Source organism: Paraburkholderia sp. JHI869 (assembly GCF_038900775.1).
In the GTDB taxonomy this organism is placed as follows: domain Bacteria; phylum Pseudomonadota; class Gammaproteobacteria; order Burkholderiales; family Burkholderiaceae; genus Paraburkholderia.
Map to the genome: position 1 here is coordinate 1 of NZ_JAYMSC010000011.1, position 57,671 is coordinate 57,671.

Here is a 57,671-nt window from a genome sequence, read left to right on the forward strand (position 1 = left end):
GCTGGTCCCACCCCTTCCCATCCCGAACAGGACCGTGAAACAGCACCACGCCGATGATAGTGCGGATTGCCCGTGTGAAAGTAGGTAATCGTCAGGCTCCTTATGCTGTAACGTCCAGAACCCCGGTCTCTCCGAAAGAGAGCCGGGGTTCTGGCGTTTGGGCGCGCGGAAAATTGAATGCTCGACGCGAGGCAGGAAACAAAAAAGCCGTCCACGGGACGGCTTTTTACGTTGATACCCCGCCTCACTGCTGAGCCAGAAATTTCGTCGCCAGGCGCACCCAAAATGACGATCCCACCGGCAGCAGTTGATCGTTGAAGTCATAGCTCGCGTTGTGCAGCATGCAAGGACCAGCGCCGTGGCCCGCATCCCGATGGCCACCTTCGCCGTTGCCGAGAAACGCGTAGCAACCGGGCTTTTCCAGCAGCATGAACGAGAAGTCCTCCGCGCCCATGGTCGGCTCGACGTTCGCATCAACGTGATCGTCACCGACCACCTCCCGCATGACTTCTGCCGCGAACTGCGCCTCTGCGCTACTGTTCACCGTCGGCGGATAGTTGCGATGGAAGGTGATGTCGACCGAGCAGTCGTACGCCTCCGCCGTACTCTCGGCGATCTTGCGCAGCCGCGACTCGATCAAATCAAGCGTTTCCGTCGTGAACGTCCGCACCGTTCCCGCAATCCATGCCGTGTTAGGCACCACGTTGACCGCATCGCCGGCGTGAATCTGCGTGATTGAGAGCACGGCCGTATCGAGCGGTTTTTTGTTGCGCGTGATGATGCTCTGTAATCCGTTCGCGATCTGCACCGCAGTAAAGACCGGATCCCGGCCGTTGTGCGGCAACGCCGCGTGCGAACCTACACCCTTGATTTCAATGCGAAACTCATTGCTCGAAGCCATAATTGGCCCTTCGGTCACGCCGAAGTAGCCAGCCGGCATGCCAGGCCAGTTGTGTATGCCGAAAACGGCGTCGACAGGAAATTGCTTGAACAGACCATCTTCGATCATGGCTTTGGCGCCGGCGCCGCCTTCTTCAGCAGGCTGGAAAATGAAGACGATCGTGCCGTCGAACTGACCGTGTTGTGCGAGATATTGCGCCGCGCCAAGCAGCATCGCCGTGTGGCCGTCGTGGCCGCACGCGTGCATCTTGCCTTCGTTGCGTGAGCGATGATCGAACGTGTTGAGTTCCTGGATCGGCAACGCATCCATATCCGCTCGCAATCCGACCATACGCTTGCTAGTGCCACGCTTGAGCATGCCAACGACGCCGGTCTTGCCCATGCCGCGATGCACTTCAATGCCCCACTCCGTGAGCTTCGCTGCAACGAGGTCGGAGGTCTGGGTTTCTTCGTAGCGTAGTTCGGGATGTGCGTGGATCGTTCGTCGGAGGCCCTGAATTTCGCCTTGGGCGGCCTGGATTTCCGGAATCAGTTTCATGGCGGACGGTGCTCAAAAAGTGGGTGCCCGGCCTTTGTCTCCAAACCAGGCCGGGTCTAGACGGACCATTCTACGCCGAACCTTTTTTTTCGCGGCAACCCACCGGGTGCGTGCGGGGCGGGCGCCCCGGACATAATAAAATCGCACATACCACAGAACGTCTTACCCACGGATTTCCGATGAACGCCCCAGCCGAATTTGCCCGTGCAGTTTGCCCGCACGATTGTCCCGATACTTGCGCGATGCGCGTGACCGTCGAAAACGGCCGGGCGATCAAGGTGAGCGGCGACCCCGACCACCCGCCCACGCAGGGCGTGCTGTGCACGAAGGTGACCCGCTATGCCGAGCGCGTTCATCATCCGAAGCGTTTGACTCAGCCGATGAAGCGCGTCGGCCGCAAGGGGGAAGGGCATTTCGAGCCGATCAGCTGGGATGAGGCCAACCGGATCGCAGCCGAACGCCTCGGTGAGATTGCGCAGCGCGCGCCCGAAGCGATCTTGCCATACAGCTACGCCGGCACGATGGGACTCGTTCAGGGCGATAGCATCGCCCAGCGTTTCTTCCACAAGCTCGGTGCGTCGCGTCTCGATCGCGCGATCTGCGCGGCGGCGGGCGCCGCCGGCCTGCGTTATACGTTCGGCTCGAGCCTCGGCATGCTCACGGAGTATTTCGCGGAAAGCGAAGTGATTCTGATCTGGGGCGCCAACCCGATCGCGTCGAACCTGCACTTCTGGACCCGCGCACAGGAAGCGAAGCGCAACGGCGCGAGGCTGATCGCGATCGATCCCTATCGTTCGCTGACAGCCGAGAAGTGCCACCAGCACATTGCGCTCAAGCCCGGCACAGACGGCGCACTCGCGCTCGGCATGATGCATGTGCTGATCACAGAAGACCGGCTCGACCACGATTACATCGCGGCCCACACGCACGGCTTCGACGCGCTGAAGGCGCGCGCGCTCACCTACACGCCCGCGCGCGTCGCTGAGATCTGCGGCATCGAGGAACAGGTCGTCGTCGATCTCGCGCGCCTCTATGCCTCGACGCGCAAGGCGGCAATCCGCATGAACTATGGCTTGCAACGCGTGCGCGGCGGCGGCAACGCCGTACGCGCCATCGCCTGCCTGCCCGCGTTGACCGGCGCCTGGCGCGACCGCGCGGGCGGCGTGCTGCTGTCGTCGTCGGGCTGGGCCCCTGTCGATACGAACGCGCTCCAGCGGCCGGATCTGATTCCGGGCTGGCCGCAGCATCAGCCGCGCATCGTCAACATGAATCAGATCGGCGACGCACTCACGCACGCAGGCGATGCCGCATTCGGGCCGAAGGTCGAGGCAATCGTCGTCTACAACTCGAATCCGGTTGCGGTTGCGCCCGAGTCGGCGAAGGTCGCCGCCGGCTTCGCGCGCGAGGACCTCTTTACCATCGTGCTCGAGCAGTTCCAGACCGACACCGCCGATTACGCCGACCTGCTGCTGCCTGCTACGACCCAGCTCGAACATCTCGATGTGCACAAGTCCTACGGGCACACGTACGTCATGGCGAACCTGCCTGCCATTGCGCCCGTTGGCGAGGCGCGGCCGAATACCGAAATCTTCCGCGCAATCGCGCGCGCGATGAACCTCACCGAGCCGGCGCTGTTCGAAAGCGATGAGGACGTGGCGGCCCACGCATTCGACTGGAGCGATCCCGCACTGGGCGGCGCCGATTGGGCGGCGCTCAAGCGCGACGGCTGGCTGAAGCTGAACATTCCCGAAGCACCGTTCGCGAACGGCGGTTTTCGCACGCCCACGGGCAAGTGCGAGTTCCATAGCGAGGCGCTTGCGCAGGCTGGGCTCGACCCGCTGCCCGATTATCTGCCGCCGCACGAGTCGGCGGATGGCGCGCCCGAACTCGCTGCGCGCTATCCGCTCGCGATGATCTCGCCGCCGGCGCGCAACTTCCTCAACAGCACCTTCGTGAACGTGGAGAGCCTGCGCGCGACCGAAGGCGAGCCGCACGTGGACCTCCATCCGGCCGACGCCGCCCGCCGCGAGATCGCCGACGGCGACGAGGTTCGCGTGTTCAACGACCGCGGCTCGATGCGCGCGCGGGCGCGTGTGACCGATAGGGCGCGCACCGGCCTCGTGGTGGGCCTGTCGATCTGGTGGAAGAAGCTTGCACCGGACGGTCGCAATGCCAACGAGGTGACGAGCCAGGCGCTCACCGACCTTGGCGGCTCGGCGACTTTCTACGATTGCCTGGTCGAGGTCGAGCGCGCCTGAGAGCGCCTCACGACACCGCTAGCCCCGTCACACGCGTTCGAGGGGCCTTTCTAACTCGCTGATTTGCTGACATAAAAGCTGGGGCGTCATGCTACGATCCCATTTTTTAGCACGACCATTCGAAAAATCAAGGAGGAGACGCTGCATGGAAAAAGTCTGGCTGAAATCGTACCCGCCCGGCGTTCCCGCTGAAATCGACGCGAGCCGTTACGCGTCCATTACGGCGCTGCTCGAGGAGAGCTTCAGCGAATTCCGTGCAAAGCCCGCGTTTGCGTGCATGGGCAAGACGATCACCTACGGTGAGCTGGACCAACTCTCCCAGCGTCTGGCCGCATGGTTCCAGTCGCGCGGCATCGCGCGTGGCGCGCGCATCGCGCTCATGATGCCCAACGTGCTCCAGTATCCGGTTGCGCTTGCCGCAGTGCTGCGCGCGGGATACGTCGTCGTCAACGTGAACCCGCTCTACACGCCGCGCGAGCTCGAACACCAGTTGAAGGACAGCGGCGCCGAAGCGATCGTCGTCCTCGAGAATTTCGCCGGGACCGTGAGCGCGGTCATCGCCAATACGCGCGTGAAGCACGTGCTGGTCGCGGCGATGGGCGATCTCCTCGGCGCGAAGGGCTTCATCGTCAATTTCGTCGTGCGGCGCGTGAAGAAGATGGTGCCTGTCTGGAACCTGCCCGGCTACGTGAGCTTCAACGACGCGCTCGCCGAAGGTGCACGCAAAGGCTTCAAGCGCGTCGAGCAGACGCCCGAAGACGTCGCCTTCCTGCAGTACACGGGCGGCACGACCGGTGTGGCCAAGGGCGCGACGCTGCTGCATCGCAATCTGGTCGCCAACGTGCTGCAGTCGGCGGCATGGACCGAGCCCGCCCTCGAAAAATTGCCGTCCGGTGCGCAGCCGGTGACGGTCGCGGCGCTGCCGCTGTATCACGTGTTCGCGCTGACCGTTTGCGGGTTGCTGACGCTGCGCACCGGCGGTCTCGCGGTCCTGATTCCGAATCCGCGCGATATCGGCGGGATGGTCAAGGAGCTGCACGGCTATTCGATCACGTGTTTCCCCGCGGTCAACACGCTCTATAACGCGATGCTCAACCATCCGGATTTCGGCAATCTGGACTTCACGCATCTGCTCGTGGCAAACGGAGGCGGTATGGCGGTGCAGGAAGCCGTGGCCAAGCGCTGGTACGAGCGCACACATACGCCGATCGTCGAAGGCTATGGTCTCTCGGAAACCTCACCCAGTGTGACCTGCAATCCGGTCACGGCAACGGAATACACCGGCACGATTGGCTTGCCGCTGCCTTCCACCGAAATCTCGATTCGCGACGACGCCGGCAACGAACTGCCGATCGGCGAGGCCGGCGAGATCTGTATCCGCGGGCCGCAGGTGATGGCGGGCTACTGGCAGCGTCCGGAAGAAACCGCGAAGGTCATGACGTCGGACGGCTACTTCAAGTCGGGCGACGTCGGCCTCATGAATGCGCGTGGTTATATCAAGCTCGTCGACCGCAAGAAGGACATGATTCTGGTGTCGGGCTTCAACGTCTATCCGAACGAAGTCGAGGACGTCGTGGCGAAGTTGCCGGGCGTGTTCGAAGTGGCGGCGGTGGGCGTGCCGGACCAGAATTCGGGCGAGGCGGTGAAGCTTTACATCGTCAAGAAGGACCCGGCGCTCACCGACAAGGATGTGTTCGAGTACTGCAAGACACAGCTCACCGGCTACAAGCGGCCGAAGATCATCGAGTTCCGCAATGATCTGCCAAAGAGCAACGTCGGCAAGATCCTGCGCCGCGAGCTGCGCGACGGTCGCGCCTGAAGGCACGATTCAAGCGGGAAGTGAGTGAGAAACGGCCTGCCCATCGAGGGCAGGCCGCTTTTTTTATACGCGCATCGTCGCGAAACAAAGCGACGCTCCAAAGAAAAAAGGCGCCCGGAGGCGCCTTCGAGATTACAGCGACTGTTCTTATTAGAACTTGTGACGGATACCGATGCGAGCCGTGAACACGTTGTTCGTGCTCGACGGCGTCAGGTTGTTGATCGAGGCAACAGCGGTTTTGCCCGTCGAGTCGGTGCCCGTAGCGTGCTGGTACACGCCGATCAGGTAGACGTCCGTGCGCTTCGACAGGAAGTAGTCCGTGCCCAGCGCGTACTGGAAGTACTTCGCGCCGCCGTCGCTCGAGCCGTTCGCACGCGTGACGCTGCTGCCGTCCGTGTAGTCGAACGCGAAGCCTGCCAGCAGGGCCGGCGTGAACTGGTACTTGACGTTCGCTTCGACGTTGTTGAAGTTGGCATTCGTGCCGCGCTCGAAGATCGACGCCGAGGTCGAGCCGAGGTTGCGGAAGCTGACGTTCGAGTACGTCAAGCCGAACGTCGCTGCGCCGAACGTGTACGCGCCGCCTGCACCGATGACCTGGTACGTGTTGGCCGAAGCGAAGCCGCCGTACACCGTGTTGAATGTCGTGCCCGTAACGCCGGCTGCACCCGTCAGCGGCGAAACCGTGCCGCTGTTGTTGAACAGGCCGCCGGTAGCGTTCGGCGTGCGTGCGTTCAGGTAACCAACGCCGAGGACGAGGGGACCGTTGTTGTAGCCAGCGCCCAACGACCAGATCTGGTTCGCCGAGAAGTTGCCTGCCTGGCCACCGAAGCTGTACGTGCCGCCGAACGTCAGGCCGGCGTAGTTCACGCTCGTGAACTTGACCGTATTGTTCGTACGGTAGGCGTTGTTGAAGTTGTCGAGGTCACCCGGGTGAGCTGCGATGTAGCCGCCCCACTGGTCGCCTGCTTCGAGCGGACCGACGTAGTCGACGACGGAGTCATACTGGCGACCCAGCGTGACCGTGCCGAACTGCGAGCTGGAGAGGCCGACATACGCTTGACGACCGAACATCAGGCCGCCCTGACCGAGCTTGCCGTTGTTCACGTCAAAACCGTTTTCCAACACGAAGACTGCCTTCAGGCCGCCGCCGAGGTCTTCAGCGCCGCGCAGACCGAAGCGGCTGCCTTGCAGAACGCCGCTCGACAGGTTGTACAGGTGCTTGCCACCCGAATTCGTGTTGATGTTGAAACCTTCGTCGATGATGCCGTACAGCGTGACGCTGCTCTGAGCGTGAGCAACGCCCGCGAACGCGCCCAGCGCAGCCAGCGCGAGAAGCGACTTCTTCATTGAATGATCTCCAGTGTTTGCGAATCTTTTGCGTCTTTTAACGGGACCGGTTTTTTATAGTGCGTGGTCCTGTCCTTCAAACTTCGCGAGAAGTTGGCATGTAATGTAACAAAAGGGTTAATAGTCACAAAGGAAAAGCCAGGGCCTCGCTAAGTACCTGTTTCGTTTACACAACATGGTCTAGAATGTGCGGCTATCTATCGGCGCTGCCCCGGATTGACGGATCTCCGTGAGTTTGTGTAGAGGTGAAAGGGCAGTCCGGGCGAGCGAGAAATCCGGCTCGCCAACGCAACGAAAGGGAGGCTGGATGACACTAGATGACTTGATTACCGAATTCGACCGGGGCCTGCGTTCGCTCACTGGCGTGTCGCGCATGACGCGCCCGATGCCGCAGCCGTCCCCCGTTACCATCGAAGTGACGCCCGAAGGCGATGCCGTGCCAGCCGGCAGCGAACTCACGCCCGCAGAGCGCACGCATGCCGCCGGCCTCATGCGTGTCAATCACGTGGGGGAAGTGTGTGCACAGGCGCTATATCAGGCGCAGAAGATCTCGGCGCGCTCGCCCTCGCTCAGGGCCGCCTTCGAGCAGGCCGCACGCGAAGAAGAGGATCACCTCGCGTGGACATCGCGCCGTCTGCAAGCGCTCGACTCGCGTCCAAGCCTTCTCAATCCGCTTTGGTACGCTGGCGCGCTCGCGATCGGCTTCGCCGCCGGGCGCCTCGGCGACAAGGTGAGCCTCGGCTTCATGGCCGAAACCGAGCGCCAGGTCGAGCATCATCTCGACAGCCACCTCGACAGCCTGCCGCCCGCCGATCTCGAATCGCGCGCGGTCGTCGAGCAAATGCGCGCCGACGAAATCTCGCACGCTAAATCGGCCGCTGATCTGGGCGGAGTCGAATTACCGCTGCCGGTGCGTTCGCTAATGCGTGTAGCATCGAAAGTCATGACGCGCACCGCCTATTACATCTGATTAGACGACGTGGGCCGGCAATCGCTGTCGGCCCAAACCCGTATTAATCTTTCAGAGCTTTCAGCCCCCGGTTTTAATCCCCGCAAGCCCCCCGCTCGATCCCGCCATAGGCCGTTTATCGCCGCGCTTTTCACGTATCACCTTCAGAACCTGCGTTAGCTCATTCATTCATAACGTTTTTTGGCTTTTCTCCTGACTTCAACAAGTGCCGCTAAGTCCTTGTTCTAGCGGATAAATTTCGTCAAAAAACGTTCGGTCTCCCTTGACCCTCGTTGGGCGTTCCTCTAAAGTGGGAGACAGTGTGAGAAAGTGTATTTTTGTGTGATTTCGGGCGCGTATTCAGGTAGATTTTCCGGGATTTAGGCGGGCGGCGAAAAGCGCCGCATTAGGGGGAGCAAATTGTTCCAGGGGGCGTCGGCGCTGACACTCGATGCGAAAGGACGGATGTCGATTCCGTCCCGCTATCGGGAAGCGCTGCAACAACAGGCAGAAGGACGGGTGACGATCACCAAGCACCCGGACGGCTGCCTGTTGCTATTTCCGCGCCCCGAATGGGAAGTGTTCCGCTCGAAGGTCGCCGCCTTGCCGATGGACGCGCACTGGTGGCGCCGTATTTTTCTCGGCAATGCGTCCGATGTCGATGTCGACAGTGCGGGCCGCGTGCTCGTTTCACCTGAATTGCGTCTGGCGGCAGGAATGGAAAAGGAAGTCATGCTGCTCGGCATGGGTAGTCATTTTGAGTTGTGGGATGCGCAGACCTACGCCGCCAAGGAACAGGCGGCAATGGCTCAGGGCATGCCCGACGCCCTGAAAAATTTCACGTTCTGATCGCGGTTCAAAAAGCTATGGCATCTGCGATGGGACAGGGACTGCAGCATCGCACGGTGCTGCTAGACGAAGCGGTGAACGCGCTGATCACGCGCGCGGACGGCGTCTATGTGGACGGCACGTTCGGTCGCGGCGGGCACAGTCGCGCGATCCTCGGGCGTCTCGGGGAGGCCGGGCGGCTGATCGCGTTCGACAAGGATCCGCTCGCGATCGCGACGGCGCAAACCGTCGGCGACGCGCGGTTTTCGATCGTGCATGAGAGTTTTGCTTCGCTGCGCGACGAGCTCGCGTCGCGCGGGGTGGGGCGTGTGTCGGGAATAATGCTGGACCTTGGCGTGTCGTCGCCGCAAATCGACGACCCGGAGCGCGGTTTCAGTTTCCGCGCAGATGGCCCGCTCGACATGCGGATGGACCCGACGCGCGGCGAGTCCGCCGCTGACTGGCTCGCTCGGGCCACGGTGCAGGAACTGACGGAGGTAATTCGGGATTATGGGGAAGAACGGTTTGCTTTTCAGATTGCAAAGGCGCTTGTTGCTCGCCGGGCAGAGTCCGACCGTCTCGGGCCTCTCGACAGCACGGGCGAGCTTGCCCAAATCGTGGCTAACGTCGTCAAAACCCGTGAGAAGGGTAAGGACCCGGCAACCCGCACCTTTCAAGCTATACGGATTCACGTCAATCAAGAGCTTGCGGAGCTGCAGGTCGTTCTAGAAGCAGCACTGTCGTTGCTGGAACAGGGGGGGCGGCTGGTGGTCATCAGCTTTCATTCGCTCGAAGACCGGATCGTCAAGCGGTTCATGCAGGCCAACGCGAGTGCGCCGGCGGTGGACCGCCGCCTGCCGATCCGCGCCGTCGACCTGCCGAGCCCGCCGCTCAAGCTGCTCGGCCGCGTGTTCGCGAGCGACGAGGAAGTCGCCGCGAACCCGCGCGCCCGCTCGGCCGTGATGCGCACCGCGGAGCGCATCACACCATGAATCGTCTGAACATCTTCCTGCTGATCGTCGTCATGGGGTGCGCGCTTTCCGTCGTGAACGCCACCAATCAGCAGCGCCAGATCTTCATCCAGTTGCAACGCGCGCAGTCGCAGGAGCATCAGCTTCAGCAGGATTACGCACAGCTTCAATATCAGCAGAGCGCGCTGTCGAGAACGTCGCGCATCGAACAGATCGCCACCGACTCGCTCAAGATGCAGCCCGTCACGACCGGACGCACGCAATATCTGACGCTCGCGCCGGGCAGCGCAACCGCCGTCGACGCTCCCGTGCCGACCTCGGCGCCCCCGCAGGGCGCCGCGCCTACGCCTGCACGCCGCGGAGGCACGCGATGAAAAAGGACAATCGCCGCAAGAGCGTTGCCTTCAGCGCCAACCCCATTCTCTCCGTGCGCCTGCCGATGTGGCGCTCGAAGCTCGTCGTGTTCCTGCTCTTCATGGCGTTCGTCGCGCTCGCCGCGCGCGCGTTCTGGATTCAGGGCCCCGGCAACGCGTTCTATCAGAAGCAGGGCGAAAGCCGCTACCAGCGCACGATCGAGCTGCCGGCCACGCGCGGCAAGATTCTCGACCGCAACGGCCTCGTGCTTGCCACGAGCTTGCCCGTGCGTGCGATCTGGGCGATTCCCGAAGCCGTGCCCGACGATCTCGGCGCCGACAAGCTCAACCAGCTCGGCACGCTGCTCGGCATGAATACGAAAGAGCTGCGCGCGAAGCTCTCCGAAGACAAGACTTTCGTCTACGTGAAGCGCCAGGTGCCGCTCGACATCGCGCAGAAGGTCACTGCGCTCGACATTCCCGGGATTTACCAGCGCAACGAGTACAAGCGCTTCTATCCGGAAGGCGACGTCACTGCGCACTTGATCGGCTTCACCAACGTCGAGGACGAAGGCCAGGAGGGCGTCGAGCTCTCCGACCAGAAGGTGCTCGCGGGCGTGCCCGGCATTCGGCACGTCATCAAGGACCGCATGGGCCACATCATCGAGGACGTGGACGAAACGGTCGTGCCCCACGATGGCCGGGACGTCGAACTGTCGATCGACAGCAAGATTCAGTACATCGCCTATTCGAACCTGAAAGCGGCCGTCGAGAAGTTCAAGGCCAAGGCCGGCGCGGCGATGGTGGTGGACGTGCGCACGGGCGAAGTGCTCGCGCTCGTGAACTATCCGACCTACAACCCGAACGACCGCTCGCACCTCACGGGCGAGCAGCTGCGCAACCGCATTCTGACCGACGTGTTCGAGCCGGGCTCGATCATGAAGCCGTTCACGGTGTCGCTCGCGCTGGATCTGCACCGTGTCTCGCCGAGTACACTGGTGGATACGGGCGCGGGCCACTTCACCCTCGACGGCGCGACGATTACCGACGACGCCGGTTTTGGCGTGCTGACGGTGGGCGGCGTGATCCAGAAGTCGAGCAACATCGGCGCGACCAAGATCGCGATGACGCTCCGCCCCGAAGAAATGTGGGACATGTACACCAGCATCGGTCTCGGTCAGGCGCCGAAGGTCGGGTTCCCCGGCGCGGCGGCGGGCCGTCTGCGTCCGTGGAAAAGCTGGCGCCGCATCGAGCAGGCGACGATGTCCTACGGCTACGGCCTCTCCGTTTCGCTGTTCCAGCTCGCGCGCGCGTACACGGCGATCGCACACGACGGCCAGATCCTGCCTGTCACGATCTTCCGCCACCCCGGCGATACGCAGCCGGTGCAGGGCACCCAGGTCTTCGCGCCGACCACGGCGCGTGAAGTGCGCACGATGCTGGAGAGCGTGGTGTCGAAGGACGGCACCTCGCCCGACGCCGCCGTGCCCGGCTACCGCGTGGGCGGCAAGTCCGGTACGGCGTACAAGCATGGACCGCACGGCTACGATCATTCGAAGTACCGTGCGTCGTTCGTCGGCATGGCGCCGATGCCGAATCCGCGCATCGTCGTGGCCGTCACGGTCGACGAACCGACTGCCGGCAGCCACTTTGGCGGCGCGGTGTCGGGGCCGGTGTTCTCCGGCATCGTCGGCGATACGCTGCGCTCGCTCAACGTCCCGCCGGATATGCCGGTGAAGCAGCTCGTCGTCGAGGACAATAGCGCCGCCGGTGCCTCGGCCCCGGCCGCCGCGAACGCGCCGGCTACGCCTGTGAAGCGCGTAGCGAACGCACCTGCAAGCAAGAGCACCGCCGCCGCGCGCCACATGACCGTCGCGGACAACGCGAAAAATCGACCTGGAGTCGTCCGATGAGCGCCACGCGCAACCAGCATCCCGCGCACCGGCAGATCGCGGACGCGCTCGCATGGCTGCGTGCGCACGTCGCGCCCGCAGCCGGCCTGCACGCCGACACGCGCTCGCTCAAGCCGGGCGACGTGTTTCTCGCTTACGCCGTCGAGGGTGCGGACAACCGCCCTCATATCGACAATGCGATCGAGCGTGGCGCCGCAGCCGTGCTGTTTCAGCCGGAAGGCTATACGGGCGAAAAGCTTGATGCCTCGATCGCGCTCGCTGTGCCGCAGCTCGACGTGCTCGCGGGAGAAATCGCGAGCGGCTGGTATGGCGACCCGAGCGATGCCATGCTCGTGGTCGGCGTGACGGGCACGAACGGCAAGACTTCGTGCAGCCAGTGGATCGCTTCGGCGTTCACGGCCATCGGCAAGAAGTGCGCGATCGTCGGCACGCTGGGCACCGGTTTTCCGGGCCAGCTCGCGCACACGGGTTTCACCACGCCCGACGCGCCGCAACTGCAGCGCAGCCTCGCGCAATTGCGCGGCGAAGGTGCACAGGCTATTGCGATGGAAGTATCCTCGCACGCGCTGCATCAGGGCCGGGTAAACGGTACCTCGTTCGACATCGCTGTCTTCACGAATCTCACGCAAGACCATCTCGATTATCACCACACGTTCGAGGCCTATGAAGCCGCGAAGGCGCGTCTGTTCGCATGGACGGGTCTGCGCGCGGCGATCATCAACGCCGACGACGCAGCGGGCCGCCGCCTGATCGCCGCGACGCGTGGCAAGGCCCGCACGATTGCGTATAGCGTGGCGACGCCCGCCGCCGACGCACCCGTTGCCGACGCCTGGCTGCGCGCGAACGACGTGCGCGCGACCGCCACGGGCACGGCGTTCCATCTGGAAACGTCGGACTGGGGTGAGGCGCAAGTCGAGGCGCATGTTCTCGGCCTGTTCAATGTGAGCAATTTGCTCGGCGTGCTCGGCGCGCTGCTTGCGGCGAACGTGCCGCTCGTCGCGGCGCTCAACGAGATCTCGAAGCTGCAGCCGGTGAATGGCCGCATGGAGCGACTTGGCGGCCGCGCCGATCACGACGAGCCGCTCGTCGTGATCGATTACGCGCATACTCCGGACGCGCTCGAAAAAACGCTCGAAGCGCTGCGCCCGATGGCAGCTGCACGCGGCGGCCAGCTCATCTGCATGTTCGGCTGCGGCGGCGATCGCGACGCGACCAAGCGCCCGCTCATGGGCGCGATCGCGGAGCGCCTCGCCGACCAGGTCGTCGTGACGAGCGACAACCCGCGCAGCGAATCGCCGGCCGCGATCATCGAGCAGATCGCGCAAGGCATGCGTGACGCCGCGAAGGCGCGCCGCATCGAGGACCGCGCGAGCGCGATCCTGCAGGCGGTGCGCGGCGCGGCGCGCGAAGACGTCGTCGTGCTGGCCGGCAAGGGCCACGAGGCGACCCAGGAAATCATGGGCAAGAAGCGCGCGTTCTCCGACCAGGACCACGCGCGGCTTGCACTCGCCGCCCGTGCCACGCACGGGCGCGGAGGTGGTGAATGACGATGCTTTCCCTGCGCGAAGCCGCTGCGCTGATTCCCGGCGCGAGCGTACTCGGCGACGAGAACGCGACATTCGGGCGCATTTCGACCGACAGCCGCGCGACGGGCCCGGGCGATCTCTTCGTCGCGCTCAAGGGCGACCGCTTCGACGCGCACGACTTTCTCGGCGAGGTCGCGAACCGTCACGTAAGCGCCGCGCTCGTTTCGCGCAGCCCCGGCGACTGGCGCATTCCCGCGCTGCGCGTGGACGACACGCGCAAGGCGCTCGGCTCGCTCGCGCTTGGCTGGCGCCGTCGCTTCTCGATGCCGCTCGTCGCCGTGACGGGCAGCAACGGCAAGACGACGGTCAAGGAAATGATCGCGTCGATCTTCGCGGCGGCCGTTGGTGAAAATTTTCGTCTCGCGACGACCGGAAACCTCAATAACGACATCGGCGTGCCGTTAACGTTGCTGCGCTTGAGCGACGCTCATCGGTTGGCTGTGGTCGAACTCGGCATGAATCATCCCGGCGAGACCGATCTGCTCGCGAGATTCGCCGAGCCGACGGTCGCGGTGGTGAACAACGCGCAGCGCGAGCATCAGGAATTCATGGCGACGGTGGAAGCCGTCGCGCTCGAGCATGCGAGCGTGATTCACGCGCTCAAGCCCACGGGTGTCGCGGTGTTTCCCGCAGACGATGCCTACGCGAGCATCTGGCGCGTGGCGGCTACGGGTTCGCGCATTCTCGACTTCGCGCTGCATACGGATACGAATGCGGTCGAAGCGGCAGTCACCGGCAAGCTCGTTGAGAAGCTGGGCGGCAACCGTCTCGCGATCGCGACGCCGGAAGGCCATCTCGAAGTGGAGCTGAAAGTGCTGGGCGCGCACAACGCGCACAACGCGCTCGCGGCTACGGCGGCGGCGATTGCGTCGGGCGTATCGCTCGACGCGATCGGGCGCGGTCTGGAGGCGTTCGAGCCGGTGAAGGGCCGCTTGCAGGTGAAGCGCGCGGCGCTTGGCGAGCTGGCGGGCGCAACGGTGATCGACGACACCTACAACGCGAATCCCGATTCCGTGCGCGCGGCGATCGACGTGCTGGCTTCGCGCGTGTCGCCGCGCGTGCTCGTGCTGGGCGACATGGGCGAAGTCGGCGACGACGGTCCCGCGTTTCACCGCGAGGTGGGCGCGTACGCGAAGGAACGCGGCATCGACGTGCTCTACACGCTCGGCGACGCCGCGCGTGATACCGCGGCGGCGTTCGGCGCTCAGGCGCTGCATGCCGCGGACGTCGGCGAACTCGTGCGCGCGCTGGCTGGCGCCGGTTACGGCGCTGGCGCAACGATTCTCGTGAAAGGCTCGCGCTTCATGCAAATGGAGCGCGTGGTGGCGGCACTTACGAATCCGCAAAACCCTGCGCCGGACGCCAAGTCCGGCGCGCACTGAAATACTAAGGAATACAAGGCATGCTACTGGCGCTGGCGCAATGGCTGCAGAATGACGCAAGCTTCTTGCGCGTGTTCAGTTATCTGACGTTCCGTGCGGTGATGGCGACCATCACCGCGATGGCGATCGGGCTTTTCCTCGGCCCGTGGGTGATCCGCAAGCTCACCGCAATGAAGGTCGGCCAGGCCGTGCGTACGGACGGCCCGCAAACTCACCTCGTGAAGTCCGGCACGCCGACCATGGGCGGCGTGCTCATTCTGCTGGGCATCGCGGTTTCCACGCTGCTGTGGGGCGACCTCACGAACCGCTTCATCTGGATCGTGATGCTCGTCACGTTCGGCTTTGGTGCGATCGGTTGGGTCGACGACTATCGCAAGGTCGTCTACAAGGACCCGCGCGGCATGTCTTCGCGCGAAAAGTACTTCTGGCAGTCGGTAATCGGTCTGTTCGCGGCGGTGTATCTCGCGTTCAGCGTTTCTGAAGCGAGCAACGTGCGCGTGTTCGATCTCTTCATGGCGTGGGTGCGCAGCGGTCTTTCGATGGGTCTGCCCGCGCGCGCCGACCTGCTGCTGCCGTTCCTCAAGTCGATCAGCTATCCGCTCGGCGTGTGGGGCTTCATCGCACTCACGTACTTCGTGATCGTCGGCGCGAGCAACGCCGTGAACCTCACCGATGGCCTCGACGGTCTCGTGATCATGCCCGTCGTGCTGGTCGGCGCGTCGCTCGGCGTGTTCGCCTACGTGATGGGCAGCTCGGTCTACTCGAAGTATCTGCTCTTTCCACACATCGCCGGCGCCGGCGAACTGCTCATCTTCTGTTCTGCGATGGGCGGGGCGGGGCTCGCGTTCCTCTGGTTCAACACGTATCCGGCTCAGGTGTTCATGGGCGACGTGGGCGCGCTTGCGCTCGGCGGCGCGCTGGGAACCATTGCGGTGATCGTGCGTCAGGAGATCGTGCTCTTCATCATGGGCGGCATCTTCGTTGCAGAGACGCTCTCCGTAATGCTGCAGGTCACCTGGTTCAAGTACACGAAAAAGCGTTACGGCGAAGGGCGCCGCATCTTCAAGATGGCGCCGCTGCATCACCATTTCGAATTGTCTGGCTGGAAGGAAACGCAGGTTGTCGTGCGTTTCTGGGTCATCACGCTGATGCTGTGTCTGATCGGTTTGTCCACGCTCAAGCTGCGTTGAGCCTTTAAGTAAGCAAGGGAAGCAAGCGATGTTTGGCGAGAAGTTTCGGGATCGGCAAAAGCCGATGGTGCTCGTGCTGGGACTCGGGGAATCGGGTCTCGCGATGGCGCGCTGGTGCGCGCGGCATGGTTGCCGCCTGCGCATTGCCGACACGCGCGAAGCGCCGCCGAACTTGCCCGAACTCGCGGCGCGCGGCATCGACGCCGATTTCGTGGGCGGCCCGTTCACGACGGCGCTGCTCGACGGCGTGGAACTCGTAGCGATCAGCCCGGGCCTCTCGCCGCTAGCCGAAGATCTCGTGCCGCTGATCGCCGCCGCGCGCGAACAAGGCATCGAAGTGTGGGGCGAACTCGAACTCTTCGCGCAGGCGCTGCGCCATCTCGGCGAGAGCGGTTACGCACCGAAGGTGCTCGCCATCACCGGCACGAACGGCAAGACCACCACGACGAGCCTGACGGGCATGCTCTGCGAGCGTGCTGGCAAGCGCGTGGCGGTGGCGGGCAATATCAGCCCGGCCATGCTCGACAAGCTCGCCGAAGCCATCGACAACACTGCGCTGCCCGACGTCTGGGTGCTCGAACTGTCGAGCTTCCAGTTGGAGACGGCGCATACGTTCGAGCCCGACGCCGCGGCTGTTCTCAACATCACGCAGGACCATCTCGACTGGCACGGCGGCCTCGACGCCTACGCGGCCGCGAAGGGTCGCATCTTCGGGCCGCGCACGACGCGCGTGCTCAACCGCGACGACGCACGCGTGATGTCGCTCGCCAGCGTGAAAGCGAGTGGCGATGCAAAGGTGGTGACCTTCGGCCTGAACGAGCCTGAAAACGACGGCGACCTGGGTCTGTTGCGCGAGAACGGCATGCAGTGGCTCGTGCAGGCGCACGATCTCGATCCGGCCGACGTGCCTCTCTCCCCGCGCCGCCGCAAGCAGCAGGAAGCCGCACCCGTGAATCTCGGCATGAAGCGCCTCATGCCTGCCGACGCGCTGCGCATTCGCGGTCTGCACAACGCAGCCAACGCGCTCGCGGCGTTCGCGCTCACGCGCGCGATCGACCTCGCGCCCGCGCCGCTTCTGCACGGACTGCGCGAGTATCGCGGCGAGCCGCATCGCGTGGAACTGATTGCGTCGATCGAAGGCATCGACTATGTGGACGACAGCAAGGGCACGAACGTCGGCGCGACGGTTGCGGCGCTCGACGGCCTCGCGCAGCGCGCAGTGCTGATCGCCGGCGGCGACGGCAAGGGCCAGGACTTCGATCCTCTCGCAGCGCCGGTTGCACGCTGGTGCCGCGCCGTGATGCTGATCGGCCGCGACGCGCCGAAGATCCGCGCGGCGCTCGAAGAAACCGGCATCGCGATGAGCGACCACGCGACGCTCGAAGAAGCGACGCGCGCGGCGACGGCGCTTGCGCAACCCGGCGACGTCGTCCTGCTCTCGCCCGCGTGCGCGAGCCTCGACATGTTCCGCAACTACGCCCATCGCGCAGCCGTGTTCCACGACACGGTGGAAGAAATCGCCGCAGAACGGGGGACGATGATATGAGCTGGTCCGAGCGATTCGGTGCGCGCCTCTCGCGCGATGACGGTCAGGCCGGCGGTTCGTCGGGCGGCGCTCGCTCGGGCGGTCTGGCGAGCGTCGTCAACGGCGTTCGTCCCGGACGCTCGCGCATGCTCGACTACGACCACTCGCTCCTGTGGGCCGTGATCGCGCTGCTCGGTCTTGGCGTGGTGATGGTCTACTCGGCCTCGATCGCCATGCCCGATTCGCCCAAGTACGCCTCGTACCGCGACTGGGCGTTCCTCGTGCGCCACATCGTTTCGCTCGTGATCGCCACGGTCACGGCGCTCATCGCGTTCCGCATTCCCGTTTCCACATGGGAGCGCTACGCACCGAAGCTCTTTCTCATTTCGCTCGCCATGCTCGTGGTCGTGCTGATTCCGCACATCGGCAAGGGCGTGAACGGCGCGCGGCGCTGGATTCCGCTCGGCATCACGAACATGCAGCCGTCGGAGATCATGAAGCTCGCCGTGACGATCTACGCGGCCAACTACACGGTGCGCAAGCAGGAATACATGCACAGCTTCGCGAAGGGCTTCTTGCCCATGGCATTCGCCGTGGGCGTGGTTGGCGCGCTGCTGCTGCTCGAGCCCGACATGGGCGCATTCATGGTGATCGCCGCGATCGCCATGGGCGTGCTGTTTCTCGGCGGCGTGAACGGCAAGCTGTTTGGCGGCCTCGTGGCCACCGCAGTGGGCACCTTCACGCTGCTCGTGTGGGCGTCGCCGTGGCGTCGCGAGCGGATCTTCGCATACCTCGATCCGTGGGACGACCGCTACGCGCAGGGCAAGGCGTACCAGCTCACGCACTCGCTCATCGCGTTCGGGCGCGGCGAGTGGTTCGGCGTGGGCCTTGGCGGCAGCGTCGAGAAGCTCAACTATCTGCCCGAAGCCCACACCGACTTCATTCTCGCCGTGATCGGCGAGGAACTCGGTTTCGTCGGCGTGCTCGTCGTGATCCTGCTGTTTTACTGGATCGTGCGTCGCGCATTTGAAATCGGCCGCCAGGCGCTCGCGCTCGACCGCACGTTCGCGGGTCTCGTCGCCAAGGGCCTTGGCGTGTGGTTCGGCGCGCAGGCCTTCATCAACATGGGCGTGAACCTGGGGCTCTTGCCGACCAAGGGTCTCACGCTGCCGCTCGTGAGCTATGGCGGCTCGGGCATCTTGCTGAACTGCGTCGCGGTGGCGCTGCTGCTGCGTGTGGATTACGAGAACCGGGTCTTGATGCGCGGAGGCAAGGTATGACCGCTGCAACGCGCACGCTCATGGTGATGGCCGGCGGCACCGGGGGACACGTGTTCCCGGGGCTCGCCGTCGCGCATCGCATGGAGCAGTGGGGCTGGCGCGTGGTCTGGCTCGGCAATCCCGCAGGCATGGAAGCGACGCTCGTGCCCAAGCACGGCATTTCGATGGAATACGTGCGCTTTGGCGGCGTGCGCGGCAAGGGCATCAAGACCAAGCTGATGCTGCCGCTGAACCTGCTGCGCGCCTGCACGCAGAGCCTCGCGGCGCTGCGCCGCGTGAAGCCCGACGTCGTGCTCGGCATGGGCGGCTACATCACGTTCCCGGCGGGCGTGATGAGCGCGCTTTCGGGCCGTCCACTCGTGCTGCATGAACAGAATTCGATCGCCGGTCTCGCGAACAAGGTGCTCGCGAAACTGGCGAAGCGCGTGCTCGTGGCGTTTCCGGGCGCGCTGCCGAACGCCGAGTGGACCGGCAACCCGATCCGCGAAGCGCTCGAACACGTCGATGCGCCGGCGGCGCGCTACGCGGCGCGTACCGGCCCGCTGCGCGTGCTCGTGGTGGGCGGCAGTCTCGGCGCCACGGCGCTCAACGAAGTGGTGCCGCGCGCGCTGTCGCTGCTCGCGCCTGAGGAGCGTCCGCATATCGTGCATCAGGCGGGCGCGAAGCACATCGACGCCTTGCGTCAAAACTATCTCGACGCCGGACTCGAACTGAATGACACGGTGCAGCTCGTGCCGTTCATCGACGACATGGCGAGCGCCTACCGGAACGCGGACCTCGTGATCTGCCGTTCGGGCGCAATGACGGTGGCCGAAATCGCGGCTGTGGGCGTGGCGGCATGCTTCGTGCCGTTCCCCTACGCCGTGGACGACCACCAGACCACCAACGCCGCGTTCCTTGCCGACAAGGACGCAGCGCTCGTGGTGCAGCAACGCGACCTGACGGCGGAAGGACTCGCCGACTGGTTGCGGCATCAGACCAGAACATCGCTGGCGGAAATGGCCGGGCGCGCTCGCGCGCTCGCGAAACCCGACGCCGCCGATCAGGTCGCGCGCATCTGCGCGGCCGTGGCGGGCGTAAGTGCGGGAGGAAAGCAATGAAACACATCGTCAAACATATCCATTTCGTCGGCATCGGCGGCGCGGGCATGAGCGGCATCGCCGAAGTGCTCGTCAACCTCGGCTATCAGGTAAGCGGCTCTGACCTCTCGAAGAACGGGGTCACCGATCGACTCGCCGCGCTTGGCGCGCGCATCGCGATCGGCCATGCCGAAGAGAACATCGAAGGCGCGAACGCCGTGGTCGTTTCGACCGCGGTGCGCAGCGACAACCCGGAAGTGCTCGCGGCGCGCCATCGCCGTATTCCCATCGTGCCGCGCGCCGTCATGCTCGCGGAACTCATGCGCCTGAAGCAGGGCATCGCGATCGCGGGCACGCACGGCAAGACCACCACGACTTCGCTCGTGGCTAGCGTGCTGGCCGCGGGCGGCCTCGATCCGACTTTCGTGATCGGCGGACGACTGATCAGCGCGGGCGCGAACGCGCGTCTCGGCACGGGCGACTTCATCGTGGCGGAAGCCGACGAATCCGACGCATCGTTCCTGAACCTCTTCCCGGTGATCGAAGTCATTACGAACATCGACGCCGATCACATGGACACCTACGGGCACGATTTCGCGCGCCTGAAGCAGGCGTTCATCGAGTTCACGCATCGCCTGCCGTTCTATGGCATTGCGGTGCTGTGCGTGGACGACCCGAACGTGAAGGAGATTCTGCCGTTCGTCTCGAAGCCGATCATCCGCTACGGCCTCGCGTCCGACGCGCAGGTGCGCGCGGTGAACGTGGTCGCGCGCGAAGGCAAGATGCACTTCACGGTGATGCGCGAAGACGCGCCGTCGCTCGACATCGTGCTGAATCTGCCGGGCACGCACAACGTGCAGAACGCGCTCGCCGCGATTGCGATCGCGACCGAACTCGAAGTGAAGGACGCCGATATTCAACGCGCGCTCGCGGAATTCAACGGCGTGGGTCGTCGTTTTCAGCGTTATGGCGAGATTCCCGTCAACGGCGGCGGCGCCTGGACGTTGATCGACGACTATGGCCACCATCCGGTGGAAATGGCCGCGACGATTGCAGCGGCGCGCGGCGCGTTTCCCGAGCGCCGTCTCGTGCTGGCGTTCCAGCCGCACCGTTATACGCGCACGCGCGACTGCTTCGAAGATTTCGTGCGCGTGCTGTCGACCGTCGATGCGCTCGTGCTGACCGATGTCTATGCGGCCGGCGAAGCGCCGATCGTCGCAGCGGATGGCCGCGCGCTCGCACGCGCGATTCGTGTGGCGGGCAAGGTCGAGCCGGTGTTCGTCGAGACCGTGGATGAAGTGCCGGACGCGCTCGCAGCAGTGGTGCGCGACGGCGATGTGGTGATTACGATGGGCGCGGGTTCGATCGGCGGTGTGCCGGGCCGGATCGCAGCCCAGGAACAGAAGGCGTGAGTGACATGAGCAGTATCGATCCGAAGTTCGACCCGAAGCAGTTCGGCAAGGTGGCGGTGTTGTTCGGTGGCGTGTCCGCCGAGCGCGAGGTGTCGCTCAAGTCGGGCACGCTGGTGCTGCAGGCGCTGCAGAGCGCCGGCATCGACGCGCATGCGTTCGATCCGTCCGTGCGCCCGCTTTCGGCGTTGAAGGACGAAGGCTTCGTGCGCGCGTTCAACGCGCTGCATGGCGGCTATGGCGAGAACGGCCAGATCCAGGGCGCGCTCGACTTTTACGGCATCCGCTATACGGGCACGGGCGTGCTCGGCTCCGCGCTCGGGCTCGACAAGTTCCGCAGCAAGCTCGTGTGGCAGCAGCTCGGCATTCCCACGCCGCCGTTCGAAGCGGTGCTGCGCGGCGACGACTACGCGGCGCGCGCGCCGCAGATCGTCTCGAAGCTCGGCCTGCCGCTCTTCGTGAAGCCCGCGAGCGAAGGCTCGAGCGTGGCCGTGATCAAGGTGAAGGCCGAAAGCGAACTCGTGCCGGCGCTCGAAGAAGCCGCGAAGTTCGACAAGATCGTGCTGGTGGAAAAGAGCATCGAAGGCGGCGGCGAGTACACCGCGTGCATCGCGGGCGACCTCGATCTGCCGATCATCAAGATCGTGCCGGCCGGCGAGTTCTACGACTACGACGCGAAGTACATCCTCGACACGACGCAGTATCTGATTCCGTGTGGCGTCGCGCCGGAGAAGGAAGCGGAACTGAAGAAGCTCGCGCGCCGCGCGTTCGACGTGCTCGGCTGCACCGACTGGGGCCGCGCCGACTTCATGATGGACGGCGCTGGCAACGCGTATTTCCTCGAAGTGAACACGGCGCCTGGCATGACCGATCACTCGCTGCCGCCGAAGGCTGCGCGCTCGGTGGGCATCGAGTATCGCGACCTCGTGGTGCGCGTGCTGGCACTCACGCTGAAAGATTGAACCCCTAATTAATCTCTGACCAACGAATTGCCGAACCTGCGTTGAACCGACAATCTCGAAATGTGGAATAACGTACGCCAGCTCAACCTTGCCGCCAACGCGTTGCACGCGCTGCTCGCGCTCGCGCTGCTGGCGGCTGGCTGCTACTGGCTCGTGCAGCGACCGAACTTCGCGCTGCGAGAAATCCGCATCGAGGGCGACACCGAGCACATCAATTCGCCCACTGTGCGTGCGAGCGTGGTCGGCCGGCTGAAGGGCAACTTCTTCACCGTCGATCTCGATACGGCGCGCACTGCGTTCGAGCAGATGCCGTGGGTGCGTCACGCGAGCGTGCGCCGCGTATGGCCCAACGCGCTGGCTGTCACGCTCGAAGAGTACAAACCGCTGGGCACGTGGGGCAGTGATCAGCTCGTGAGCACGGACGGCGAATTGTTCACTGCGAACCAGGGCGAACTCGACGAAGAGCTGCCCGCGTTCGACGGGCCCGACGGCACCGCGCCCGAAGTGGTCGCGCGCTACCGCGACCTCGCGAAATGGTTCGCGCCGCTCGGGCTCACGCCTGATGAAGTGACACTCTCGGCGCGCTACGCGTGGACGGTGAAGCTCTCGAACGGCATGCAGGTGGAACTGGGCCGCGAGCGCAACGCCGACACGTTGGGCGAGCGTTCGCATCGTCTCATCGCCGCGTGGTCGGCGGTGACGCAGCGTTGGGGCAAAGAGATCGAATACGCGGACCTGCGTTATCCGAACGGGTTTGCAATAAGAGCAGCCGGCATGCGCTTCATCAGTGACACGCCCGCTCCGGGTAAGAAGTAACAGGACATCACACGCAACGAGCACGATATGAGTAAAGACTATAAGGATCTGCTGGTCAGCCTCGACATCGGGACGTCGAAGGTGGTGGCCGTCGTCGCCGAACTAAAGGGCGAAGGCCACTACGAAGTGATCGGTCTCGGCCAGAGCGAATCGAAAGGTCTCAAGAAAGGCGTGGTGGTGAACATCGAGGCCACTGTGCAGTCTATCCAGCGAGCGCTCGAAGAAGCGGAACTCATGGCCGACTGCAAGATCACTAACGTATTCACCGGGATTGCGGGCAGCCACATTCGCAGCTTCAACTCGAGCGGCATGGTCGCTATCAAGGAGAAGGAAGTCACGCAGGCAGACGTCGCGCGCGTGATCGAAACGGCGAAGGCGATCAACATCCCGACCGACCAGCAGGTGCTGCATATCCTCACGCAGGAATTCATCATCGACGGCCAGGAAGACGTGCGCGAGCCGATCGGCATGAGCGGCATTCGCCTGGAAGTGAAGGTGCATATCGTGACGGGCGCGGTGAGCGCGGCGCAGAACATCGTGAAGTGCGTGCGCCGCTGCGGGCTCGAAGTGAACGACCTCATTCTGCAACCGCTCGCCTCGTCGCTGGCGGTGCTGACCGAGGACGAGAAGGAACTGGGCGTGGTGCTCGTCGATGTCGGTGGCGGCACGACCGACATCGCGATCTTCAGCGAAGGCGCGATTCGCCATACCGCGGTGATTCCGATCGCGGGCGACCAGGTGACGAGCGACATCGCCATGGCGCTGCGCACGCCCACGCCCGACGCGGAAGACATCAAGGTGAGCTACGGCATCGCGAAGCAGGCGCTCGCCGATCCGGACGAGATGATCGAAGTGCCGGGTCTTGGCGAGCGCGGTCCGCGCACGCTGTCGCGCCAGGCGCTCGCCGCCGTGATCGAGCCGCGCGTGGAAGAGCTTTTCTCGCTGGTGCAGCAGGTGGTGCGCGAATCGGGCTACGAAGAACTGCTGAGCTCGGGCGTCGTGCTCACGGGCGGCGCCGCGATGATGCCGGGCATGGTCGAGTTGGGTGAGGACATTTTCCTGAAGCCGGTGCGCATTGGCGTGCCGGAATACGCGGGCGGTCTGGCCGACGTGGTGCGCAATCCGCGCTACTCGACGGCAATGGGCTTGCTCGTGGAAGGCCGCTCGCAGCGCATGCGCGGTCGCAAGGTTGCAGTGCAGTCGGGGTCGATGGGCCAGGTCTTTTCACGCATGAAGGACTGGTTCCTCGGCAACTTCTAAGTACAGAAGTCGCAGGACAGAAGGCGAAGTACAAGCTTCGAAAAGCGCTGGTGACGGCGGCTAGCGCGCAGTGGAAGGTTGCCCGATCTTCCACTGGATAACGGCCGAGGAGCGGAATCTTTTTCTTGACGGAGGCAACATGGAATTCCAGATGCTGGAAACGGAAACCAACGGCACCATCATCAAGGTGGTAGGCGTTGGTGGTGCTGGCGGCAATGCCGTGCAGCACATGATCAATCGCGGCGTGCAAGGCGTCGATTTCATCGTGATGAACACGGACGCACAGGCGCTCTCGCGCTCGCGTGCATCGGCCGTGATTCAACTCGGCAACACGGGCCTCGGCGCCGGTGCGAAGCCGGAGATGGGCCGCGCGGCAGCGGAAGAAGCACGTGAGCGCATCGCCGACGCACTGCGCGGCGCGCACATGGTGTTCATCACCGCCGGCATGGGTGGCGGCACGGGTACGGGCGCGGCTCCGGTCGTCGCGCAGATCGCCAAGGAAATGGGCATTCTCACCGTTGGCGTGGTGAGCAAGCCGTTCGAGTTCGAAGGCGGCAAGCGCATGCGCGTGGCGGAAGCCGGCTCGCAGCAACTGGAGGATCACGTCGACTCGCTGATCGTCGTCCTGAACGACAAGCTGTTCGACGTGATGGGCGATGACGCCGAGATGGACAAGTGCTTCCAGTGCGCGGACGACGTTCTGAACAACGCAGTTGCAGGCATCGCCGAAATCATCAACGTCGACGGTCTGGTGAACGTCGACTTTGAAGACGTGAAGACGGTGATGGGCGAGCAGGGCAAGGCGATGATGGGCACGGCCACGGTGGCCGGCGTCGATCGCGCGCGCCTCGCGGCCGAACAGGCCGTGGCGAGCCCGCTGCTCGAAGGCGTCGATCTGTCGGGCGCGCGTGGCGTGCTGGTCAACATCACGTCGAGCCGTTCGCTGCGTCTGTCGGAAACGCGCGAAGTGATGAACACCATCAAGAGCTATGCTGCAGAAGACGCCACGGTGATCTTCGGTGCGGTGTACGACGACGCGATGGGCGACGCGCTGCGCGTGACGGTGGTGGCAACGGGCCTTGGCCGCGCTGCGAAGAAGCAGCAAGCCGCGCCGATGCAACTGCTGCGCACGGGCACGGACAACCAGCCGATCCCGGCTCCGGCAGGTTCGTACGCACCGCAGCACAGCGGCCACGGCAACACGGCCGACTACGGCGCGCTCGACACGCCGGCTGTGTGGCGCACGTCGCGCGACACCGCGGCTTCGCACGTGCAGGCGCTGCAGGAAAAGGGCGTCGACACGTACGATATCCCGGCGTTCCTGCGCAAGCAGGCGGACTAAGGCGAGCCGATCTGACTGCGGCAGGGCACGCGTTGCCCTCGCCCGCAGACAGATAGCGCGCTGCGTAGCAATGAAGGCGAGCAAGACCAGCAAGGCCGCATCCGCGAGGATGCGCGGCAGGGACGGTTGCCCGCCACGCGTAGAGCGTGGGGGACAGGCGCGGTGTCGCCCACGATCCTGTGTAACCTTGGAGTACATCGTTGCCCAACATTGCAAAACGCTAGCGCGACACGCTTGCGCATCGTTGCGAAGGACGAGTCATGATCAAACAGGGTGAAACGCTGCCCGAAGCGACCCTCTTCGAGTTCGTCGAAGACGCGCGCGAGGGTTGCACGCTGGGGCCGAACAGCTTCGACGTGCGAAAGGAAGCGGCGGGCAAGCGCGTGGTGATCTTCGGATTGCCTGGCGCGTTCACGCCTACGTGCTCCGCGAAGCACGTGCCGGGTTACGTCGAACACTTTGACGCGCTGCGCGCGGCCGGTGTCGACGAGGTCTGGTGCGTGTCCGTCAACGACGCGTTCGTCATGGGCGCGTGGGGACGCGATCAGCGTACCTCGGGCAAGGTACGCATGATGGCCGACGGCAGCGCAGCGTTGACTCGTGCACTCGGACTGGAGCAGGATTTGTCGGCGCGTGGCATGGGAATCCGCTCCCAGCGCTATGCGATGGTGGTCGACGACGGCGTGGTCAAGACGCTGCACGTCGAAGCGCCCGGCAAGTTCGAAGTGAGCGATGCTGCGAGCATACTTGCCACGTTGAGCCGCGCATGAACCCGTTCGCGGGCGCGGCGTTGCCCTGATGCAACGCGAACCTGCGACGGAAATGTGACAGGCGATTACGTGAGCCCAGCGGGCCGATCACCCCGGGAACGCCTCCGTTCCGGGCATCGGCCCGCCCTCCATCCCTAATGGGTAATACAGGGAAACAGTTTGTCACGCCGGTGGAAACGACGGACTCGGTGCAACTGGAGTATAATTCGTGCTATGAAATAAAAAATCCCGATTGGGATTTTCAATGAGCAAGAAGACCATGTTGAAGCAGCGAACCATCAAATCAATCGTGAAGACAGTCGGCATCGGCCTGCACTCGGGCCGCAAGGTCGACCTGACGCTCCGTCCGGCGGCGCCGAACACGGGCATCGTGTTTTCGCGCGTGGATTTGCCGACGCCGGTGGATATCCCCGCATCGGCGATGGCGATTGGCGACACCCGCTTGGCCTCGGTGCTGCAGAAAGACGGCGCACGTGTCTCGACGATCGAGCACCTCATGTCCGCCTGCGCAGGCCTTGGCATCGACAACCTCTATGTGGACGTAACCGCAGAAGAAATTCCGATCATGGACGGCAGCGCGGCTTCGTTCGTGTTCCTGATCCAGTCGGCGGGTATTGAGGAGCAGAACGCTCCGAAGAAGTTCATCAAGGTGAAGAAGCCTGTGGAGATCCGCGACGGCGACAAGTTCGCACGTCTCGAGCCTTACTTCGGCTTCAAGCTCAAGTTCACGATCGATTTCCGCCACCCGGCCGTCGACAAGACGGGCCAGGCGCTCGAAGTGGACTTTGCGAATACCTCGTACGTGCGCGAAATCGCGCGCGCCCGCACGTTCGGCTTCGCGCACGAAGTCGAGATGATGCGCGAGCTGGGCCTCGCGCGCGGCGGCAGCATGGACAACGCCATCGTGCTGGACGAGTACCGCATTCTGAACAACGACGGCCTGCGCTACGACGACGAGTTCGTGAAGCACAAGATGCTCGACGCGATCGGCGACCTGTACGTGGTCGGCCATCCGCTGCTGGCGGCCTACGACGCGTACAAGTCGGGCCACGGCCTGAATAACGCGCTGCTGCGCGAACTCCTCGCGAATGAGGACGCCTACGAGATCGTCACGTTCGACGATCCGCAGAAGGCGCCGCGCGGCTTCGGCTACGAGGCGCAGACGGCGTTCGCCTGAGTTTCGAGCGAGATCCGGCGCAAAAAAGGGCAGCTTCAAGCTGCCCTTTTTCTTTTTGCGCGGTTTCGTTGGATTTCAGTGCGCCGAATTAGCGTTTTTTCGTGTGGCGCGCCGCCATCTTCGCGAGGGCAGCCTGCAACGGCGAAGCGTCCAGCGATTCGCTGAGTGCCTGAAGCGCTGCCGCGCCGGCCGGTGTCATGCGCGCCTGCTTGGGCGGCGCGGGATCTTTCACGGCTTGCGGACGCACACGGATGCGCACGCTGTTCAACGCCCAGCCGCGCGCCTGCAGGTCGGCCACAAGACGCGGCTCCAGATGCCGCAGCCGTGCCGCGAGCGCGTTGTGTGCGGTGAAAAGGGCCAGCGTGCCGTCCTTGATGAAGCCGGGCTCGACGCTCGCAGCAAGATAGTCGGGTAGCAGTGCGTTCAGGTCGCGCTGGATCGACGCGATCTGCTCGACGCCGGCGCGCAGCGGCGCGAACGCGTCCGTGCGGCTCAGCACTTCGGCGAGCGGCTGGGGGACGCGTGGTCCTCTGGACCTTGAAAACGGCGAGAAACGGCTCATGTGGCGTATGGATGGGAGAGCGCAAGCGGCATCTCGTTGCCTGCGGTAGTGTCATTGTAGCCTGCGCTGCGCTCATCCCAGCGGCCTCAGGCCGTTCGGCCAGGGCCGCATCGCGGCCCTTCGCCGCACGGCGGGAAGGCCGTCCGTGCGGGCACCGCGCGCGCCAGAGCCGTCTTCGCGCTGACACAGGCGGGTGAGAGGGCGCGTGCTAAAATGCCCGATTCGAATCCACCATTTTTGGGCTAAAGCCGCCGAGGTTCTTTCGGTCCGGTTGCGCAGTGTAGATACCGCGCAGTCAGCTGAACCCACCCTCAGGAATCCCGGCCGAAGCCGCGACGCAGACACCGATCCGATGACCACCGGTTTCTTACAGAAAATCTTTGGCAGCCGCAATCAGCGCCTGATCAAGCAATATCAGAAGACGGTAGCGGCGATCAACGCGCTCGAACCGAAGATCGAGCAGTACACCGACGAGCAACTGCGCGCGAAGACGGTCGAGTTCCGCGAGCGCGTGGCCAACGGCACCTCGCTGGACGAACTGCTGCCCGAGGCGTTCGCTGTTTGCCGCGAGGCGAGCAAGCGCGTGCTGAAGATGCGCCACTTCGACGTGCAGCTGATCGGCGGCATGGTGCTGCATTACGGCAAGATCGCTGAAATGCGCACTGGCGAAGGCAAGACGCTCGTCGCCACATTGCCCGTCTACCTGAATGCCCTGTCGGGCCGCGGCGTCCACGTCGTGACGGTGAACGACTACCTCGCGCAGCGCGACGCCGAATGGATGGCGCGTCTGTACAACTTCCTCGGTCTCTCCGTCGGCATCAACCTGTCGCAGATGGACCACGCGATGAAGCAGGAAGCGTACGCGGCAGACATCACCTACGGTACGAACAACGAGTTCGGCTTCGACTACCTGCGCGACAACATGGTCTACGAGACCGAGGCGCGCGTGCAGCGTGCGCTGAACTTCGCCGTGGTCGACGAGGTGGACTCGATCCTGATCGACGAAGCGCGTACGCCGCTCATCATCTCGGGCCAGGCCGAAGACCACACCGAACTCTATGTGCGCATGAACGCGCTGCCGCCGCTGCTCGAGCAGCAGATCGGCGAAGAGAAGGCCGACGGCACGGGCGTGGAAAAGCCGGGCGACTACACGCTCGACGAAAAGGCGCGCCAGGTGTTCCTCACGGAATCGGGCCACGAGAAGGCGGAGCGCATGCTCGCCGAGTGGGGCCTGATCGGCCAGGGCGAAAGCCTCTACGCGCCGCAGAACATCACGCTGATGCACCACGTGTACGCCGCGCTGCGCGCGCACACGCTGTTCTACAAGGACCAGCACTACGTGGTGCAGAACGGCGAAGTCATCATCGTCGACGAATTCACCGGCCGTCTCATGGCTGGCCGCCGCTGGTCGGACGGGCTGCATCAGGCCGTGGAAGCGAAGGAGCACGTGAAGATCCAGAGCGAGAACCAGACGCTCGCTTCGATCACGTTCCAGAACTACTTCCGCATGTACGCGAAGCTTTCGGGCATGACGGGTACGGCCGACACCGAAGCGTACGAATTCAACGAGATCTACGGCCTCGAAACGGTGGTGGTCCCGACGAACCGCACACCCAAGCGGATCGACAAGCAGGATCAGATCTACAAGACGGCGAACGAACGCTACGACGCCGTGATTCGCGATATCCGCGAATGCTACGAGCGTGGTCAGCCGGTGCTGGTCGGCACGACGTCGATCGAAAACTCGGAGCTGCTTTCGAACCTGCTCACGAAGGCCGGTCTGCCGCACGAAGTGCTCAACGCGAAGCAGCACGCGCGTGAAGCCGCGATCGTCGCCGAAGCGGGCCGTCCGCAGCGCGTCACCATCGCCACCAACATGGCGGGTCGCGGTACCGACATCGTGCTGGGCGGCAATGCGGAGAAGCAGGCCGCGTTCATCGAAGCCGACGAAGCGATTCCCGCCGACGAAAAGGCGCGCCGCATCCAGCAACTGCACGACGAGTGGCAAACGCTGCACGATCAGGTGAAGGCCGCGGGCGGTCTGCACATCATCGGCACCGAGCGTCACGAATCGCGCCGGATCGACAACCAGCTGCGCGGCCGTGCGGGCCGTCAGGGCGACCCGGGCTCGTCGCGTTTCTATCTCTCGCTCGAAGATCCGCTGCTGCGCATTTTCGCGGGCGACCGCGTGCGCGCGATCATGGACCGCCTGAAGATGCCGGAAGGCGAGGCGATCGAGGCGGGTATCGTCACGCGTTCGATCGAGTCGGCGCAACGCAAGGTCGAAGCGCGCAACTTCGACATCCGCAAGCAGCTGCTCGAATACGACGACGTGTCGAACGATCAGCGCAAGGTGATCTACCAGCAGCGCAATGAACTGCTCGAAGCGCATGACATCACCGAAACGATTGGCGCGATGCGTCATGGCGTGATCACGGACATCGTGCGCCAGTTCGTGCCGCACGGCAGTATCGAAGAGCAGTGGGACGTGCCCGAGCTCGAAGAAGTGCTGCGCAACGAATGGCAGCTCGATCTCGCGATCCAGGAGATGATCAACGAGTCGTCGTCGATCGACGCCGATGAAATTCTCGAAGCGGTGCAAGCCGCCGGCGACGAAGCGTACGAGCAGAAGGTCGCGCTCGTGGGCCGCGAATCGTTCAGCGCGTTCGAGCGCTCGGTCATGCTGCAAACGCTCGACCGCAGCTGGCGCGAACACCTCGCGGCGCTCGACCACCTGCGCCAGGGCATCCATCTGCGCGGCTATGCGCAGAAGAACCCGAAGCAGGAGTACAAGCGCGAGGCGTTCGAATTGTTCGCTGCGATGCTCGAAGCCGTGAAGCTCGAAGTCACGCGTATCGTGATGAACGTGCAGATCCAGTCGCCGGAGCAACTCGAACAGGCGGCCGAGCAGATCGAAGAGCAGGGCCATCATGTCGAGAACGTCGAGTTCCGTCATGCCGAGTTCGCCGAAGCCGACGCAGCGCAGGCTCCCGCGGCTGCCGCACCCGTGGCCGCCGACGCAGCCGCCGCAATGGTGGGCGCGGCCATGAGCCATACGCCGCCGGTGGGCAGCGACCTGCCGAAGGTCGGTCGCAACGACCCGTGCCCCTGCGGCAGCGGCAAGAAATACAAGCTGTGTCACGGCAAGATCACGTGACGCAGGCTTGATCGTAGATTCCGGTGGCCCGCTGCTCCTGGCGGGCCTTGAGTTCTGAATCCCGATGCCGGCCAGGCTCCAGCGCCTTGGCCGGCATCGCCTTTTCGACAGGTCGCCACCATGGCTGTCAATTTCCCCTCGATTGATCCCGCTCAACTTCATCCGGTCGCTGGCGTGACGCTCGGCTGGGCGGAAGCCAACATCCGCAAGCCCAATCGCAAGGACGTGCTGGTGATTTCCGTCGACGAAGGCGCGAGCGTGGCCGGCGTGTTCACGCTGAACCGCTTCTGCGCCGCGCCGGTGACGGTCTGCCGCGAGCATCTCGCGAAGGTGCGCGCGGGCGGCAAAGGTATTCGCGCGCTGGTGGTGAACACGGGCAACGCGAACGCGGGCACGGGCGAGCCGGGCATGAAGCACGCACGCGAAACCTGCGACGAACTCGCGCGCCTCGCGGGCCTCGAGTCCTCGCAGGTACTGCCGTTCTCGACGGGCGTGATTCTCGAGCCGCTGCCCATCGACCGCCTGAAGGCTGGCCTGCCCGCCGCGCTGGAGAATCGCAAGGCTGCGCACTGGTACGACGCCGCACAGGCCATCATGACGACCGACACGCTGCCGAAGGCCGTGTCGCGTCAGGTGACGATCGACGGTCACGCCATCACGTTCACGGGCATCAGCAAGGGCGCGGGCATGATCAAGCCGAACATGGCGACCATGCTCGGCTTCCTGGCGTTCGACGCGAACGTTGCGCAGCCCGTGCTCGACGAGCTTGTGAAGTACGTGGCCGACCGCTCGTTCAACTGCGTCACCATCGACGGCGATACCTCGACCAACGACTCGTTCATCATGATCGCCTCGGGCAAGGCTAGCCTGCCCGCGATCACGTCGACGGACACGCCCGCCTACGCCGCGCTGCGCGACGCCGTGACGGCGGTCGCCCAGGAACTCTCGCAACTGATCGTGCGTGACGGCGAAGGCGCGACCAAATTCATGACCGTGCAGGTCGAAGGCGGGAAGGACGTCGCCGAGTGCCGTCAGATTGCCTACGCGATCGGCCACTCGCCGCTCGTGAAGACGGCGTTCTACGCCTCGGACCCCAACCTCGGCCGAATCCTGGCCGCCATCGGCTATGCGGGCGTGACGGACCTCGACGTCGACAAGATCGACCTCTATCTCGACGACGTGCTCGTGGCGAAAGCGGGCGGCCGCAACCCGGCCTACCGCGAAGAAGACGGCCAACGCGTCATGAAGAAGAGCGAGATCCTGATTCGCGTGCTGCTCGGCCGTGGCGACGCGCAAGCCACCATCTGGACCTGCGACCTCTCGCACGACTACGTGAGCATCAACGCCGATTACCGTTCCTGATTCACGCCTTTATCACATGGACAAGCTCGAACAGTTTTTGACCCGCGCCGAAGCGCTGCTCGGCCGCCTCGAAGCCGTGCTGCCGCCGTCGGCACCCGATGTCGACTGGAACGCGGCCGTCGCGTTTCGCTGGCGCAAGCGCCAGGGGCGCGGCTTCCTGCAGCCGGTGCCCGCAATCTCGCTGATCTCGCTCGATGACCTGCAGAACATCGACCGACAGAAAGATCTCATCGACCGCAACACGCGCCAGTTCGTGCAGAAGAAGCCCGCGAACAACGTGCTGCTCACCGGCGCGCGCGGCACCGGCAAGTCGTCGCTGATCAAGGCGTGCCTGAACGCGTATGCGCAGGACGGTCTGCGCCTGATCGAAGTCGACAAGGACGATCTGCACGACCTCGGCGATATCGTCGATCTGATCTCGGCGCGCCCCGAGCGCTTCATCGTTTTCTGCGACGACCTCTCGTTCGAGGAAGGCGAATCGGGCTACAAGGCGCTGAAGGTGGCACTGGACGGCTCGGTAGCCGCGCAGTCGGACAACGTGCTGATCTACGCGACCTCGAACCGCCGCCATCTGCTGCCCGAGTACATGAGCGACAACGAGACGTATAAGCACATGCCCGACGGCGAGATACATCCGGGTGAAGTGGTGGAAGAGAAGATCTCGCTGTCTGAGCGCTTTGGCCTTTGGGTGAGCTTCTATCCGTTCAAGCAGGACGACTATCTGACGATCGTCGGACACTGGCTGCGCCATTTCGGCTGCGACGACGCCGAAGTCGAATCGGCGCGCGGCGACGCGCTTGTGTGGGCGCTGGAGCGCGGCTCGCGTTCGGGCCGCGTGGCATGGCAGTTCGCACGCGACTGGTCGGGCAAGAAGGCGCAAGAGGCATGAACGCCGAAGCCAACGCCGCAAAGGATGCTCCCGCAAACGCACGCCCCGTGACGGAAGTCGCGGTGGGCGTGCTGGTGCAGCCCGATGGCCGCTACCTGCTCGCGCAGCGCCCGGAAGGCAAGCCGTATGCAGGCTACTGGGAGTTTCCAGGCGGCAAGCTGGAAGCGGGCGAGACGGTCGAAGCCGCGCTGGCGCGCGAGCTGCACGAGGAACTGGGCATCGACGTGAAGGCGTGCCACCTGTGGCATACGCTCGAGCACGATTATCCGCATGCCTATGTGCGGCTTTTCTTCTGCAAGGTGACCGAGTGGACCGGCGAGCCGCATGGTCGCGAAGGCCAGGCGTTCGTCTGGCAGTCGCTGCCGGCGAGCGTCGAGCCGCTCTTGCCCGCGACGATTCCCGTGCTGGAGTGGCTGGCGGCGGAGTAATCCCTGACGGGCCGCGACGATGCAAAAGGCCGCTGTGCGTGATGCACAGCGGCCTATTTTTTCATCTGGCGCAAGCACGCAACGCCGTCTATTGGCGCGTATCCGTGGGCGGCGCGTCTTCCGGCGGCGTTTCGTCGTCGGCGCCGCCGATGCGATACTTTTCGGCCGCCCATGCGCCGAGATCCATTTGCTTGCAACGTTCGGAGCAGAAAGGCCGGAAGCGGTTTTCCGGTACCCAGCGGACTTCCTTGCCGCAGGACGGACATTTGACGACAGTGGTCATGCGATAGAACTTTGGTTGCGTTGAGTCTGGCGTGGCTTCGCGTTCGGTTTCACAGGCTGCAGAGCGTGAGCTGGAACGGCACGTCCTGATCGACGGCGCGCGGACGCAGATCGCCATCCTGCACCGTGAAGCGCACCCACAGCATGTACTTGTTGGCGCTCGCTTCGGGAATCACGCGCAAATCCGGTGCCACGCGCACTTGCATGAGCTGATATGCACGGCCCGACAGCATCTGCTGATAACTGCCCTGCATGGCCATAACCTTCGACGCCTGGCCCGATTCGCGCGCGAGGCGCAGCACGATGGCGGCCGCGTCGCGCAACGGCAGCAGTGGCGTGACCCACTTGGCGATGTCCTGACGGCGTTGATCGGGATGCAACTGTTGCCACGCGTAGTACGACGGCAGATCGAACTTGCAGGTGCCGCCGGGAATGATCGCGCGGCTGCGGATGCTCGTGAGCCACTCGTTGTCCATCAAATGCTGGCCCGTCTTGCCTTGCATCTGCGTGAGGCCGGCTAGCGTTTGCTCGATTTCGCCCAGCACGGTTTCGAGCGCATTCTGCTCGATGCCGGGATTGCCGCGGAACGGCGCGAGCGTTTGGCGCTGCCGCTCGAGTTCCTTCATGAGGTCCGACTTCAGGTCGGCGCGGCCTGCGACTTCGGCGATTTCGAAGAGCGTCGTGAGCGCGACGTGATGTTCCCTCGGATCCTCCTGGGTCAGGAAAAACGTGAAGCGCTCGAACAGGTCTTCGAGGCGCAGCAGCGTTCGGATTCGCTCGTTGAAGGGATACTCGTAAAGAATCAAGCGCGCTCGCCTCGGGCGTGGTAGGTGACGGATTGCAGGACATTCTAATGCCGTGGGACTACGGTCGCAATCGCGCCGGCCTGGCGCCTGGCCGATGTGTCCCGCTAATCGCGCGCGGATGGCGCGTTTTGAGCCTGACTGGCCTTTGCGGCAGCGAGCTTGAGATAGGTCTGATGCAATGCGTCGACATCCTGAGCGAGCGTTTCGAGCGTCGCACCGTCGTCGTTCACCACTACGTTGTCGGCGGCCGCGAGGCGCGCCTCGCGCGTGGCCTGTCGCGCGATGATCGCGAGCACCTGCTCACGTGTGAAGCCATTGCGGCGCATCACGCGAGCGATCTGGGTTTCCACGCTGCAATCGACGGTGAGCACGCGATCGACACGTGTCTTCCAGGTGCCCGACTCAACGAGCAAGGGCACGACCACGATCACGTAAGGCCCGCTCGCTTCTCGCGTTTCGCGTTCGGCCTCGGAGCGGATCAGCGGGTGCGTGATGCCCTCGAGCCGCTTGCGCGCGGACTCGTCGCCGAACACGAGTGTACGCATGCGCGCGCGGTCCATCGAGCCGTCCGGCGCGACGAATTCAGGGCCGAATTCCGCGACGATCTGCGCCATTGCGACGCCATGCGGCGCGGTAATGCGATGCGCGATGAGATCGGTGTCGACGATCGTCACGCCGCGCGCTGCGAAGCAATCTGCAACGGTGGACTTGCCGCTACCGATGCCACCCGTCAATCCGACCGCGAACATTCGATCAGTTCCCCCACGCAAATACGCCATACAGCGGTGTGCCCGCAAACAATGTGACGAGCGCGCCTGCGGCCAGATACGGGCCGAACGGCAGCGGCTCCTCGAAACGCATGCGCCCTGTCAGCGTAGCAATGATGCCGACGAGCGCGCCAGCCACTGCGGCGATCACGACGATCTGCGGCAGCGCGCTCCAGCCGAGCCACGCGCCGAGCGCGGCGAGCAGTTTGAAGTCTCCGTGGCCCATGCCTTCGACGCCACGCAACAGCTTGAAGACCCAATAGACGCACCAAAGCGCCAGATAACCTGCAACAGCGCCGATCACCGCTTCGCGCAGCGTGACGAAGGTGCCGGCGAAGTTGATCAGCAACCCGGCCCACAGCAGCGGCTGCGTGATCTCGTCGTGCAGCATCTGGTGTTGGAGGTCGATGGCGCTCGCGGCGATGAGCGCGGCGCACAGCACGAACGCGGCGAGCGCCTTGCCGGTGGGCCCGAAGGCGAGCAATGCGCCGGCCGCACAAGCCGCGCTTGCGAGTTCGATGAGAGGGTAGCGCACGCTCACGCGCGCATGACAGTGCGAGCAGCGCCCGCGCAGCGCCACCCAACTGATCACCGGAATGTTTTCCCAGGCACGCAGAACGTGGCCGCAGTGCGGGCACGCGCTGCGAGGGAGCCAGAGGTTGTAGCGCGCGGGCAGCCCGTCGTCTTCGAAGAGCGGGCCGGGCGTACCGCTCGCTTCGGCCACATCGGCGCGCCACGCGCGCTCCAGCATGATCGGCAGCCGGTGCACGACCACGTTGAGAAAGCTGCCGATGACGAGCCCGAACGCAATGCTGAAACCCATGAGCACGCCGAAGGGCAGACCGGCGAGAGCGGCTGCGAGCGGCGTTGCGGAATCGGGCGCGGAAAGTAGTTGGACGGGCATGAGACGGAACCGGAATCTGGCAGCGATGCTACACCACGTTGCCCAGTTGAATGATGGGAAGATACATCGCGACGACGAGGCCGCCGACCAGCGCACCGAGCACGACGATCACGAGCGGCTCGCACAGGCTCGACACGAGCGCGATTTTTTCGTCGACCTGACGGTCCGCGAGCGAGGCCACGTCGAGCAGCATGGCGTCGAGCGCGCCCGACTCTTCCGCAACGGCAACGGGCTGAACCACGTCGGCCGGAAAGCATCCAGCCGCGCGCATGGCGGCGGCTAGCCGCTCGCCGCGCCGCAGGCGCTCGCTGATGCCCGCGCTCGCGCGATCGAAGTATGCGTTGCCGCTTGCGTGCGCGAGTGAGTCGAAGGCGTCTGCGAGCGGCGTGCCGGCGGCTAGCAGCGTGCCGAGCGCGCGGCTCCAGCGGGCCGCGCACAGTGTGGTGAGCAGCGCGCCGCAAAGCGGAAGCTTCAGTAGCGTGCGTCCGAACGCGATGCGCGCAGTCTCTGAGCGGCGTAGGCAGGCTCGCAGAGCGAGCGTCCCGGCGGCCGCAGCGACGGCGGCCGGCACGCTCCAGCGCGCGGCGCCCGCCGAGAGCATTAGCACGAACTGAGTGGGCGCGGGCAGCGCGGCGCCGAAGCCGTCGAAGATCTGCTTGAACGTGGGCACGACCCAGACCAGCAACGCCGCGGTAATGACGAACGCGAGCAGCAGCACCGCGACGGGGTAGGTGAGCGCGGCGCGCACTCTGGCGCGCTGCGCAGCGGCACGCTCGCGGTCGTCGGCGAGACGCTCGAGTACGGCGGTGAGCGCACCCGAGGCTTCACCGACTGCGACGAGCTGGCAATAAAGCGCGTTGAAGCGCGCCGGATGTCGCGCGAGCGAGTCGGCAAAGCGCAGGCCGCCGGCGATGTCGCGTGCGAGTGCCGCGGCAATGCGCGGCATGCCGTGCGGCCCCGGCGACTGCGCAAGCAGATCGAGCGCGTGCGCAAGCGGCAGGCCCGCGCGCAGGAGGCTCGCGAGCTGGCGTGTGAAACGCGTGACGTCCGCATGGCTTGCCTTGGGCGCAGGGGCGCCTGCCCTGCGCTCGATGGCGAGCACGGTGATGCGCTCGCGCTTGAGCGCGACGCGCACAGCGGTGGCGTCGAGCGCGATCAACGTGCCACGCTTCGTCGCGCCCGATGCATCGAGACCGCGCCACGCGAAGCGCCACTCGGATGGACCTCGCTCGGCGCGCTCGGCGTTCATGGCGCTTCCGTTGCGGCGAGCGCTTCGGCGAGGCTCGTGGTGCCGTCGCGCACGCGTGCGAGCGCCGCATCGCGCAAGGTCGCCACGCCGCTCCTGTGTGCTTCGCGAGCGATTTCGTGTGCGCCGCGCCCCGTGACGATCAGGTCGCGTATGGCCTCTGATATCGGCAAGATTTCGTGAATGCCCACGCGTCCGCGATAGCCGATGCCATGGCAAGCCTCGCAGCCGCGCGCAACGTAAGGCTGAGCGATGTCACCGTCGCGTGTATTCAGCCCCGCCGCCATAAGCACCGCATGCGAAGCTTCGCCGCGCACGCGGCATTGCGGACAGAGCCGCCGCACGAGACGTTGCGCCGTGACGAGCCGCAGCGCGCCCGCGAGGTTGTACGGTTCGACGCCGATGTCGACGAGCCGCGCGCAGGCCGCGCTGGCGTCGTTCGTGTGCACGGTCGAGAGTACGAGATGGCCGGTTTGCGCGGCCTTCACTGCCACGCTGGCGGTTTCGTCGTCGCGAATCTCGCCGATCATGATGACGTCCGGGTCCTGGCGCAGCAGAGCGCGCAGTGCCACCGCGAAGGTGAGCCCGGCCTTCTCGCGCACGTTGACCTGATTGATGCCCGCGAGCTGGATTTCGGCGGGATCTTCCACCGAGCAGAGATTGCGCGCTGTGCCGTTGAGCCGTTGCAGGAAGCAGTAGAGCGAGAGTGTCTTGCCACTGCCGGTGGGGCCAGTGACTAGCACAAGACCATGCGGTGCGCCGATCGCTTCGGCAACTGTGAGTTGTTGAGCTTCGTCGAGCCCGAGTTCGGCAAGAGAGAGGTCCGCGGGAAGCGCTTCGAGCCTGCGCAACACGAGCTTTTCGCCGTGAAGCGTGGGCAGCGAATTTACGCGATAGTCCTCGGCGGCTTGCGAAGCCGCGGTGGGCGAGAGCCGCAGCCTGCCGTCCTGCGGAACGCGCCGCTCGGCGATGTCCATGCGCGCGAGCACCTTGATGCGCGTGACGAACGCATCGCGCAGATGTGCCGGCGGGCGCGCCATTTCATGCAGCACGCCGTCGATGCGCAGACGCACGCGCCAGCCGTGTTCCATTGGCTCGATGTGCAGATCGGAGGCGTTGCGCCGCGCGGCTTCGCGCAGCGTGTCGGAGAGCAGGCGAACGGCCGGGGCGTCGTCGAGCTGCGGCGCCGAAACAGGTGGAGGTGTGCGTACCATTGCCCCGCCGCTCATACCTCCTTCGGAAGGCGCGGCGCCGCTGGGGGGCGCACGATAAGGAGTAGAAAGCATCGACATGCCGGCGCAAAGCCGCCTCGAACAGATGACGCCTTCATCATGGCGTGTGGCGCACAGCGCTGCCACCTGGCCGAACGGCTAACGTCCCGGCAGCAGTTTCTTCGCTTTTTGCAGCGTGCCCTGGCGCGGCTTGGCGCCTGGCTTGAAGAGCTTGACCGTGCGCACGGCCTGGTCGTCGCTGCGCAGCACTTCGAGCTTCACATCGCCGATCTGCAGGCACACATCGCCTTCGGGAATCTCTTCGAGCACTTCCAGGATCAGACCGTTGAGCGTCTTCGGACCGTCCGTGGGCAGCTTGATATGAAGCCAGCGATTGAGTTCGCGCAGAGGCATGCTGCCCGGCACGATGCATTCGCCTTCGTCGTTCCAGCCGCCGCGACCGGTGCCGCTGCGCGGCATCGACGTGGTGAATTCGCCGATCAGCTCCTCGATGATGTCCTCGGGCGTCACGAGCCCTTCCATCTCGCCGTACTCGTTCACGACGAGCGCGATGCGATGGCGGCTTTCCTGGAAGTACTGAAGTTGCTGGAATCCGGGCGTGCCCGTGGGCACGAAATACGGCTCGGCGAGCAGTTCGCGCAGCGTTTCGCGCTCGAATTCCTGGTTGTGCAGCGCGGCCAACGTCTTGCGCACGTGCAGCACGCCAAGCACACGGTCGATGTCGCCTTGATAGACGATGAGCTTGTTGTGATAGCAGGTCTCGAGCTGATGCAGGATGTCTTCGAGCGGGGCGTCGTAGTCGAGCGCCTCGATGCGCCGGCGCGGAATCATCACGTCGTCGACCGTGATGTTCTCCAGATCGAACAGGTTCAGCAAGATGCTGCGGTGCTTGGTCGGCATGAAGCTGCCCGACTCGAGCACGATGGTGCGCAGCTCCTCGGTGGAGAGCCGCTGTTCATGCGCCTTGTGCGTATTGATGTGCAGTATGCGCAGGATGGTGTTTGCGAACATGTTGACGAACCAGATGAGTGGCTTCGTCACACGCATGAGCGGAGCGATCAGGAGGCTCGCGGGCAGCGCGATTTTTTCCGGAAACGTTGCGCCCACAATCTTCGGCGTGATTTCCGCGAACACGATGATGAGAAACGCAACGATGCCCGTTGCGATCGAGAGCACGAGGTTATTGCGGCCGAACGTATGGAGCGCGATCGAGGTCGTGAGGACCGGGATGATGGTGTTGAAGAGGTTGTTGCCGATCAGGATCACCGAAAGCAGCAGGTCGGTGCGCGCGAGCAGCTTCTGGGTGGTCTTCGCGCCGAGCGTGCCGTGATTGGCGAGGTATTTGAGCCGATGGCGATTGAGCGCCATCATCGCCGTTTCGGAGATGGAGAAGAAGCTGGAGCAGATGAGCAGGACGAAGACGGCGCAAATCTGCGCCCATAAGGGAAGGTGGTCCACGCGTCGAGAAAATGAGGGGGGCGGATGCGGAAACTATAACAGAGGGGTAGGGCTGTTCCGGGGCGGCTGGCCGAACGGATAAGACCGCTCCGGCCCCGTGCGCCGCATGGAACGCAGTGCATGAGCTACAGACGAAAAAAAACCGCGCAATGCTTGCGCGGTTTTTCTTGAATTCTGGTCGGGGTGAGAGGATTCGAACCTCCGGCCTCTACGTCCCGAACGTAGCGCTCTACCAGGCTAAGCTACACCCCGAATTTACTGCTGGACTCCACAACCCGCTTCGTCTGTTTCAAGACTGGCGCGTCGTCGAGTAAGAACATAATTCTAGCAGGCTATCTTTGTAAATGGAAGAGGGGAACGTCGAAATCGCAGCGGCGGCGGCCTGCGCCTCGGCGCGCGCGCATTGCAGCGTGTGCTCGAGCGCGCCCGAACGCGTGATCGCAGCGAAGATTTCGTCGAAGCGCGTCGTGCCGCCTTGCTCGATCGCTTCGCGCGCAAGCGCCGCTTCCGCAGCCGTGCCGTGCTCGATCAACCAGATGAGCGGCAGCGTGGGCTTGCCTTCGCGCAGGTCGTCGCCCGCGTTCTTACCCATCGATTCAGGCGTGCCCGTGTAGTCGAGCCAGTCGTCCATGATCTGGAACGCCGTGCCGATGCGTCGCCCATACTCGGCCGCCGCTTCTTCGGTGCGCGCATCCGCCCCCGAAAGCACCGCGCCGAGCTGCGCCGCGGCCTCGAAAAGCTTGGCGGTCTTGTAGCGGATCACCTGCATGTAGCGGTCGGTGTCCACGTCGGCGTCGTGCATGTTCAGGAGTTGCAGCACCTCACCTTCGGAGATGATCGTCGTGGCTGCCGAGAGAATTTCCATCACGCGCATCTTGCCGACGCCCACCATCATCTCGAACGAGCGCGAATACAGGTAATCGCCCACCAGCACGCTGGCCGCATTGCCGAACAGCGCGTTGGCCGTCTGGCGGCCGCGCCGCAGGTCCGATTCGTCGACGACATCGTCGTGCAGGAGCGTAGCCGTGTGAATGAACTCGACGACAGCCGCGAGCACATGGCGCTGTGTGCCGGTGTCGCCGAGCGCGCCCGCCACCATCAGCAGCAGCGCCGGACGCAGCCGCTTGCCGCCCGCGCCGATGATGTACTCGGAGATCTGGTTGATCAGCATCACCTCGGACGCCAGGCTTTGCCGGATGACACGATTCACCTGCTCCATGTCACTGGCGATGGGGGCAAGCAGGGTGGCTGCGCTGGGGGATGGGGTGGCGGTGGACGACATGATGGCAAATATGGGTAGTGCCGCGGATTATAAGGCGAATCGACTCCATGCCGGACGCTCCGCTGCCGTCCGGCTGATGGCTCCCTCTATTTTTCGCGGCCCGCGCAGCCGCATGGATGCTGGCGCTATGCCATCTGGATGCGTCAGGCCCGCCTGACGAGGCCCAGGAGGCACGCGCGCACTCGTGCAACAGACTTGCGCGCCTTTTGACCGCGCAGCTAACTCTATGTATAATCTAAGGTTTCGGGCGCGCAGTGTGCCTGAAAAGATATTTTAGAGTGAGGTTCTCAATGTACGCGGTCATAAAAACCGGCGGCAAGCAGTACAAAGTTGCCGTTGGCGAAAAACTTAAAGTAGAACAGATACCGGCTGACATTGACGCAGAAATCACGCTCGACCAGGTTCTCGCAGTGGGCGAAGGCGAATCGATTAAGTTCGGTACGCCGCTGGTCAGTGGGGCTTCCGTCAAGGCCACCGTTGTGTCGCAAGGCCGACACGCCAAAGTGACCATCTTCAAGATGCGTCGCCGGAAGCACTACCAGAAGCATGGCGGCCACCGCCAGAACTACACCGAACTGCGCATCGACGCGATCAACGCGTAAGCGCACGCAGGTAAAGGAGCAAACAAATGGCACACAAAAAGGCAGGCGGGTCGTCACGTAACGGCCGCGACTCAGAGTCGAAACGACTTGGCGTCAAGGTGTTCGGCGGCCAGGCGATCCTCGCAGGCGGCATCATCGTTCGCCAGCGCGGCACGCGCATGCACCCGGGCCTGAACGTCGGCATCGGCAAGGACCACACGCTCTACGCGCTGGTCGACGGCCACGTCTCGTTCACGATCAAGGGCGCAGCCAACAAGCAACAGGTCAACGTCGTCCCGGCAGCGGCCTAAGCTTTAGACCGCTCGCGAGCGGGCTACACGCGACGCAAAGAAGGCCCCGCGAAGTTTGCGGGGCCTTTTTATTTATCCGCAGTCTTTCGGGGTCGTAACGGGCTTGCGTTGACTGCCGGAGCGTCGTTAGCTGTTCGGCCAGGTTGGCCAGTTTCGGCCATGGCGGGCAAAATATCGACATTCACGGGACGGAGTAACTCATGAAGTTCATTGACGAAGCGAAGATCGAAGTCATCGCCGGCGATGGGGGCGATGGCAGCGCGTCGATGCGACGCGAGAAGTTCGTCCCGTTCGGCGGGCCGGACGGCGGTGACGGCGGGCGCGGCGGCAGCGTCTATGCCGTTGGCGACCGCAACATCAACACCCTTATCGACTACCGCTACACGAAGAAGCACCAGGCGCGCAACGGCGAGAACGGCCGCGGCTCGGACTGCTACGGCAAGGGCGGCGACGACATCACGCTGCGCATGCCGGTGGGCACGGTCATCACCGACCAGGACACGGGCGAACTGATCGCCGACCTGACCGAGCATGACCAGCAAGTCATGGTCGCAAAGGGCGGCGCGGGTGGCCTTGGCAACCTGCATTTCAAGTCGTCCACGAACCGTGCGCCGCGCCAGAAGACCGACGGCAAGCCCGGCGAGCGCCGCATGCTCAAGCTGGAACTGAAGGTGCTGGCCGACGTGGGCCTGCTCGGCATGCCGAACGCCGGTAAGTCCACGTTCATCGCCTCGGTGTCGAACGCGAAGCCCAAGATTGCCGACTACCCGTTTACGACGCTTGCGCCGAATCTGGGCGTGGTGCGCGTGGGGCCGAGCAAGAGCTTCGTGATCGCCGACATTCCGGGCCTGATCGAAGGCGCCGCGGAGGGCGCGGGCCTCGGTCACCAGTTCCTGCGTCACCTGCAGCGCACGAACCTGCTGCTGCATCTTGTCGACCTCGCGCCGTTCGACGAAACCGTCGATCCGGTTGCGGAGGCGAAGGCGATCGTCGGCGAGCTGCGCAAGTACGACGAGACGCTGTTTGAAAAGCCGCGCTGGCTCGTGCTGAACAAGCTCGACATGGTGCCGGAGGACGAACGTGCGGAGCGCATTGCCGACTTCGTGAAGCGTTTCGAGTGGGACGGTCCCGTGTTCGAGATCTCCGCGCTCACGGGGCAGGGCTGCGAAAACCTGTGTTACGCGGTGTACGACTACGTTTCCGCGCACTCGGACGCGCGCCGTGCGGCCGAAGCCGAAGACCTCGCCTCCGACGTGCGCTTCCGTGAGGGGCAAGGCGGGAACGCGGAGCAGCCGCAGGAGTAATTTGCCGCACCGGCCGGCGAGCGAGCCGCGCCGGCAGCGCCCAGGAAACTTCACGCGTCATCAGTCATTTGGGAGACCGCGCAGCATGCGTTCCGTCATCGCCGATTCGCGGCGTCTGGTAGTGAAAGTCGGCTCGAGCCTCGTCACCAACGACGGCCGCGGGCTCGATCATGCGGCAATCGGCCGCTGGGCCGCGCAGATTGCGGCGCTGCGTGCGCAGGGCAAGGAAGTCGTGCTCGTGAGTTCGGGCGCGATTGCCGAAGGCATGCAGCGACTTGGCTGGACGAAGCGACCGCGCGAGATCGACGAGCTTCAGGCTGCCGCGGCAGTTGGGCAGATGGGCCTTGCGCAGGTCTACGAGAGCCGCTTTGCCGAGCACGACATTCGCACGGCGCAGATCCTGCTCACGCACGCCGACCTCGCTGACCGCGAACGCTATCTCAATGCGCGCTCCACGTTGCTCACGCTGCTGCGCCTGGGCGTCGTGCCGATCATCAACGAGAACGACACCGTGGTCACCGACGAAATCAAGTTCGGCGACAACGACACGCTCGGCGCGCTCGTCGCGAATCTGATCGAAGGCGATGCGCTCGTTATCCTCACCGACCAGAGCGGCCTCTACACCGCCGATCCGCGTAAGGACCCGAGCGCAACGCTCGTGCAGGAAGCGGACGCAGGCAAGCCGGAGCTGGAAGCAATGGCAGGCGGCGCGGGGTCGAGCATCGGCCGCGGCGGCATGCTCACCAAGATCCTCGCGGCCAAGCGCGCTGCGCACAGCGGCGCAAACACGGTGATCGCGAGCGGCCGCGAAGCGGAAGTGCTCGTGCGGCTCGCGTCGGGCGAGGCGATCGGCACGCAACTGATCGCACGCACGGCGCGCATGGCGGCGCGCAAGCAGTGGATGGCTGACCACCTGCAGGTGCGCGGCCACGTCGTGATCGACGACGGCGCGGTGCAAAAGCTTACGGCGGACGGCAAGAGCCTGCTGCCGATCGGCGTGACCGGCGTGCAGGGCGCGTTCGCACGCGGTGAAGTGATCGCTTGCCTGAACGGCGCGGGCGTGGAAGTGGCGCGCGGGCTCACCAATTACAGCAGTGCGGAAACGAAGCTGATTCAGCGGCATCCGAGCGGCGAGATCGAGGGCATCCTGGGCTATATGCTCGAGCCGGAGCTGATCCACCGCGACAATCTCGTGCTGGTTTGACGGCCGTTCCCAAACAGCAGCGCATCGCTAAAAGATAAAAAGCCGCTGTGGCCAAAGGCCGCAGCGGCTTTTTTCATGCGTACGACTGCGTGCGGTGGCGCGGCTTTTAACGCACCAGCTGCGACTGCGTGCGGCCGTAGCGCAGGTTCTCGATGAGGGATGGCGCCTTCGCGAGCGGCATCTTGTTGGCGCAGAAGTAGTCCTGATAAAGCCTCGACTGGTACGCATTGAGCGTGCCGTTCTCGATGCGCGACCAGTTGTTCGCGACGGTCTGGTCCCAGCCATTGTGATCGGCGTCGAGGCTCGCGTAGAGGCGCCACTCGTAGGTGTCGCAGCGAATCCCTTCGTAGTTCACGTTACGCGCGCCGCTCGGGCTCGAGATGACGATCGTGTAGCGCACGACGCCGTCCGTGCCGACCGTGAGGGAAGCCGGGTCGATCGCGAACTTGAGCGGCGAATTGTTCGAGACGTCGAACGGCAGCAGCTTCGCGCCGGCCTGCGGCAGCGGCGGCAGGCTTTCGATCTTGTTTTCCTGCCATTCGCCCTTGCGGTCCAGCAGGTAGACGAACGCGCTGTCGTCCTTGTTCGTGGGACCGGAACTGGAGCACGCGGCCAGTCCTGACACAAGCAGCACACCGCCTGCGGCGCATGCCGCAGCAAGAGCAAATCGTTTCAAATTGGTTTTCCTCGAAGCACGGGCGCGCGTTACGAACGAACTGCGCCGCGAATGCGAACCGGCGGGGCCGGGCGCGCGATGCGCCGGGCCCCGCCGGTTCGGGCGTTCTTTGCGTTGGCTCAAGCCCCTTAATCCTGCTCGTCCTGCGCAGGCTCGATGATACTCTGCGCCGACGCGCAATCGCTTTCGATCGGCGTACGCGGCGTACGGTCGGGCACGCGTTCTGCTGCGGCCTCGTACGGCTCGGCATGCACTGCGTCTGCGTGCGCCGACGTCACGATGCGCGGGTAACGCACCTCGTGAGCCTGCACGCCCAGGCGCTCCTGACGCGGCGCAGGCCGGCGCAGGAAGCGCGAGAGCTCGGTCAGCGCGAGCTGATAGACGTCGCGCTTGAACTCGATGACCGCTTCGAGCGGCACCCAGTATTCGTTCCAGCGCCACGCATCGAACTCGGGATGCTCCGTTGCCCGCAGGCAGATATCGCAGTCGCGCCCGACCATGCGCAGCAGAAACCAGATCTGTTTCTGGCCGCGATAATGGCCGCGCACTTCGCGCTTGATGAACTTGTCCGGCACCTCATAACGCAACCAGTCGCGCGTGCGACCGACGATCTTGACGTGCTCCGGATGCAAACCGGTTTCTTCGTGCAACTCCCGAAACATTGCCTGCATGGGGGTTTCACCATACTTGATGCCCCCTTGCGGAAACTGCCAGGAATGTTCGCGAACCCGCTTGCCCCAAAACACCTCGTTTCGCGCGTTCAAGAGGATGATGCCGACGTTCGGGCGAAACCCCTCACGATCCAGCATACAACCACCTTCGAATCCTTTAAAATTGCTTTGATTATAAACAGATAACGGTCCTCACGCACCGCCTGCCGGAAACTTGGGCGAATGGCCGCGACCGCGCAAAACGGTCTCGGGGCGCGATCGGCTTCGAATCTGGCCGCACCCGTGGCTGACGTCATCGGCGCGGCGCTGGGCGCGTTGTCATAATGGTGGGTTCGTGAACTCCTCCGTTGGTCACTTCTTCGGGCGGTCTGCACCGGGCCGCCGCTTTTGGATAATTTGAATGAAAGCCTCCCGTTTCTTTATCGGCACCCTGAAGGAAGCGCCCGCTGACGCGGAAATCGTCAGCCACAAGCTGATGGTTCGCGCGGGCATGATCCGTCGCATTGCTGGCGGCATTTACAACTATCTGCCGATCGGCCTGCGTTCGATCCGCAAGGTCGAGCAGATCGTGCGCGAGGAAATGAACCGCGCCGGCGCAATCGAGTTGCTGATGCCGGCCGTGCAGCCGGCCGAGTTGTGGCAGGAATCGGGTCGCTGGGAACAATACGGGCCGGAACTGCTGCGCTTCAAGGACCGCAAGCAAAGCGACTTCGTGATGGGCCCGACGCACGAAGAAGTCGTCACCGACATCGCGCGTGGCCAGATCAAGAGCTATCGCCAGTTGCCGGTGAACTTCTATCAGGTGCAGACGAAGTTCCGCGACGAAATCCGTCCCCGTTTCGGCGTGATGCGCGGGCGCGAATTCATCATGAAGGACGCGTATTCGTTCGATAAGGACGTCGAAGGTCTCAAGCTCTCGTACCAGAAGATGTACGACGCTTATGTGCGCATCTTCACGCGTCTCGGCCTGCAGTTCCGCGCGGTCGCGGCCGACAACGGTTCGATCGGCGGCAGCGGCTCGCACGAGTTCCACGTGATCGCGGAGACGGGCGAGGACGATATCGCCTACTGCCCGACCTCTGACTTCGCGGCCAACGTCGAGGCCGCCGAAGCGCTGCCGCTCATCGCGCAGCGCGGCGCGCCCACGCAAGCGCTCACGAAAACGCCCACGCCGGGCGCGGCCAAGTGCGAGGCAGTGGCCGAGTTGCTCGGCATTGCGCTCGAAAGCACGATCAAGTCGATCATCCTCGCGACGGACAACGAAGGCGCCGAGCCCACGATCTGGCTGCTGATGCTGCGCGGCGACCACGATCTGAACGAGATCAAGGTCGGCAAGCTCGAAGGCCTGAGCGGCTTCCGCTTCGCGACCGAAGCCGAAATCGTCGAGTGGTTCGGCACGCCGCCGGGCTATCTCGGTCCGATCAACACGAAGAAGCCGGTCAAGGTGATCGCAGATCGCACGGTCGCGAACATGAGCGACTTCGTGGTGGGCACGAACGAAGTGGACTTCCACACCACGGGCGTGAATTGGGGCCGCGATCTGCCGGAGCCGGTCGTCGCCGACATCCGCAACGTGAAGAAGGGCGATCCCTCGCCGGACGGCAAGGGTGTGATCGACATCTGCCGCGGCATCGAAGTGGGCCACGTGTTCCAGCTCGGCACGAAGTACTCGGAAGCGATGAATGCCACGTTCCTCGCCGAGAACGGCAAGCCCGCGCCGATGCAGATGGGCTGCTACGGCATTGGCGTCACGCGTATTCTCGGTGCGGCCATCGAGCAGAACTTCGACGAGAAGGGCATCATCTGGCCTGAGTCGATCGCACCGTTCCAGGTCGTCGTGTGCCCGATGGGCATGGACCGCAGCGAACTCGTGCGCGAACACGCCGAGCGTGTGTACAACGAACTGCTCGAAGCAGGCGTGGACGTGATCCTCGACGACCGCGGCGAGCGCCCGGGCGTGATGTTCGCCGACTGGGAGCTGATCGGCGTGCCGCATCGTCTCGTGATCGGCGAGCGCGGCCTGAAGGACGGCAAGATCGAGTACCAGGGCCGCCGCGACACTGAAGCGACGCTGCTCGCGGCAGAGGAAGCCGCGCAGACGGTGGCGCAGAAGATCCGCGCGGCGCTCGCGGTTTGACGCACAGTTGCTGATCAACCTCGGTTAAAGGAGCGCTGCGAGCGTGGAGTACAGTTTTCTGTCCGCTACGGTCCTGCTCCTCCTCATTACCGACCCGCTCGGTAACATTCCGCTCTTCATCACTTGCCTGCGCGGCGTTGCCCAGCAACGCCGCGCGATCGTGATCCTGCGCGAGGTCGCGATTGCGTTCGTGATCCTGCTCATCTTCATGGTCGCGGGCAACAGCTTCCTGCGCATGATGGGGCTCACCGATACCTCGCTGCGTATCGGCGGTGGCATCGTGCTGTTCCTCATCGCGCTGCGCATGATCTTTCCGCATCCGGGCGGCCCGTTCGGCGGCGGCGACAAGGGCGGCGAGCCGCTCATCGTGCCGCTCGCCATCCCCGCGCTGGCGGGGCCTTCGGCGCTCGCCACGGTCATGCTGCTCACCTCGCAGGCGCCGGGCAAACTCTATGAATGGGTGGCCGCGCTCGTCGTGACGATGGTGATCTGCGCGATCGTGCTGGTGATGGCGGAGCGTATCCAGCAACTGCTGGGCGAGCGCGTGGTGACGGCTTTCGAGCGCCTCATGGGCCTCGTGCTCGTGGCGATTTCGGTTGAGATGATCCTCGCGGGCATAGCCAATTTCGTGCATCACCTCTGACGCCGCAAGCAGCGGGCACCAATAGGCAACAAAAAAGCAGCCCGCGGGCTGCTTTTTTCATGGCGCTCCGACTGACTCGGAGGCGCTTCACGCGCCTTCGGTCAGCGCACGGATGGTCGGCAGATTGCGCCAGTAACCCTTGGCGTCCATGCCGCAGCCGAACACATAGCGGTCCGGCACCGAAAAACCGCAGTAGTCGGGATGCAGCGGCTTGGCCTTCGCGAGCGTCTTCTCGCACAGCACGGCCGAGAGGAAGCGCTTCGCGCCCATGTCCATGATGCGGTCGCGAATCGCGGCCATGGTCTCGCCTTCGTCGAGGATGTCGTCGAGCACGAGCACGACACGGTCCTTCACCGACTCGCGCGGCGCGACGCGCCACTGCATCTCGGCGCTGCCCTTGATGGCGTTGCGGTAGCGCGTGAGGTGGATGTAGTCGAACTCGAGCGGGAAGTCGAGGTGCGGCAGCAGCATGCCGGTGAACACGGCGGCGCCGCCCATCACCGACAGCACGAGCGGGAAGTCCTCGCTGATCTCGGCGCGGATGGCGTCGGCCATCTGGCCGATCGACGCATTGACGTCGCCCTCCGAAACGATCTCTTCGGAGTGGCGGAAAATGTGCAGGGCTTCTTCGCGATTCATGACTCTGGCGGGAAGGTAGCTGTAGCTACTGAAGTGTGGAAAATAACGGCGGCGCGCGCTACAGCATAAACCCGCGCATTTGGTCCGTCGCGCGCCGTGTCGAGTGAGACCGCGGTGCGCGCAAAGTGCGCCGCGCGGCCCGCAGGATCAGCGCATGCCGGGCATCATGCCCTTCATGCCGCGCATCATCTTTTGCAGGTTGCCGCCCTTGAGCTTCTTCATCATGGTGCGCATCTGCTCGTACTGATTGAGCATGCGGTTCACTTCCTGAACCTGCACGCCCGCGCCTGCCGCGATGCGGCGCTTGCGCGTGGCCTTGATGAGTTCGGGCTTGGCGCGCTCGGAGGGCGTCATCGAGTTGATGATGCCTTCCATGCGGCGCATCTGCTTCTCGGCCTGGCCCATGTCGGCGCCCGAGGCGGCCTGCTGGAACTGCGCGGGCAGCTTGTCCATGAGCGACGACAGGCCGCCCATGTTCTTCATCTGCGAGAGTTGCGCGCGGAAGTCGTTGAGGTCGAAGTCGCCGCCCTTCTTGACCTTGTCGGCGAGCTTTTGCGCGGCCTGGACGTCCACGCCGCGCTGCGCTTCCTCGACGAGCGCGAGAATGTCGCCCATGCCGAGAATACGGTTGGCCATGCGGTCCGGGTGGAACACTTCCAGACCGTCGAGCTTTTCCGCGACGCCGACGAACTTGATCGGCTTGCCCGTGATGTGGCGCACGGAGAGCGCCGCGCCGCCGCGCGAGTCGCCGTCGAGCTTGGTGAGCACGACGCCGGTGAGCGGCAGGGCGTCGTTGAACGCCTTCGCGGTGTTGACCGCGTCCTGGCCGAGCATGGCGTCGACCACGAACAGCGTTTCAGCCGGCTTGAGCGACGCGTGCAGCGCGGTGATCTCGTTCATCATCGCCTCGTCGATACCGAGGCGGCCAGCCGTGTCGACGAGCAGGACGTCGTGATAGTGGCGCTTGGCCCAGTCGACCGCCGCGGCAGCGATCTCGACGGGTTTCTGGTCCGGCTGCGAGGGGAAGAAGTCGGCGCCGACCTGTTCCGTCACCGTCTTCAGCTGCGCGATGGCGGCCGGGCGGTAGACGTCGCACGAAACGGTGAGGACCTTCTTTTTGTACTTCTCGCGCAGGAGCTTGGCGAGCTTGCCGACGGTGGTGGTTTTACCCGCGCCTTGCAGACCCGCCATGAGGATGACGGCCGGCGGCGTGACGGCGAGATCGAGTTCGGCGGCCTTGCCTTCGTAATCGCCGCCGATCACGGCGGTCAGCTCGCGCTGCACCACGCCGACGAGCGCTTGACCGGGCGAGAGGCTGGCGATCACTTCCTCGCCGAGCGCCTTCTCTTTCACCTTGGCGATGAATTCGCGCACGACGGGCAGCGCCACGTCCGCTTCGAGCAGGGCGAGACGCACTTCGCGCAGCATTTCCTGCGTGTTGGCTTCGGTCAGCCGGGCTTCGCCGCGCAGCGTCTTGACGACGCGCGCCATCCGTTGAGTGAGATTGTCGAGCATGGGGAGGCGGTGAGCAGTGCGGCCCGCCCCGCGCGCGCTAAACGGGAAAGCGTCGCGATCCCGCGCGGCCAGGGGGCCTATAGTAAACTTCGAACATGGATATTGTACTGTATGCCCTCACCGTGCTCCTGTACGGCGGATTGTGCGCCGCCGACTGGCGCGCGCTGCGCCGCGCGGGCACCGCGCCGCTGCTTGGCAGCGTGCCGCCCGTTCCGGTGACGGTCGGCGCGGGCGGCGACAGCCTGCGCGCGCGAACCTTCGGCCCGCTTTCGCGCGCGCTGCTGTTCGTCGCACTCGCCGCGCACGGCGTGCTGCTGCACATGACGATCTTCCCCGCCAACGAAATGGTGTTCGGCTTCGCCTTCGCGTTGTCGGCCATGTTCTGGCTCGGGGCGGGCATCTACTGGATCGAGAGCTTTTTCTTTGCGCTCGACGGCCTGCGTCTTTTGCTGCTGCCTTTGGCCGCGGTTGCGTCGATCCTGCCGCTCGTGTTCGGCGGCGTGCGCGTGCTGCCCTATGCGGCGGCACCGATGTTCAAGCTGCACTTCGTCATCGCGAACGTCGCCTATGGGCTCTTTGCGATCGCCGCGTTGCATGCCGTGCTGATGCTCGCTGTCGAGCGGCGGCTGCATGCGCTCAAGGGCGCGGGCTTCCAGCGCAATGCAAGCAATCGCGGTGGCGGCTGGCTCTCGAACTGGATCGAGACGCTGCCGCCGCTCCTCACGATGGAAAAGCTGCTGTTCCGCCTGATTGGTGCTGGCTTCGTGCTGCTCACGGCTACGCTCGTCTCGGGCATCTTGTTCAGCGAGCAGTTGATCGACCGGCCGCTCTCGCTCGATCACAAGACTGTCTTCGCGATTCTGTCGTGGCTGATGTTCGGCGCGCTGCTCACCGCGCGCAAGATTTCCGGCTGGCGTGGGCGCGCTGCGCTGCGCTGGGTGATCGCATCGTTCATTGCCTTGCTGCTCGCGTATGTGGGCAGCCGTTTCGTCTTCGAGGTGCTGCTGCACCGCCCTGTGGTTTGAGTCGCTTGAGTCGCGTGTTCCGATGAGACAGATTTTTCTCCTCGTGCTGCTGTTCGTGGTCGGGCAGTGGTTCGTCAAGGCGCTGCGCCGTGCGCAGACGCAATCGCGTCCTGGTGCGCAACCGGGGCAAGCCGCTCAGCCGGGGCAGGGCGCCGCGGGCAGCGCCAATGGCGGGGCAAGCGCGAGCGGCAAGGCCGCGCTGCCCGAGCCGATGGTCCGCTGCGCCGAGTGCGGCGTGCATGCGCCGCGCAGTGAGTCGGTGAATGTCGGCTCGCGCTCGTTCTGCAGTTCCGAGCACGCACGCGCCTACGACGCGCGCACGACGGCCCAGGATCGCCCCGCACGATGAGCGCGGCTGCATCGCCAGGATCGCGTGCGTATGAAGTCGATGCGCAGGGCTGGGTGCCCGGCGCGCGTCATCTGCCTTCGCCGAACTTCGAGGCGCGCCCGCAAGACGCCGTGCCGACGCTCATCGTCGTCCACAACATCAGCCTGCCGCCCAACGTATTCGGCGGCCCCGAGATCGCCGATCTCTTCCTCAACCGCCTCGACTGCGACGCGCATCCGTACTTCGATGCCAACCTGCGCGGCGTGCGTGTCTCGGCGCACTTCGTCATTCATCGCGATGGCGCGCTCGAGCAGTTCGTCTCATGCGACGAGCGCGCGTGGCACGCAGGCGCATCGAGCTTCTTCGGGCGTGAGCGCTGCAACGATTTCGCCATCGGAATCGAGCTGGAAGGCAGCGACACGACGGCCTTCGAGGCGCCGCAATACGCCACGCTCGCCGCGCTCGTGAAGGCGCTCGTTGCGCGCTATCCGATCGACGCGCTGGCGGGTCATTCGGACATCGCCCCTGGGCGCAAGACCGATCCCGGTCCGCACTTCGACTGGGCGCGCCTCAAACACGATACGCAGCTCGCCGACGCCAGCTTCCCCTATATCCAGGGGCAGGCCCAGGCAGACGGCGCTCAGAACGCGGCGTCGTGACACGCTCGATCTCCGGCTAAACCCCGTTAGCTGCACAAGAAATAAGCACCTCCCACGCGCAAACGCGGGCACTTTGCGCGCGCCTCGCAGACCACTCGAAAGCGCATTGGCCGGTAAGGCCCGCGCTGCTTGGCTTGTGGCCTTGTCAAGATAGGACCAGTAAAAAAAGCCGTTTGATCAGCTTGTTTCTTCCACTATACTTTGTACCCGAAACAAGGCTTCACACCATATGTTGTGTTGTACCGCGGCGCCCCGCTTCACGAGCAAGGCGCCGCGCGCGTTACCAGCATAGAAAAAACAGAAACTTTGTACGGTGCCGTCGGCCGAGAGAACCGGCGCACCGGCTGTAATCGAGAGAGAAGGTACAGCCAATGATCGCGACATCCACGATGAAGACCGCAGCAGTCCGTGACTCATCTGCCTTGTCGCATCCGGCAGCCTCGCCAGGCTGGACTTTTTTCTCTGCCCGATCGAGCGTGCACACGGGGGCACGACGTCGGCGTCCGTACTAATCCGCGAACTCTCTTCGCACCTTTCCAGGACCCAGGAGCTTTGCACATGCAAACGACCGATAACGTCTCGACCCGGTATGAAGGCGCGCCCGCGCACACGCTGGGTGGCCAGCCGCAAGACGGCCAGACGAGCGCGCAGCAGTTCGCCGACCATAAGGTGATTCGCCGCAACGGTAGCGTGGTGTCGTTCGAACCTTCGAAAGTCGCGATCGCGATGACGAAGGCCTTCCTCGCCGTGAATGGCGGCCAGGGCGCGGCTTCGGCGCGCGTTCGCGAGCTCGTCGAACAGCTCACGCAGAACGTCGTGCGCGCACTCGTGCGCAGCCGTCCGAACGGCGGCACGTTCCATATCGAAGACATCCAGGATCAGGTCGAACTCGCGCTGATGCGCGGCGGCGAGCACAACGTCGCGCGCGCCTACGTGCTGTATCGCGAGAAGCGCAACCAGGAGCGCGCAAACGCGCCGGAAACGGCAGCGCCTGCAGCACCCGGTATCAACGTCACGGACAACGGCGTGACGCGCCCGCTCGACATGCAAGCGCTGCGCGCGCTGATCGTCTCGTCGTGCGACGGTCTCGGCGACGCGGTCAACGCTGACCCGATCGTCGCGGAAACGGTGAAGAATCTGTACGACGGCGTGCCGATGAGCCAGGTCTACGACTCGGCCATCCTCGCGGCTCGCACGATGATCGAAAAGGACCCGGCGTATAGCCAGGTGACCTCGCGCATCCTGCTGCACACGATCCGTCGCGAAATTCTCGAAGAGGAAGTGACGCAAGCCGAAATGGCCGTGCGTTACGCCGACTACTTCCCGCAGTTCATCAAGCGCGGCGTCGAAGCCGGCCTGCTCGACGATAAGCTCCAGCAGTTCGACCTCAAGCGTCTCGGTAATGCACTCGACGCGAACCGCGACCTGCAGTTCGGCTACCTCGGCCTGCAAACGCTGTACGACCGCTACTTCCTGCACGTCGGCGGCACGCGCATCGAAATGCCCCAGGCATTCTTCATGCGCGTCGCGATGGGCCTCTCGCTCAACGAGATCGACCGCGAAGCGCGCGCGATCGAGTTCTACAACGTGCTCTCGTCGTTCGACTTCATGTCGTCCACGCCCACGCTGTTCAACTCGGGCACGCACCGCTCGCAGCTCTCGTCGTGCTACCTGACGACGGTTGCCGATGACCTCGACGGCATCTACGAAGCGCTCAAGGACAACGCGCTGCTCTCGAAGTTTGCCGGCGGTCTGGGCAACGACTGGACGCGCGTGCGCGCGCTCGGTTCGCACATCAAGGGCACCAACGGCAAGTCGCAAGGCGTGGTCCCGTTCCTGAAGGTGGTGAACGACACGGCAGTGGCCGTGAACCAGGGCGGCAAGCGCAAGGGCGCGGTGTGCGCGTACCTGGAGTCGTGGCACCTCGACATCGAAGAATTCCTCGAGCTGCGCAAGAACACGGGCGACGACCGTCGCCGCACCCACGACATGAACACGGCGAACTGGATTCCCGACCTGTTCATGAAGCGCGTGATGGAAGGCGGTGAGTGGACGCTGTTCTCGCCGTCGACCTGCCCGGATCTGCACGACCTGTTCGGCGCGGATTTCGAAAAGGCTTACGTCGCTTACGAAGAGAAGGTCGCGCGCGGCGAGATCAAGCTGTTCAAGAAGCTGCCGGCCGCGCAACTGTGGCGCAAGATGCTCGGCATGCTGTTCGAAACGGGTCACCCGTGGATCACGTTCAAGGATCCGTGCAACATCCGTTCACCGCAGCAGCACGTGGGCGTCGTCCACTCGTCGAACCTGTGCACGGAAATCACGCTGAACACGAGCGACAGCGAAATCGCCGTGTGTAACCTGGGCTCGGTGAACCTGGTCGCGCACATGGTCGAACAGGCCGACGGCACGTTCGCACTCGACCACGACAAGCTCAAGCGCACCATCAGCGTGGCGATGCGCATGCTCGACAACGTCATCGACATCAACTACTACGCGGTGTCGAAGGCGCGCAACTCGAACCTGAAGCACCGTCCGGTGGGCATGGGCATCATGGGCTTCCAGGACTGCCTGCACGTTCTGCGCACGCCGTTTGCTTCGCAAGAAGCCGTGGAGTTCGCCGACCGCTCGATGGAAGCCGTCTGCTACTACGCGTACTGGGCGTCGACGGAGCTGGCAGCCGAGCGCGGCCGCTACTCGACCTACCGCGGCTCGCTGTGGGATCGCGGCATCCTCCCGCAGGACACGCTCAAGCTGCTGGCCGAAGCACGCGGCGGCTATGTGGAAGTCGACTCGAGCGAGTCGATGGACTGGACGTCGCTGCGCGAGCGCATCGCACAGCACGGTATGCGCAACTCGAACTGCATCGCGATCGCACCGACCGCGACCATCTCGAACATCATCGGCGTGTCGCCTTGCATCGAGCCGACGTTCCAGAACCTCTATGTGAAGTCGAACCTCTCGGGCGAATTCACGGTGGTGAACGACTACCTCGTTCGCGACCTGAAGGCGCGCGGCCTGTGGGACGAAGTCATGGTCGCCGACCTGAAGTACTTCGACGGCATGCTCTCGCGCATCGACCGCGTGCCGGCCGATCTACGCGCTGTGTATGCAACGGCGTTCGAAGTCGACCCGACGTGGCTCGTCGAAGCCGCATCGCGTCGTCAGAAGTGGATCGACCAGGCGCAGTCGCTGAACATCTTCATGGCGGGCGCATCGGGCAAGAAGCTCGACGAGATCTACAAGCTCGCATGGGTGCGCGGCCTGAAGACCACGTACTACCTGCGCACGATGGGGGCGACGCACGTCGAGAAGTCGACGGTTGCGCACGGCGCGCTCAACGCGGTGCCGACGGGCGGCGAAGGTGGCGGCAATGCAGGCGGCGCGTTCGGCGGCGCATCGGGTGGTGCATTCGGCGGTGCAGCAGGATCGACCACGATGCAGGCCGCGCCGGTTGCCGCTGTCGAAGCGGCACCGGAAGCAGATGGTCCGGTGTGCATGATGCGTCCGGGCGATCCTGGCTTCGAAGAGTGCGAGGCTTGCCAGTAAAGCTGGCTGCGCATGATGCGTGCGGTGCAACGCCGCGCGCATCATGCGAGGACCGAAGCATCAGTAGTAAACAGTAGTCAGTCGTAGCGAGATGTAACAACGAAAGAGGCGCGCGCAATGCGCGCCTCGCGAATCTCCCGGCAACTCGCGGCGCGCGCGTTGCAGTACGCGAAAGAGGCAACAGGAAGGAATCCCTGGAGTTTCGCGCAGGGACAAGACTCAAGGCCGCGCGAGCTTCCAGCGCAGCGCGCGGCAAGCAGTGAGCGGCGAGTGAAAACGCACTCGCAGCGCGAACGAAAAGCGCGCGGCGAACATCGTCTTTCACACACGCTCTCGATGTCGCGAAGACCTTCGAAGCACATCGCACACGCGAAGTGAGCACGACGAATCAGTGCTCTCTACG

The 57,671-nt window shown here is 64.3% G+C and carries 48 protein-coding genes, 1 tRNA gene and 1 pseudogene; 34 read left to right on the plus strand and 16 right to left on the minus strand.

The features are described 5' to 3' along the window. Positions 1-244: 244 nt before the first annotated feature. Positions 245-1,438, minus strand: coding sequence for a M20 aminoacylase family protein (locus VSR72_RS19365; protein ID WP_342953972.1), 1,194 nt, complete (start codon positions 1,436-1,438; stop codon positions 245-247). Between the two features lie 179 nt (positions 1,439-1,617). On the opposite strand from VSR72_RS19365, the gene VSR72_RS19370 reads away from it, so the two are divergent. Continuing rightward, positions 1,618-3,696: a molybdopterin oxidoreductase family protein gene (locus tag VSR72_RS19370; RefSeq protein ID WP_342953973.1), complete on the plus strand. Its 2,079-nt coding sequence runs from the start codon at positions 1,618-1,620 to the stop codon at positions 3,694-3,696. Between the two features lie 145 nt (positions 3,697-3,841). After that, a complete protein-coding gene (locus VSR72_RS19375; RefSeq protein WP_342953974.1) occupies positions 3,842-5,515 on the plus strand; it encodes a long-chain fatty acid--CoA ligase in 1,674 nt (557 codons plus the stop codon). A 150-nt stretch (positions 5,516-5,665) separates the two neighbouring features. Here VSR72_RS19375 and VSR72_RS19380 read toward each other — a convergent pair whose 3' ends face one another. Then, positions 5,666-6,862 carry a porin gene (locus VSR72_RS19380; protein ID WP_342953975.1) on the minus strand — a complete coding sequence of 399 codons (1,197 nt, stop codon included), beginning with the start codon at positions 6,860-6,862 and terminating at the stop codon, positions 5,666-5,668. 307 nt (positions 6,863-7,169) lie between these two features. On the opposite strand from VSR72_RS19380, the gene coq7 reads away from it, so the two are divergent. The 18 genes from coq7 to lpxC all read left to right on the plus strand — a co-directional run bounded on the left by coq7 (position 7,170) and on the right by lpxC (position 27,654). Continuing rightward, positions 7,170-7,832 carry a 2-polyprenyl-3-methyl-6-methoxy-1,4-benzoquinone monooxygenase gene (coq7, locus tag VSR72_RS19385; RefSeq protein ID WP_069268480.1) on the plus strand — a complete coding sequence of 221 codons (663 nt, stop codon included), beginning with the start codon at positions 7,170-7,172 and terminating at the stop codon, positions 7,830-7,832. 399 nt (positions 7,833-8,231) lie between these two features. Then, positions 8,232-8,660, plus strand: coding sequence for a division/cell wall cluster transcriptional repressor MraZ (gene mraZ / locus VSR72_RS19390; protein WP_028207782.1), 429 nt, complete (start codon positions 8,232-8,234; stop codon positions 8,658-8,660). A gap of 17 nt (positions 8,661-8,677) precedes the next feature. Then, the gene (gene rsmH / locus VSR72_RS19395) at positions 8,678-9,631 is read left to right on the plus strand and encodes a 16S rRNA (cytosine(1402)-N(4))-methyltransferase RsmH (protein ID WP_342953976.1); all 954 of its coding nucleotides are present in this window, start codon (positions 8,678-8,680) and stop codon (positions 9,629-9,631) included. After that, the gene (gene ftsL, locus VSR72_RS19400) at positions 9,628-9,984 is read left to right on the plus strand and encodes a cell division protein FtsL (RefSeq protein WP_028207784.1); all 357 of its coding nucleotides are present in this window, start codon (positions 9,628-9,630) and stop codon (positions 9,982-9,984) included. Before rsmH ends, ftsL begins: the two co-directional genes overlap by 4 nt. Beyond that, a complete protein-coding gene (locus VSR72_RS19405; RefSeq protein ID WP_342953977.1) occupies positions 9,981-11,876 on the plus strand; it encodes a penicillin-binding protein 2 in 1,896 nt (631 codons plus the stop codon). The genes ftsL and VSR72_RS19405 overlap by 4 nt, the downstream gene beginning before the upstream one ends. Further along, positions 11,873-13,423, plus strand: a complete 1,551-nt coding sequence (locus tag VSR72_RS19410) for a UDP-N-acetylmuramoyl-L-alanyl-D-glutamate--2,6-diaminopimelate ligase (protein ID WP_342953978.1) — start codon at positions 11,873-11,875, stop codon at positions 13,421-13,423. The genes VSR72_RS19405 and VSR72_RS19410 overlap by 4 nt, the downstream gene beginning before the upstream one ends. Continuing rightward, positions 13,420-14,844 (plus strand): UDP-N-acetylmuramoyl-tripeptide--D-alanyl-D-alanine ligase, encoded by a 1,425-nt coding sequence (murF, locus tag VSR72_RS19415; protein WP_342953979.1) that lies wholly within the window; start codon positions 13,420-13,422, stop codon positions 14,842-14,844. Before VSR72_RS19410 ends, murF begins: the two co-directional genes overlap by 4 nt. Before the next feature lie 20 nt (positions 14,845-14,864). Next, positions 14,865-16,034, plus strand: coding sequence for a phospho-N-acetylmuramoyl-pentapeptide-transferase (mraY, locus tag VSR72_RS19420; protein ID WP_028207787.1), 1,170 nt, complete (start codon positions 14,865-14,867; stop codon positions 16,032-16,034). A gap of 28 nt (positions 16,035-16,062) precedes the next feature. Next, positions 16,063-17,580, plus strand: a complete 1,518-nt coding sequence (murD, locus tag VSR72_RS19425; protein WP_342953980.1) for a UDP-N-acetylmuramoyl-L-alanine--D-glutamate ligase — start codon at positions 16,063-16,065, stop codon at positions 17,578-17,580. Beyond that, entirely contained in the window at positions 17,577-18,839 is a 1,263-nt protein-coding gene (ftsW, locus tag VSR72_RS19430; RefSeq protein ID WP_342953981.1) for a putative lipid II flippase FtsW, read from the plus strand. Before murD ends, ftsW begins: the two co-directional genes overlap by 4 nt. After that, the gene (murG, locus tag VSR72_RS19435; RefSeq protein ID WP_342953982.1) at positions 18,836-19,939 is read left to right on the plus strand and encodes an undecaprenyldiphospho-muramoylpentapeptide beta-N-acetylglucosaminyltransferase; all 1,104 of its coding nucleotides are present in this window, start codon (positions 18,836-18,838) and stop codon (positions 19,937-19,939) included. Before ftsW ends, murG begins: the two co-directional genes overlap by 4 nt. After that, positions 19,936-21,330 carry a UDP-N-acetylmuramate--L-alanine ligase gene (gene murC, locus VSR72_RS19440; protein WP_342953983.1) on the plus strand — a complete coding sequence of 465 codons (1,395 nt, stop codon included), beginning with the start codon at positions 19,936-19,938 and terminating at the stop codon, positions 21,328-21,330. The genes murG and murC overlap by 4 nt, the downstream gene beginning before the upstream one ends. A 5-nt stretch (positions 21,331-21,335) precedes the next feature. Continuing rightward, entirely contained in the window at positions 21,336-22,289 is a 954-nt protein-coding gene (locus VSR72_RS19445) for a D-alanine--D-alanine ligase (protein ID WP_342953984.1), read from the plus strand. Between the two features lie 60 nt (positions 22,290-22,349). Beyond that, positions 22,350-23,105 (plus strand): cell division protein FtsQ/DivIB, encoded by a 756-nt coding sequence (locus tag VSR72_RS19450; protein ID WP_342953985.1) that lies wholly within the window; start codon positions 22,350-22,352, stop codon positions 23,103-23,105. Positions 23,106-23,132: 27 nt separating this feature from the next. After that, positions 23,133-24,365, plus strand: a complete 1,233-nt coding sequence (gene ftsA, locus VSR72_RS19455; protein WP_042270315.1) for a cell division protein FtsA — start codon at positions 23,133-23,135, stop codon at positions 24,363-24,365. Between the two features lie 139 nt (positions 24,366-24,504). Continuing rightward, a complete protein-coding gene (gene ftsZ, locus VSR72_RS19460) occupies positions 24,505-25,707 on the plus strand; it encodes a cell division protein FtsZ (RefSeq protein ID WP_028207795.1) in 1,203 nt (400 codons plus the stop codon). 260 nt (positions 25,708-25,967) lie between these two features. Next, the gene (locus tag VSR72_RS19465; RefSeq protein ID WP_342953986.1) at positions 25,968-26,477 is read left to right on the plus strand and encodes a peroxiredoxin; all 510 of its coding nucleotides are present in this window, start codon (positions 25,968-25,970) and stop codon (positions 26,475-26,477) included. A gap of 259 nt (positions 26,478-26,736) precedes the next feature. Continuing rightward, complete coding sequence (gene lpxC, locus VSR72_RS19470) at positions 26,737-27,654, plus strand: UDP-3-O-acyl-N-acetylglucosamine deacetylase (RefSeq protein WP_028207797.1); 918 nt, start codon at positions 26,737-26,739, stop codon at positions 27,652-27,654. 88 nt (positions 27,655-27,742) lie between these two features. On the opposite strand, the gene VSR72_RS19475 is transcribed toward lpxC, so the two are convergent. Continuing rightward, positions 27,743-28,216 carry a DciA family protein gene (locus VSR72_RS19475; protein WP_342953987.1) on the minus strand — a complete coding sequence of 158 codons (474 nt, stop codon included), beginning with the start codon at positions 28,214-28,216 and terminating at the stop codon, positions 27,743-27,745. A 352-nt stretch (positions 28,217-28,568) separates the two neighbouring features. Here VSR72_RS19475 and secA point away from each other — a divergent pair, with 352 nt between their 5' ends. From secA to mutT, 4 genes are all read left to right on the plus strand, one after another. Then, entirely contained in the window at positions 28,569-31,373 is a 2,805-nt protein-coding gene (secA, locus tag VSR72_RS19480) for a preprotein translocase subunit SecA (protein ID WP_342953988.1), read from the plus strand. 120 nt (positions 31,374-31,493) lie between these two features. Further along, complete coding sequence (gene argJ, locus VSR72_RS19485; protein ID WP_342953989.1) at positions 31,494-32,735, plus strand: bifunctional glutamate N-acetyltransferase/amino-acid acetyltransferase ArgJ; 1,242 nt, start codon at positions 31,494-31,496, stop codon at positions 32,733-32,735. A 16-nt stretch (positions 32,736-32,751) separates the two neighbouring features. Beyond that, a complete protein-coding gene (locus VSR72_RS19490) occupies positions 32,752-33,624 on the plus strand; it encodes an ATP-binding protein (RefSeq protein ID WP_342953990.1) in 873 nt (290 codons plus the stop codon). After that, a complete protein-coding gene (mutT, locus tag VSR72_RS19495) occupies positions 33,621-34,052 on the plus strand; it encodes an 8-oxo-dGTP diphosphatase MutT (RefSeq protein ID WP_342953991.1) in 432 nt (143 codons plus the stop codon). Before VSR72_RS19490 ends, mutT begins: the two co-directional genes overlap by 4 nt. Positions 34,053-34,140: 88 nt before the next feature. Here the strand turns inward: mutT and VSR72_RS19500 are convergent, their stop codons facing one another. From VSR72_RS19500 to VSR72_RS19540, 9 genes are all read right to left on the minus strand, one after another. After that, positions 34,141-34,335: a DNA gyrase inhibitor YacG gene (locus VSR72_RS19500; RefSeq protein WP_069268498.1), complete on the minus strand. Its 195-nt coding sequence runs from the start codon at positions 34,333-34,335 to the stop codon at positions 34,141-34,143. Between the two features lie 49 nt (positions 34,336-34,384). After that, the gene (gene zapD, locus VSR72_RS19505) at positions 34,385-35,140 is read right to left on the minus strand and encodes a cell division protein ZapD (protein ID WP_342953992.1); all 756 of its coding nucleotides are present in this window, start codon (positions 35,138-35,140) and stop codon (positions 34,385-34,387) included. Positions 35,141-35,244: 104 nt separating this feature from the next. After that, on the minus strand, positions 35,245-35,889 hold the full coding sequence (gene coaE / locus VSR72_RS19510) for a dephospho-CoA kinase (protein ID WP_342953993.1): 645 nt from the start codon (positions 35,887-35,889) through the stop codon (positions 35,245-35,247). Positions 35,890-35,893: 4 nt separating this feature from the next. Further along, positions 35,894-36,811: an A24 family peptidase gene (locus VSR72_RS19515; RefSeq protein ID WP_342953994.1), complete on the minus strand. Its 918-nt coding sequence runs from the start codon at positions 36,809-36,811 to the stop codon at positions 35,894-35,896. A 28-nt stretch (positions 36,812-36,839) separates the two neighbouring features. After that, positions 36,840-38,060 (minus strand): type II secretion system F family protein, encoded by a 1,221-nt coding sequence (locus VSR72_RS19520; RefSeq protein WP_342953995.1) that lies wholly within the window; start codon positions 38,058-38,060, stop codon positions 36,840-36,842. Continuing rightward, positions 38,057-39,271, minus strand: a complete 1,215-nt coding sequence (locus VSR72_RS19525) for a GspE/PulE family protein (protein ID WP_342953996.1) — start codon at positions 39,269-39,271, stop codon at positions 38,057-38,059. Before VSR72_RS19525 ends, VSR72_RS19520 begins: the two co-directional genes overlap by 4 nt. 156 nt (positions 39,272-39,427) lie before the next feature. Further along, on the minus strand, positions 39,428-40,747 hold the full coding sequence (locus tag VSR72_RS19530) for an HlyC/CorC family transporter (protein ID WP_342953997.1): 1,320 nt from the start codon (positions 40,745-40,747) through the stop codon (positions 39,428-39,430). 175 nt (positions 40,748-40,922) lie between these two features. Then, a tRNA-Pro gene (locus VSR72_RS19535) sits at positions 40,923-40,999 on the minus strand. 37 nt (positions 41,000-41,036) lie between these two features. Beyond that, on the minus strand, positions 41,037-42,029 hold the full coding sequence (locus VSR72_RS19540; protein WP_342953998.1) for a polyprenyl synthetase family protein: 993 nt from the start codon (positions 42,027-42,029) through the stop codon (positions 41,037-41,039). Positions 42,030-42,319: 290 nt separating this feature from the next. Between VSR72_RS19540 and rplU the strand changes: the two genes are divergently transcribed. From rplU to proB, 4 genes are all read left to right on the plus strand, one after another. After that, positions 42,320-42,631: a 50S ribosomal protein L21 gene (gene rplU / locus VSR72_RS19545; RefSeq protein WP_007180329.1), complete on the plus strand. Its 312-nt coding sequence runs from the start codon at positions 42,320-42,322 to the stop codon at positions 42,629-42,631. Positions 42,632-42,657: 26 nt separating this feature from the next. Further along, the gene (gene rpmA / locus VSR72_RS19550) at positions 42,658-42,921 is read left to right on the plus strand and encodes a 50S ribosomal protein L27 (RefSeq protein ID WP_342953999.1); all 264 of its coding nucleotides are present in this window, start codon (positions 42,658-42,660) and stop codon (positions 42,919-42,921) included. A 200-nt stretch (positions 42,922-43,121) separates the two neighbouring features. Beyond that, a complete protein-coding gene (gene cgtA, locus VSR72_RS19555; protein WP_342954000.1) occupies positions 43,122-44,225 on the plus strand; it encodes an Obg family GTPase CgtA in 1,104 nt (367 codons plus the stop codon). Positions 44,226-44,310: 85 nt separating this feature from the next. Beyond that, positions 44,311-45,429, plus strand: a complete 1,119-nt coding sequence (proB, locus tag VSR72_RS19560) for a glutamate 5-kinase (RefSeq protein ID WP_342954001.1) — start codon at positions 44,311-44,313, stop codon at positions 45,427-45,429. Between the two features lie 106 nt (positions 45,430-45,535). Here proB and VSR72_RS19565 read toward each other — a convergent pair whose 3' ends face one another. After that, positions 45,536-46,105: a CNP1-like family protein gene (locus tag VSR72_RS19565; RefSeq protein ID WP_342954002.1), complete on the minus strand. Its 570-nt coding sequence runs from the start codon at positions 46,103-46,105 to the stop codon at positions 45,536-45,538. Positions 46,106-46,365: 260 nt separating this feature from the next. Then, positions 46,366-46,914: pseudogene (locus VSR72_RS19570) on the minus strand (RNA pyrophosphohydrolase); the annotation flags it as partial. A 262-nt stretch (positions 46,915-47,176) separates the two neighbouring features. Between VSR72_RS19570 and VSR72_RS19575 the strand changes: the two are divergent. Both VSR72_RS19575 and VSR72_RS19580 read left to right on the plus strand, forming a co-directional pair. After that, a complete protein-coding gene (locus VSR72_RS19575; protein ID WP_342954003.1) occupies positions 47,177-48,913 on the plus strand; it encodes a proline--tRNA ligase in 1,737 nt (578 codons plus the stop codon). A gap of 43 nt (positions 48,914-48,956) precedes the next feature. Continuing rightward, positions 48,957-49,556 (plus strand): MarC family protein, encoded by a 600-nt coding sequence (locus tag VSR72_RS19580; RefSeq protein ID WP_342954004.1) that lies wholly within the window; start codon positions 48,957-48,959, stop codon positions 49,554-49,556. Between the two features lie 87 nt (positions 49,557-49,643). Here the strand turns inward: VSR72_RS19580 and VSR72_RS19585 are convergent, their stop codons facing one another. Together VSR72_RS19585 and ffh are read right to left on the minus strand one after the other, a co-directional pair. Continuing rightward, positions 49,644-50,195: a hypoxanthine-guanine phosphoribosyltransferase gene (locus VSR72_RS19585; protein WP_342954005.1), complete on the minus strand. Its 552-nt coding sequence runs from the start codon at positions 50,193-50,195 to the stop codon at positions 49,644-49,646. 147 nt (positions 50,196-50,342) lie between these two features. Next, positions 50,343-51,710 carry a signal recognition particle protein gene (gene ffh, locus VSR72_RS19590; RefSeq protein WP_342954006.1) on the minus strand — a complete coding sequence of 456 codons (1,368 nt, stop codon included), beginning with the start codon at positions 51,708-51,710 and terminating at the stop codon, positions 50,343-50,345. A 95-nt stretch (positions 51,711-51,805) separates the two neighbouring features. Between ffh and ccsA the strand changes: the two genes are divergently transcribed. The 4 genes from ccsA to VSR72_RS19610 all read left to right on the plus strand — a co-directional run bounded on the left by ccsA (position 51,806) and on the right by VSR72_RS19610 (position 57,268). Continuing rightward, on the plus strand, positions 51,806-52,735 hold the full coding sequence (ccsA, locus tag VSR72_RS19595; protein ID WP_342954007.1) for a cytochrome c biogenesis protein CcsA: 930 nt from the start codon (positions 51,806-51,808) through the stop codon (positions 52,733-52,735). Between the two features lie 22 nt (positions 52,736-52,757). Next, on the plus strand, positions 52,758-53,084 hold the full coding sequence (locus tag VSR72_RS19600; RefSeq protein WP_342954008.1) for a PP0621 family protein: 327 nt from the start codon (positions 52,758-52,760) through the stop codon (positions 53,082-53,084). Continuing rightward, a complete protein-coding gene (gene ampD / locus VSR72_RS19605) occupies positions 53,081-53,722 on the plus strand; it encodes a 1,6-anhydro-N-acetylmuramyl-L-alanine amidase AmpD (protein WP_342954009.1) in 642 nt (213 codons plus the stop codon). The genes VSR72_RS19600 and ampD overlap by 4 nt, the downstream gene beginning before the upstream one ends. A 558-nt stretch (positions 53,723-54,280) precedes the next feature. Further along, complete coding sequence (locus VSR72_RS19610) at positions 54,281-57,268, plus strand: ribonucleoside-diphosphate reductase subunit alpha (protein ID WP_342954010.1); 2,988 nt, start codon at positions 54,281-54,283, stop codon at positions 57,266-57,268. The last annotated feature ends 403 nt before the right edge of the window (positions 57,269-57,671 follow it).

Bases quoted from the DNA above. Each gene is read 5' to 3' on its own strand.
- VSR72_RS19365 (WP_342953972.1), bottom strand. From the start codon at position 1,438: ATGAAACTGATTCCGGAAATCCAGGCCGCCCAAGGCGAAATTCAGGGC.
- VSR72_RS19370 (WP_342953973.1), top strand. From the start codon at position 1,618: ATGAACGCCCCAGCCGAATTTGCCCGTGCAGTTTGCCCGCACGATTGT.
- VSR72_RS19375 (WP_342953974.1), top strand. From the start codon at position 3,842: ATGGAAAAAGTCTGGCTGAAATCGTACCCGCCCGGCGTTCCCGCTGAA.
- VSR72_RS19380 (WP_342953975.1), bottom strand. From the start codon at position 6,862: ATGAAGAAGTCGCTTCTCGCGCTGGCTGCGCTGGGCGCGTTCGCGGGC.
- coq7 (WP_069268480.1), top strand. From the start codon at position 7,170: ATGACACTAGATGACTTGATTACCGAATTCGACCGGGGCCTGCGTTCG.
- rsmH (WP_342953976.1), top strand. From the start codon at position 8,678: ATGGCATCTGCGATGGGACAGGGACTGCAGCATCGCACGGTGCTGCTA.
- ftsL (WP_028207784.1), top strand. From the start codon at position 9,628: ATGAATCGTCTGAACATCTTCCTGCTGATCGTCGTCATGGGGTGCGCG.
- VSR72_RS19405 (WP_342953977.1), top strand. From the start codon at position 9,981: ATGAAAAAGGACAATCGCCGCAAGAGCGTTGCCTTCAGCGCCAACCCC.
- VSR72_RS19410 (WP_342953978.1), top strand. From the start codon at position 11,873: ATGAGCGCCACGCGCAACCAGCATCCCGCGCACCGGCAGATCGCGGAC.
- murF (WP_342953979.1), top strand. From the start codon at position 13,420: ATGACGATGCTTTCCCTGCGCGAAGCCGCTGCGCTGATTCCCGGCGCG.
- mraY (WP_028207787.1), top strand. From the start codon at position 14,865: ATGCTACTGGCGCTGGCGCAATGGCTGCAGAATGACGCAAGCTTCTTG.
- murD (WP_342953980.1), top strand. From the start codon at position 16,063: ATGTTTGGCGAGAAGTTTCGGGATCGGCAAAAGCCGATGGTGCTCGTG.
- ftsW (WP_342953981.1), top strand. From the start codon at position 17,577: ATGAGCTGGTCCGAGCGATTCGGTGCGCGCCTCTCGCGCGATGACGGT.
- murG (WP_342953982.1), top strand. From the start codon at position 18,836: ATGACCGCTGCAACGCGCACGCTCATGGTGATGGCCGGCGGCACCGGG.
- murC (WP_342953983.1), top strand. From the start codon at position 19,936: ATGAAACACATCGTCAAACATATCCATTTCGTCGGCATCGGCGGCGCG.
- VSR72_RS19445 (WP_342953984.1), top strand. From the start codon at position 21,336: ATGAGCAGTATCGATCCGAAGTTCGACCCGAAGCAGTTCGGCAAGGTG.
- VSR72_RS19450 (WP_342953985.1), top strand. From the start codon at position 22,350: ATGTGGAATAACGTACGCCAGCTCAACCTTGCCGCCAACGCGTTGCAC.
- ftsA (WP_042270315.1), top strand. From the start codon at position 23,133: ATGAGTAAAGACTATAAGGATCTGCTGGTCAGCCTCGACATCGGGACG.
- ftsZ (WP_028207795.1), top strand. From the start codon at position 24,505: ATGGAATTCCAGATGCTGGAAACGGAAACCAACGGCACCATCATCAAG.
- VSR72_RS19465 (WP_342953986.1), top strand. From the start codon at position 25,968: ATGATCAAACAGGGTGAAACGCTGCCCGAAGCGACCCTCTTCGAGTTC.
- lpxC (WP_028207797.1), top strand. From the start codon at position 26,737: ATGTTGAAGCAGCGAACCATCAAATCAATCGTGAAGACAGTCGGCATC.
- VSR72_RS19475 (WP_342953987.1), bottom strand. From the start codon at position 28,216: ATGAGCCGTTTCTCGCCGTTTTCAAGGTCCAGAGGACCACGCGTCCCC.
- secA (WP_342953988.1), top strand. From the start codon at position 28,569: ATGACCACCGGTTTCTTACAGAAAATCTTTGGCAGCCGCAATCAGCGC.
- argJ (WP_342953989.1), top strand. From the start codon at position 31,494: ATGGCTGTCAATTTCCCCTCGATTGATCCCGCTCAACTTCATCCGGTC.
- VSR72_RS19490 (WP_342953990.1), top strand. From the start codon at position 32,752: ATGGACAAGCTCGAACAGTTTTTGACCCGCGCCGAAGCGCTGCTCGGC.
- mutT (WP_342953991.1), top strand. From the start codon at position 33,621: ATGAACGCCGAAGCCAACGCCGCAAAGGATGCTCCCGCAAACGCACGC.
- VSR72_RS19500 (WP_069268498.1), bottom strand. From the start codon at position 34,335: ATGACCACTGTCGTCAAATGTCCGTCCTGCGGCAAGGAAGTCCGCTGG.
- coaE (WP_342953993.1), bottom strand. From the start codon at position 35,889: ATGTTCGCGGTCGGATTGACGGGTGGCATCGGTAGCGGCAAGTCCACC.
- VSR72_RS19515 (WP_342953994.1), bottom strand. From the start codon at position 36,811: ATGCCCGTCCAACTACTTTCCGCGCCCGATTCCGCAACGCCGCTCGCA.
- VSR72_RS19520 (WP_342953995.1), bottom strand. From the start codon at position 38,060: ATGAACGCCGAGCGCGCCGAGCGAGGTCCATCCGAGTGGCGCTTCGCG.
- VSR72_RS19525 (WP_342953996.1), bottom strand. From the start codon at position 39,271: ATGGTACGCACACCTCCACCTGTTTCGGCGCCGCAGCTCGACGACGCC.
- VSR72_RS19540 (WP_342953998.1), bottom strand. From the start codon at position 42,029: ATGTCGTCCACCGCCACCCCATCCCCCAGCGCAGCCACCCTGCTTGCC.
- rplU (WP_007180329.1), top strand. From the start codon at position 42,320: ATGTACGCGGTCATAAAAACCGGCGGCAAGCAGTACAAAGTTGCCGTT.
- rpmA (WP_342953999.1), top strand. From the start codon at position 42,658: ATGGCACACAAAAAGGCAGGCGGGTCGTCACGTAACGGCCGCGACTCA.
- cgtA (WP_342954000.1), top strand. From the start codon at position 43,122: ATGAAGTTCATTGACGAAGCGAAGATCGAAGTCATCGCCGGCGATGGG.
- proB (WP_342954001.1), top strand. From the start codon at position 44,311: ATGCGTTCCGTCATCGCCGATTCGCGGCGTCTGGTAGTGAAAGTCGGC.
- VSR72_RS19575 (WP_342954003.1), top strand. From the start codon at position 47,177: ATGAAAGCCTCCCGTTTCTTTATCGGCACCCTGAAGGAAGCGCCCGCT.
- VSR72_RS19585 (WP_342954005.1), bottom strand. From the start codon at position 50,195: ATGAATCGCGAAGAAGCCCTGCACATTTTCCGCCACTCCGAAGAGATC.
- ffh (WP_342954006.1), bottom strand. From the start codon at position 51,710: ATGCTCGACAATCTCACTCAACGGATGGCGCGCGTCGTCAAGACGCTG.
- ccsA (WP_342954007.1), top strand. From the start codon at position 51,806: ATGGATATTGTACTGTATGCCCTCACCGTGCTCCTGTACGGCGGATTG.
- VSR72_RS19600 (WP_342954008.1), top strand. From the start codon at position 52,758: ATGAGACAGATTTTTCTCCTCGTGCTGCTGTTCGTGGTCGGGCAGTGG.
- ampD (WP_342954009.1), top strand. From the start codon at position 53,081: ATGAGCGCGGCTGCATCGCCAGGATCGCGTGCGTATGAAGTCGATGCG.
- VSR72_RS19610 (WP_342954010.1), top strand. From the start codon at position 54,281: ATGCAAACGACCGATAACGTCTCGACCCGGTATGAAGGCGCGCCCGCG.